Raw genomic sequence first — 57,063 nt, 5'->3', positions numbered from 1 at the left:
CCGTTCCTGCCGCGCCGCATGGTCATGTCGATGATGGAGCGGATGCAGCAGAAGGCCGGCTAGACCGCGCGGTAGACCCAGGCTCCGTCCGCGCGCCGTTCGCGCGTGGCGCGGCCCTGCAGGTAAAGGTGCTGGCAATGGGCCGCGGCCTCGACCAGCGCCAGCCCGTATTCGCCGCCCCGGATCTCGCGCTTGAACAGCGGCGCGAAGCACTCGCCGGCGGTGCGCGGCTGGGAGAGGTGCGCCTCGAGCCGCGACAGCGCGCCGTGGTGGTTATCGATCAGCTGCCGCAACCGCAGCGGCAAGCCCCGAAACGGCAGCTTGTGCCCCGGCAGGACCAGTTGTCCAGAGTCGGCGAAACGGGCCAGCCGCGCGCAGGCGTCCAGCCAGTCGCCCACCGGGTCGGCCATGGGCTCGGTCGCGTAGAGCCCCAGATTGGGCGAGATCGACGGCAACAGCTGGTCGCCGCCCAATACGAGGCCGTCTTCGTCACACCAGAACGTCGCGTGGTCCGGCGCATGGCCTGCGCCCAGCCGCACCACCCAGTCGCGCCCGCCCATGCGCAGCGTCGCGCCTTCGTCCAGCCGGCGATAGCCCAGCGGCATCGGCGCCACCACGTCGGCGAAGTTGAACGGGCGTTCCTCCAGCCGCTGCGCCAGCACCTCGGCCGCCATGCCGGACGCGCGCCAGAAATCCACGGTCTCGGGTGCGGGGCGGTCCTGCTCGTCCAGCCGCAACATCCGCGCCATGAGCCAGGCCACCCGCGTCATCCACAGCTCGGCGCCCTGTTCCATAAACCAGCCCGCCAGCCCCACGTGATCGGGATGATGGTGGGTGACCACAACACGGCTGACGCGCCGCCCGTCCAGCGCTTGCTCCCATAGCCGCCTGGTCAGCTTCGACGCGAATCCGGTATCGACCACGGTGACGCCATCATCCTCTTGAAGGATCCAGCAATTCACGTGGTCCAGCGCCATGGGCAGCGGCAGGCGCACCCATTCGATGCCCGGCGCGACCTCGAGCGGCTGCCCGTGCTCCGGCGCCGCGTCCCACGGATAGATCAGCTTTTCGCCCATGCCGCCCCCTTGAACCGACAAGGGGCGCGCCGTGGGATCCGGCGCGCCCCTTCCATCACTGGTCTTCAAATACTCAAGCGCCCGGGAAGACAACCCGCGCGGCCCGGCTGCATCACTGGTCCGCAAATACCTCTGCGGACCGGTCCCGGCAGGCGCGCCGCCCGTATGGTGCGATCACGCCGCCGCCAGGTCGTCCAGCGACAGGTCGTAAAGGCCGTCCGCCCCCTGCCGCACCTGCGCCAGAAGTCCCGCGTGCTCGGGCAGCATCCGCTCGATATAGAAGCGGGCCAGCGCGCGGCGGGGATCGTCGCCCTTCATGGCCGCCCGCAGGTGGAAGCCCGCGCCGAGGACCCGGGCGAACGCCCGCAGATAGGGAACGGCCACGGCGAAGCGGTCCTGCAGCTCCTGCGCCACCAGCCAGTCGGTGGTCTCGCGCAGGGTTTCGGCCGCGTCGAACACGGCCTGGGCCATGTCAGGCAGATCGTCCTGCGCCGACTTGGCATCGGCCACGATCTCGTCCAGCAGGGCGCCCGCGGCCTCGCCGCCATCCATCATCTTGCGCGCCACCAGGTCCATGGCCTGGATCCCGTTCGTCCCCTCGTAGATCGCGGTCACCCGGACGTCGCGCGAATACTGCGCCGCGCCGGTTTCCTCTACGAAACCCATGCCGCCATGCACCTGCACGCCGGTCTGCGACACGGCCATGCCGACATCGGTGCCGAAGGCCTTGGCGATGGGCGTGAGGAACGCGGCCCGCGCCTTCCAGCCCGCGTCTCCGGTGGCGGTGGTCATGTCGATGGCCACCGCACAGCTGAGCGCGATGGCGCGCGCGGCCCAGGTCTCGGCCTTCATCTCGGTCAGCATCCGGCGCACGTCGGCGTGCTCCACGATGCTGCCCGATCCGCCTGCGCGGCCCTGCTTGCGGTCCAGCGCGTAGGCCAGCGCGTGCTGGTAGGCGCCTTCGGCGACGCCGATGCCCTGACCGCCGACGCCCAGCCGCGCGTTGTTCATCATGGTGAACATCGCCGCCATGCCGCCGTTCTCGGGGCCGACCATCCAGCCTTTCGCGCCGGAATACTCCATCACAGCGGTGGGGCTGCCGTGCAGGCCCATCTTGTGCTCCAGCGACACGACGCGCAGGTCGTTGCGCTCGCCCGGCTTGCCGTCGGCGTCGGGGATGAACTTGGGCACCATGAATAGGCTGATGCCCTTCGTTCCCTCGACCGCGCCCGGCAGGCGCGCCAGCACCAGGTGGCAGACATTCTCCGAGAAGTCGTTGTCGCCCCAAGAGATGTAGATCTTCTGCCCGGTGATGGCGTAGGTGCCATCGTCCTGCGGCTCGGCCTTGGCCTTCAGCGCGCCCACGTCGCTGCCCGCCTGCGGCTCGGTCAGGTTCATGGTGCCGCACCATTCGCCCGAGATGAGCTTGGGCAGGTACAGCGCCTTCAGCTCGTCGCTGGCGTGGTGTTCCAGCGCCTCGATCTGGCCCTGGGTCATCAACGGGTTCAGCTGCAGCGCCAGGCAGGCCGAGGCCATCATCTCGTTCACGGCGGTCGTGACCGTCATGGGCAGGCCCATGCCGCCGAATTCGGGATCGGCCGAGATGCCTACCCAGCCGCCCTCGGCGATGGCCTTGTAGCCCTCGTCGAAGCCGGGCGACGTGCGGACGACGCCGTTCTCAAGCCTGGCGGGATGCGTGTCGCCATTGCGTTGCAGCGGGGCCAGAACCTCTTCGCACATCCGGCCCGCCTCGGTCAGGATGGCCTCGACCATGTCAGGCGTCGCCTCGGCGAAGCGGTCGGTCGCCGTGACCTGCTCAAGGCCCACCACATGATCGAACAGAAAGCTGTAATCCCGCACGGGGGCACGGTATGGCATGTCGGTCTCTCCTAACGAAGCGGGCGGCTGGAAACGGGCCGCCGGGCACGATATGGCCCTGAAATTGCACGATAGACGTTATACACCCACGGAACTCCGGCAATGAAAACGCCACGTCACTGCCCTTGCGTCAACCCGGCGCACCCATGACCGCCCTGCGGCTGGGATCGTCGGCGTCCGACCTGGACCGCGCGGCCGCCCTATTGCGGGGGAGCGCGCTGGTCGCCTTCCCGACCGAGACGGTTTATGGTCTGGGCGGCGACGCCAGCGACGGGCGGGCGGTGGCGGGGATCTTCGCCGCCAAGAACCGGCCCAGCTTCAACCCGCTGATCGTCCACCTGCCGGATATGGACGCGGTCACGAGATACGCCACGCTGTCGGGCGATGCCGCCCGACTAGCCGAGGCGTTCTGGCCGGGGCCGATGACCCTCGTGCTGCCTTTGCGGCCCGACGCGGGCCTGTCGCCGCTGGTCACGGCGGGCCTGTCCACGGTGGCGATCCGGGTGCCCGCGAACCGGCTGGCCCGCGACCTTCTGGCGCACACCGGACGCCCGGTGGCCGCGCCCTCGGCCAACCCCTCGGGCCGGATCAGCGCGACGACGGCGGACCACGTGATGGACCACCTGTCCAACCGGATCGCCGCGGTGGTGGATGGCGGTCCCTGCACGGTGGGGGTCGAGTCGACGATCCTGGCCTGCGACGACGCGGGCTGCCGCCTGCTGCGGCCCGGCGGCCTGCCCGCCGAGACCGCCGAGGCCTGCCTGGGGGCACCGCTCCTGCCGCCCGTCGCCAGCGCGACGCCGAACGCGCCGGGTCAGCTCGCCTCGCACTACGCGCCGCGCGGCAGTGTCCGGCTGAACGTGACCGATCCGGAGCCGGACGAGATCCTGCTGGGCTTCGGCCCGGTAGAGGCCGCGCTGAACCTGTCCCCCTCGGGCGACCTGGTCGAGGCGGCGGCGGGCCTGTTCGGGGCGCTGCACCGGCTGGACGCCATGGGGGCGGACCGCATCGCGGTGGCGCCGATCCCCGAGACCGGGCTGGGCCGCGCGATCAACGACCGCCTGCGCCGTGCCGCCGCGCCGCGCTAGGCCGCGCGGCGTCCCTGCTCAGGCCCGTCCGCCCTCGGACGACAGCAGCAGTGGATCGATCCCCAGCGTGCCGATGGCCGCCATCCATTTCCCGTCGTTGTCGGGGGCGAAGACCAGCTCGGGCGTCGGGTCCGCGATCAGCCAGCCGTTCTGCGCGATCTCGTCCTCGAGCTGGCCGGCGCCCCAGCCCGCGTAACCCAGCGCCACGAGCGCGTCGCGCGGCCCCTGCCCGCCCGCGATGGCGCGCAGCACGTCCAGCGTCGCGGTCATGCCGAAATCCTCGCCCACGGTCAGCGTGGTGCTATCGCCGGCGTAGTCGCGCGTGTGCAGCACGAAGCCGCGCTGCATCTCGACCGGGCCACCGAAGTGGATCGGTCGGCTGGTGGGCGCGGTCAGCGGTATGTCGAGCTGTTCCATCAGCTCGGTGAAGTCGACCTGCGAGGCGGGCTTGTTCAGGATCAGCCCCATGGCCCCGTCCTCGCCATGCGCGCAGAGCAGGATGACCGACCGCTCGAAGCGCGGATCGCCCATGCCCGGCATGGCGATCGCCAGGCGTCCAGTCAGGTTGGTGTAGTCCATGCCCCCCAAGATGGCACAGCGGGCGACCGTCGCAAGGGGCACACGGTTCGCGTTCTTTCGCGCAGACGTGATTTCCAAACGCGGCGCCGTGGCGCAAGAAGGACGGCATGTTTCGTCTCGTCGCTCTTCTGATCCTTCTCGCCGCCCCGCTGCGGGCCGAAATGGCGCAGGTGTCCCTGCTGCCCGGCTGGCGCGACGGCGGATCGCACACCGCCGCGCTGCAGATCAACCTGGCGCCGGGATGGAAGACCTATTGGCGCGCGCCGGGCGAGGCGGGCATCCCGCCCAGCTTCAACTGGTCGGGCTCGACCAACCTGGCCGGCGTGCGGGTGGTCTGGCCGGTGCCGCACGTGTTCGACCAGAACGGCATGCGGTCGGTGGGCTACGACGTCGGCGTGACCTTGCCGCTGATCGTCGAGCCGCGCGACCCGCGCGCGCCGGTCGAATTGCGCCTGAACCTCGACATGGGGGTGTGCCGCGACATCTGCGTGCCGGTCTCGGCACAGCTGTCCGGCACCCTTCCGGCGGCCAGCGCGCGGGCCGATGCCCGCATCCGCGCCGCCCTGTCGGACCGGCCGGTGCCCGGGGGCAAGGCCGGGGCCGGGCCGCTGGACTGCCGCCTGACGCCCACCGATCGGGGCCTGCGGGTCGACGCGCGGCTGCGCCTGCCTGCCATGGGCGGGGACGAACACGGCGTGATCGAGCCGGGCGATCCGCGCTTCTGGGTCGCCGACAGCGTGACGCGGCGCGACGGCAACATGCTGCACGTGTCGTCCGAGGTCTTCGCGCCGCGGGGCATGGCGCTGGGGCTGGACCGCGGGGCGCTGCGCCTGACCGTCCTGGGCCAAAGCGGCGCGGTCGAGATCAAGGGCTGCGATTGACGCCGCTCACTCGGCCGGGGGCATGGGGCCGCCGGGCGCACGCAGCAAGAAGGCCCCGGCGATGGCCGCAAGGATAACCACCACGAAACTCGCCGCCGCGAACAGGCCGAAGACCTGCCACGCGCCGCCCGTCGCCAGCCCAGCAAGCGGCGACCACACCGATCCCGTCACCGCCAGGCTGCCCAGAGTCGCCGCGAACAGCGCCGCGATGGCCAGCCCCGATGCGACCAGCACGGCCCTTGCGCCGCCCGTGCCATGCCCCGTCCGGCCCAGCCGCCGCGCCGCCCGCAGGAAGCGACCGAAATCCTGCCCGATGGCCAGCACGGCGGGCACCAGCAGCAACACCAGCGCCATGCCGAAGCCGAGGCCATAGACCAGCGTGATGACCGTGGGCTTGAGGAACTGCGCCTGGCTCGACCCTTCGTAGAGCAGCGGGGCAAGGCCCAGAACGGTGGTCAGCGTGGTCAGCAGGACGGGCCGCAACCGGTCGCAGGCCGCGTCCACGATGGCGGGCACCAGGCCGCGCGTCTCGGAATACTCGTCCACCGTCGTCACCAGCACGATCGAATCGTTGATGATGATGCCGGTCATGCCGATCATCCCGACCACCGTGAAGATGCTCAGCGGCACGTCCCAGATGTAGTGCCCCCAGATCGCCCCGATCAGGCCGAAGGGGATCACCGCCATCACCACCAGCGGTCGCGTCCAGGATGCGAAGATCCAGGCCAGCACCAGGAAGATCCCGAGGATGCACAGCGCGAAACCGATTGAGGCGTCGGTCAGGAATTCCTCCTCCTCTTCGGCCAGGCCCGACAGGTCGGTCGAGATGCCGAAATCGCCGCGCAGCTCGGGCAGGATCTCGGTCTCGAGCGCGAACATGATGGCCGTCGCGCGGGCCGGGTCGTCCTCGGAGATGTCGCCGGTGACGGTGGCCAGGCGGATGCCGTTCTCGCGCCGGATGGTCGAGAAGCCGTCGCGCGTTTCGACCGTCACCAGGTCGCCCAGCCGCGCCAGCCCCGCGTCGGTCGAGATCATGGCGCGGTCCAGGAAATCGGCCGTGCGCTCGTCCTCGGGCAGTTCGACCCGGATGGTGGCCGAGCGCACGCCGTCGGGGAAGGACGCGGCCTCGATCCCCGACAGCCGGTCGCGCAGGGTCCGGCCCAGCGCGTCGATGCTGACGCCCAGCGCCTCGCCCTGGGGAGTCAGCTCCAGCACCAGCTCCTGCTTGTCGTAGGACAGGCTGTCTTCCAGCGCGCTGACCTCGGGGAACTGCGCCAGCCGGGTCTTCAGGGCCTCGGCCGCCTGTTTGAGCGTGTCGGGCGGCGCGCCGAACAGCTGCACGCTCAGCGCGTCGCCGCCCGGGCCCGACCGCCAGCCGCGAAAGCTGATCTGTTCCAGCTGCGGGTGGCGCGGCACGGCGTCCTGCAGTGCGGCCACGAACTCGTAGCTGGAATAGGGACGCAGATCGGCCTCGATCAGTTCGATGGAGATCGCGCCCAGCAGATCCTCGTCGGTATTCTCGGTGCCCGACAACCCGCGGCCCGACGACCCGCCGAGCGTTGCCATGGCGAAGTCCACCGGGTTGCGGCCATGCTCGGCCTCGTACTCGGCGCTCACCTGCGCCACCGCGTCCTGCAAAAGGCGGATCTGCTCGATCGTGTCGGCACGCGTGGCGCCCGCGCTCATGGCGAAGTTGCCCGACACGCTGCCCCGCTCGGGCGAGTTGAAGAACCGCCACTGCACGTCGCCGCGCAGGAACAGCGCCGCCTGCGCGGCCAGCAGGACGATCATCGCCGCCACGACCGGGTAGCGCGCCACGATCACCAGCCGCATGAGCGGCCGGAACAGCCGTTCGCGCACCCAGGCGAAGCCGCGGTTCACCACGCGGCTGGGCGCGTCGTACCAGCGCCTTTTGCCGGTGGCGATGGCGTGGGCCATGTGGTTGGGCAGGATCAGGAAGCATTCGACCAGACTGGCCAGCAGCACGACGATCACAGTGAAGGGAATGTCGGCGATCAGGGTGCCGAAGGTGCCGCCGATGGCGACCAGTCCGAAAAAGGCGATGACCGTGGTCAGCGTCGCCGACAGCACCGGCGCGAACATGCGCCGCGCCGCGCGTTCGGCGGCGACGACCGGCGGCTCGCCCAGTTGCCGCGCGCGGAAATCGGCGTGCTCGCCGACCACGATGGCGTCGTCCACCACGATGCCCAGCGTGATGATGAGCGCGAAGAGCGAGATCATGTTGAAGGTCAGCCCGGCGGCGTACATCAGCGCGATGGCCGCCGTCATGGCCACCGGGATGCCCGCCGCCACCCAGAAGGCCGTGCGCGCGTTCAGGAACAGGAACAGCAGACCCACCACCAGCGCGAGGCCCATGGCGCCGTTGTCCAGCAGGATGTCGAGCCGGCCCGAGATGTAATCGGCACGCGTGCGGATCAGGTCGAGCGCGACGCCCTGCGGCAGCGACGGCTGCATCTGGGCCACGACCTCTTCGACCTGGCGCTGGATGCGAATGGCGTCGCCGCTGGCGGTGCGGTCCACGCGCACGGTGATGGCCGGGTCGTCGCCCACGAAATAAGCGGCGGACCGGTCCACGCCCTGCGGCACGATCCGCGCCACGTCGCCCACGCGCAGCGCGCTGCCGTCGGGCTCGGCCCGCAGGATGACCTGTGCGATTTCCTCGGCGCTGCGCCGCGCGATGCCTGCCCGGACCCTGGCGGTGCCGCCGACCTCGCCCGCCTGGGCGGCGTCGGCCTCGCCGCCGATGGCATCGGCGATCTCGCGCAGGGTCAGGTCGTATTGCACCAGCCGTGACGACGGCACCTCGACCCGGATCTGCCCGTCGGCGATGCCTTGGATCGTGGTCTTGGTCACGCCCGCCTGGAACAGCCGCGCGACGAATTCATCGGACAACCGCGCCAGCTGATCCACACCCACCGGCCCGGTGATGACCACGTCGGTCACCCGGTCGCGCCAGTTCGAGCGGCGGATCTCGGGGTCTTCGGCAGCTTCGGGCAGGTCGGACACGGCGTCCAGAGCGGTCTCGACGTCGTCGCTGGCCCGGCCCATATCCCAGCCCGGCTCGAACTCCAGCTCGATCGAGGCGCGCCCCTCGGTCGCGCGGGACGAGGAATTGGCGACCCCCTCGACCGCCAGCAGCGCGGGTTCCAGCACGCCGACGATGGCATCGTCCACCGCCTCGGCACCCGCGCCGGGCCAGCTGACGCTGACGTCGATGTCGTCCGACACGATATCGGGGAAAAACTGCGCCCTCATCTGCGGGACCGCCGCCAGGCCCAGCGCCAGCAGCACGACCAGCAGCAGGTTGGCCGCCGTGCGGTGGCGGGTGAAATAGCCGATGATACCGCCCGCGCCCTCGAACCGTCTCATGGCCTGGACCCCGGCCAGATCATTACGCCTGGGCACGCGACAGGTCGACCTCTCACGAAAATTCGCATTCAGCCACCCATCCGCTCTTCGATCCGGGCGACGACGCCTGCGGGGACGCGGTCGGCCCGCAACTGCGCCAGAACGCGCTGCTTGGCGGCGTCCGGCATCCCTGTGTTCCCCTCGACGAAGGCCACCAGCCGCGCGCGGCGATCCGGGTCGAGGTCCAGGAATTCGGCCGCCTCGGCAGTGGGCTCCTCAGGCGCGTCGGGGCGGACCGGGCGCACCCTGATGCCCGCGCCGAGGGTCGGGCTGCGCTCGGCCACCACCTCGCGGCCCGCCAGGTCGCCCACGCGAACCAGCACGTCGTCGCCCTGCCGGCGCGCGATCTCGACCCGGCCGGGCTCAAGCCGGTCCTCGGGGCCCAGCACCAGCACCTCGCCCGCCGGTCCGACGGCGGCGGCCGGAAGCCGGTCGATCCCCTCCAGTGCGGGCTCCTGCACGACGGCGCGGACGAAATCGCCAGAGCGGAAACCCTCGGGCTGTTCCAGCCGCGCGAAGATCAGACGGCCGGTCTGCCCCTCGCCCACCGACGCGCTTTCGCGGCTGATCCGCGCGGGCGAGCTGAGCGTGAAGCCCCCCGCCTCGAGCGACACGGTGACCTCGCGCGTGGTCAGCTGGCCCGTGGAATCGAGCAGCCGGGCGTATTCGCCCGCCGATACCCGGAATTCGACCTCGAGCGCGTCGGGATCGATCAGCGTGGCCAGCCTCTCGTTCTGGGACACCAGCCCGCCTTCGACAACTGCCAGTTCGGACAGGACCCCGTCGAAGGCCGCGGTGATCGTGGTGTCCTCCAGGTCGCGCGTGGCCTCGTCCATGGCGATGCGGGCGCGGTCCAGCGCCGTTTCGGCCTGGGTGACGGCGGCGTCGGCATTGGCCTGGGCCTGGCGGCGGGACAAAAGGGCCTGTTCAGCCGCGCTCACGGCCAGTTCGGCCGTTTCGACGGTGGCCGTGGCGCCGATACCGCGATCCTGCAGGTCCGTCTGGCGGGTGGCGGCGCGCCGGCGCAGCTCCAGCTGGTCGCGGGCGTTCTCGACATCCTCGGCCGCCAGTTCGGCGGCGCGGCGGGCGTCGTCCAGCGCGGCGGTGGCGTCCTGCAGGTCGGCTTCGGCCAGCGCGACCGCGCGTTCGGCGTCGCGCGGGTCGATTTGGAACAGCAGGTCACCAGCGGAAACCGCGCCGCCCTCTTCGACATCGTCGCCGATCTGCACCACGCGGCCCGCGACGCTGGCCCGGACCTCGAGATTGCGACGGCTCGAGATTTCGCCGAAGGCCTCGAGGCTGGGCGTGATCTGCTGCGGTACAAGGGTCTGCACGGTCGCGGCGAAGACCTGTTCGCGGCCGCCGCCGCCCGGCGCCTCGCGGGTGGCGCGGTCCTGCATCGCCCCGCGCACGAGGATCCCCGCCGTGGCAAGAAGGCCAACGGTCAGTGCGATCAGGAAAAGTCCCGACAGGGCGCGGGTGAAAAAACGCATGGACCAACCTTGTTCAAGTCACTTCGAAACATAGCCTGCGCGCGCCGCCCACCAAAGCGCGCACACGCCGGAGTGACTGTTGATACGGTCGGGCGCCCTATTTCCGTCGGTGATGTTCGTCCAGACGCGGAAAAATCTCGACGAAGTTGCAGGGCCGGTGGCGGTAGTCCAGTTGCAGCGACAGGATCTCGTCCCAGGCATCCCGGCAAGCCCCCGGGCTTCCAGGCAGCGCGAAGAGGTAGGTTCCCTGCGCCACGCCACCGGTCGCGCGGCTTTGCACCGCCGACGTTCCGATCTTCGCCATCGAGACGTGCGTGAACACGATCCCGAAGGCGTCGATCTCTTTCTCGTAGACGTCGCGATGCGCCTCGACCGTCACGTCGCGGCCCGTCAGCCCCGTGCCGCCGGTCGAGATGACCACGTCGATCTCGGGATCGGCGCACCAGTCGCGCAGCCGCCCCGCGATGGCCGTGCGGTCATCGCGCACGATATCGCGGGCGGCCAGGATGTGGCCGGCCGCCGTCAGCCGCTCGACCAGCGTGTCGCCCGACCGGTCGTCATCCGCCTGCCGCGTGTCGCTGACCGTCAGCACGGCGATGCGGACGGGGATGAAGTCGCGGCTGTCGTCGATCCGGCTCATTCCGCGGCGTCGCCGATCTTGTCCTGGGTGCGGGTGTGGAAGTCGGACGCGTCGTGACGCTCGTGCAGCTGCATCGCAGGCTCGCCGAAGGTGCGGTTCACCATGCGACCCCGCTGCACCGCCGGGCGGCCGTCTATCCGCTTGGCCCAGTCCAAGACGTTCTCGTAACTGGTCACATCCAGGAACTCGGCCGCGTCGTAGAGCCGACCCAGAACCAGCTGCCCGTACCACGGCCAGATCGCCATGTCGGCGATGGTATAGTCCTCGCCCGCCACGAAGCGGCGGTCGGCCAGGTTGCGGTCCAGCACGTCCAGCTGCCGCTTGGTCTCCATGGTGAAGCGGTTGATCGGATACTCGAACTTCTCGGGCGCATAGGCGTAGAAATGGCCGAAACCGCCGCCCAGGTAGGGCGCGCTGCCCATCTGCCACATGAGCCACGACAGCATCTCGGGACGGTTGTCGCCCAGGAAAGCGTCGAACTTCTCGGCCAGGTGCATCAGGATCGCGGCCGATTCGAACACCCGCACCGGCGTCTCGCCCGAACGATCGAGGAGCGCCGGGATCTTGGAGTTGGGGTTCACCTCGACGAAACCCGATCCGAACTGGTCGCCGTCGCCGATGCGGATCAGCCAGGCGTCGTAGTCGGCGCCCGCGTGCCCCGCCTCGAGCAGTTCCTCCAGCATCACCGTGACCTTCACCCCGTTGGGTGTCGCCATGGAATACAGCTGGAACGGATGCTCCCCGACGGGCAGCTCCTTGTCGTGGGTCGGTCCGGCGATAGGGCGATTGATGTTGGCGAACTTGCCGCCCGACTCCTGGTCCCAGGTCCAGACCTTCGGCGGCTCGTAACTCTCGCTCATGGTGCGTGCTCCCTTGGTGTTCCGTGTTGGTCGGGGATGTAAGGCGCGTGGCGGACCATGCCACGGGGGGCAACGAGACGTGACCGCCCGATCACAGGTCGAACCAGACCGGGTCGGGCCCGAGGTTGCGCCAGCGGGTGGGCCCCAGCGTGCCGCTTTCGCCCCAGCAGTCATGGACGTGCCCGAAGAGGCTCAGCGCCGGTTTCAGCCGCAGGATCGCCGACTTGATCGCCGCCGAGCCGATGCGTCCTTCGCGCGCATGGTCGTCGCCCATGCCGTAGGGTGGCGAATGGGTCACCAGGACATCCGCCGCCGGGATCGCGTCGAGCAGGTCGCCCGCCGCCGCCTCATTCAGGTCCCACGATCCCCAGGGCTGCGGCGGGATCGGCGGCACGCCACCGCCAAGCCCTGCGACGATGACGCCGTTCCAGTCGACCCACCCGCCGTGCAGCACCAGAGCGTCGGTGGCACCGCGCAAAGCCTCCAGCGTCTCGTTGTTGCCCGGCACGACGATCATCCTGTCCGCGAGGGGCGCGAGCCGCGCCATGTAGGCGTCCAGCCCGTCGTGGTTCTGCGCGAAATCCCCCGCGCCGATGACAAGATCGGCGCCCTCGGACGCCGCGACCAGCGCATCGGCCCGGGCCGCGTCCAGATGCAGGTCCGAGACCGCGACGATCCTCATCCCAGCCTGTCCTTCACGGCCAGCAGGTCGGCCCAGGCCTCGCGCTTGGCCGCCGGGTTGCGCAGCAGGTAGGCGGGGTGAACCATGGGCAACGCGGGGCGGCCGCAGGCCTCGGACCACTGGCCGCGCAGGCGGGTGATGCCGCGTTTGCCCAGCATGGCCTGGCAGGCGATGTTGCCCATCAGCACGATCACCTCCGGCGCGGCCAGCTCGATATGGCGGCGCACGAAGGGCAGCATCATCGCGATCTCGTCCGGTTTCGGGTCGCGGTTCTGCGGCGGGCGCCAGGGCAGGACGTTGGTGATGTAGACCGACGCGGGGGCCGTGCGGTCCAGCCCGATGGCCGCCAGCATCCGGTCCAGCAACTGGCCCGCGCGCCCGACGAAGGGCCGTCCCGCGATATCCTCGTCGCGGCCCGGCGCCTCGCCCAGGATCAGCAGCCGCGCCGCCGGATCGCCGTCGGCGAAGACCAGGTTGCGCGCGCCGCGCTTCAGCTCGCAGCCGTCGAAGGCCGCCATGGCGGCGCGCAACCCGTCGAGATCGCTCGCAGCCCCCGCCACGCGCTCGGCATCGGCGACGGGGTCGGCGGCGACCGGCGCGGGCTGAAGGTGCGGGGCGTCGGCCTTGGGCTTCTCGCGCTCGGCCTGGGCGGCGGCCGAAGCGGCATAGCGGTCGACGGGCGTCTCGCAGATCGCCTCGTCCGCCCCAAGCTCGACCTGCCACGCCAGGGCCGCGCGCGCCGCCTCGTACGAATCCCATGTCTCCATGCGCGAACCCTAACCGCGCCCGCCGCCCCGTGCCAGAGCCGCCCGCCCTTGCCGCCCGCCCCCGCGCGCCGCTATGACGGCCCCAGCGCGAGGAGAGCGGCCATGGCATTCCGGCAAAGACACCTTCTGGGCATCGAGCAACTGGCCCCGGACGAGATCACCACGCTGCTGGACCTGTCGCAGCACTATGCCGAACTGAACCGCGGCCCGGACAAGCACGGCGACGCGCTCGCGGGCATGACCCAGGTCAACATGTTCTTCGAGAATTCGACCCGCACGCTGGCGAGCTTCGAGATCGCGGGCCTGCGGCTGGGCGCCGACGTGATGAACATGCCGATGCAGGCAAGCTCGATCAAGAAGGGCGAAACGCTGATCGACACGGCGCTGACGCTGAACGCCATGCATCCCGACCTGCTGGTGGTCCGCCACCCCCATTCCGGCGCCGTGAACCTGCTGGCCGAGAAGGTGAACTGCGCCGTGCTGAACGCGGGCGACGGCCGGCACGAGCATCCGACGCAGGGCCTGCTCGACGCGCTGACGATCCGGCGCAAGAAGGGCCGGCTGCACCGGCTGACCGTGGCGATCTGCGGCGACATCGCCCATTCCCGCGTGGCGCGGTCGAACATCTGGCTGCTGGGCAAGATGGAAAGCCGCCTGCGGCTGGTGGGGCCGCCGACGCTGATCCCCTCGGGCGCCGCCGATTGGGGCGTCGAGGTCTACCACGACATGGCCGAAGGCCTGCGCGGCGCCGACGTGGTGATGATGCTCCGGCTTCAGAAGGAACGCATGGACGGCGGCTTCATCCCGTCCGAGCGCGAGTATTACCACCGCTACGGCCTGGATGCCGAGAAGCTCTCCCACGCGGCCCCCGATGCCATCGTGATGCACCCCGGCCCCATGAACCGCGGCGTCGAGATCGACGGCACGATCGCCGACGACATCAACCGCTCGGTCATCCAGGAACAGGTCGAGATGGGCGTCGCCGTCCGCATGGCCGCCATGGACCTGCTGGCGCAGAACCTGCGCGCGGCACGGGCGGCGTGACCCCTTCGGAACAGCGGCGTGACCCGCGCCGTTGGGTCTTGTGATTTCAACGACAAGCGAGCTGCAAATGCCCATCGATCCCACCACCCATGTCCAGGTCTTCCGCGTCGACCTGCCGCCCGAGCAGGCGGCGCAGATGCTGGATGATCCGGCCGCGCTTGGCTCCGCGCTGGGGGTGGTGCCCGACCGGGACCGACTGCAACTGATCGATCCTTCGGTGTTGGCCGGGATCGGCCTGGCCAACTACCTGGCCGAGGGCGAAGGCATCGCGCCCGAGTCGCTGGCCCCCGACAAGGCGCGGCTCGACCAGGTGCGCGCGCCGGTGCTTCTGCTGCTGCCCGGCGCGACCCCGATCGGTGAGCCGGTCACGCCGTCCGAACCCCTGATCCATCTGGGCGACTATCCGCTGGTGGCGGCGCGGGGCGCCGAGGGCCGGATCGATACCGACAGCGCCCGCGGCCGGCAGGCCACACCCCCGCCCGAGGAACCGGCGGCCCGGAATGAGAAACGCCAGAGCGGCATGGTCGCCATGGTTGCCCTGGCCGTGGCGCTGCTCATCGCGCTGATCATGGTCATCGTCGCCGCGTGACACCGTGGCGACGTGCGCGTCGGATCGGCCGGTGACGCTCCCGGCCCCATCACTGGTCCCCAAATACCTCCGGGGGAGTCCGCGCCAGCGGACGGGGGCAGCGCCCCCAAGGGTGCCCGCGTGCCGATTGACCGCCGCCGGGCCAGTGCCTAGGACGGCCGGGCAGCCACAGGCCCGGATCCGCCGATGACATCGCTTCACTTCGTCAACGCCCGCCTCGTCGACCCCGAGATGCTTTCCGAGGACGAAGGCAGCCTGAGCGTCGAGGGCGGCGTCATCACGGCACGCGACGGCGACGCGCCCCGCGGCGCGCGCATCGTCGATTGCGGCGGCAAGTGCCTGGCGCCCGGCATCGTCGACCTGGGCGTGAAGGTCTCCGAGCCGGGCGAACGGCACAAGGAGTCCTTCGGCTCGGCCGGCCAGGCGGCGGCGCGCGGCGGGGTCACCACGATCATCACCCGCCCGGACACGGACCCCGCAATCGACACGCCCGAGGTGCTGGAATTCGTCTCGCGCCGCGCGGCCGCCCACAGCCCGGTGCATGTACGCCCCATGGCCGCGCTCACTAAGGGCCGCGCGGGCCGCGAGATGGTCGAGATCGGGTTTCTCAGCGACGCCGGCGCCGTGGCCTTCACCGATTGCGACCGGGTGGTGGCCGACAGCAAGGTGTTTTCCCGCGCGCTGACCTACGCGGCCGCCATGGGCGCTCTGGTCATAGCCCATCCGCAGGACCCGAGCCTGTCGGCGGGCGCGGCGGCGACCTCGGGCAAGCTCAGCGCGCTCATGGGGCTGTCGGGCGTGTCGCCCATGGCCGAGCGCATGGCGCTGGACCGCGACATGGCGCTGGTCGAGATGACGGGCGCGCGCTACCACGCCGACCAGATCACCAGCGCCCGCGCCCTGCCCGCCCTGGAACGGGCCAAGCGCAACGGGCTGGACGTGACCGCCGGGGTGGGCATCCACCACCTGACCCTGAACGAGATCGACCTGGGCGATTTCCGCACCTTCTTCAAGCTGAAGCCCCCGCTGCGCGCCGAGGAGGACCGCCTGGCGGTGGTCGAGGCCGTGGCGACGGGGCTGATCGACGTGGTCTGCTCGATGCACACGCCGCAGGACGAGGAAAGCAAGCGTCTGCCCTTCGAAGAGGCCGCCAGCGGCGCCGTGGGGCTCGAGACGCTTCTGCCCGCCGCCATGCGGCTGGTCCACGCGGGCCACATGGACCTGCCGACCCTGTGGCGCGCGCTGTCCCTGAACCCCGCGCGGCGGCTGGGTCTGCCCGCGGGCCGGCTGGCAGTGGGCTGCCCCGCCGACCTGGTGCTGTTCGACCCCGACGCGCCCTTCGTGCTGGATCGCGCGACGCTGGCCTCGAAATCCAAGAACACGCCCTTCGACGGCGCCCGGATGGAGGGTCGCGTGCTGGGCACCTGGGTCGCGGGGCAACAGGTGCACGCGGTGTGACGCCGATGTGACCGCGCTGCGCCACGCGCCGCTTGGCGGCGGGCGGATTTCGCGGCACGCTCGGGCATGGTTTCACCCGTGGGGGTTCCCGTGCACCATCTTCTTCGCCTTCTGGTCGTCGTCGCGCTTGTCGCGGGCTGCAATGTATCCCGCGCGCCCGCACCCGGCGGTGCGGTGGTCGCCTCGGCCGCGCAGTTCGTCCCGCGCTTCGACGATGGCGACCCCACGGACTGGCCGGGCCGCGCCCCCTGGGCCTACACCGTGCACGGCATCGACCTGTCGCGCTGGCAGACCGACGTGGATTGGCGCGCCGCGCGCCAGTCGGGCGTCAGTTTCGCCTTCATCAAGGCGACCGAGGGCGGCGATCACGTGGACCCGGCCTTCGATCAACACTGGCGCGATGCCGCAGCGGCGGGCGTGGCGCGGGGCGCCTACCACTTCTTCTACCTGTGCCGCCCGGCCGCAGAGCAGGCCGAGTGGTTCATCCGCAACGTCCCGCGCGACCGCAATGCGCTGCCACCGGTGCTGGACATGGAATGGACGCCGTTTTCGCCCACCTGCACGCGCCGCCCGCCCCCCGAGGTGATCCGCGCCGAAGCGCAGGAGTTCCTGCGCCGGATCGAACGGCACTATGGCCGCAGTCCGCTGATCTACACCACGCCCGAGTTCTACCGCACCAACGACATGGGCCGGCTGGGCTATCCCATGTGGCTGCGCGCGGTCGCCGATCACCCGTCCACGGTCTATCCGGGGCAGGACTGGGCGTTCTGGCAATATACCGGGACGGGCCGCGTGCCGGGCTTCTCGGGCGACGTGGACATCAACGCGTTTCGCGGCAGCCGCGCCGACTGGATCCGTTTCGCGGGCGGCTGATGGTGTCTCGGACCAATCTTCCGAAGATCATCCCGGTTGACCTCGTGCGGGGCAGCTGACGCCCGGCCTCAGATCGTCTGAAGGATTTCCTCGATCTGCTCGATCCGGCTGTCGGGCGTGGGGTGCGTCGCCAGGAATTCCGGCCCGCGATTGCCCTGCGCGGCCTGCATCCGCTGCCACAGGGTCACCGCCTCTTCGGGGCGGAACCCCGCCCCCGCCATGGCCTGCAGGCCGAAGCGGTCGGCCTCCAACTCGTGGTCGCGGGAATAGGGCAGCAACAGCCCCACCTCGACCCCCAGACCCAGCGCGGCAGCGATCTCGTTGCCGTACTCCACGCCGCCGACGTTCAGAACCCAGGCCAGAAAACGCACGCCCAGCGACTTGGCCACCTGCGCCGACATGCGCTTCTGCGCGTGCTCGGCGGCCAGGTGCCCGATCTCGTGGCCGACGATGGCGGCCAACTGGTCGGTGTTCTGCACCACACCGAACATGCCCTCGTAGATGCCGATCTTGCGGCCGGGCAGCGCGAAGGCGTTGATCTGAGGCGAGGCGAAGACGACCACCTCCCAGTCCTGCGGGCGCTGGTTCTGCTCTTCCAGCAGGCGGCGCGACACCGCGTCCAGCGCGCCCTGGTACTCGGCGTTGCGGCTGGCGGGCGTCTCGGCGCGCATCTGTTCCCACGCCTGCAGCCCCATCGCTTCGACCTGCGCGTCCGGAACAAGGTCGGGCGGTCCATCGCAGGCCGAAACGGTGCCCGCCGCGGCAAGGCTCAGGAAACTGCGGCGGCTGAGGCAGGCATTGCACATGGGAAAGCTCCGGGACCGGTCGCCGGATAACGCGCCCGGGGCGGCGGCGTTCCGTCGCGGGGGGGCGCGACCGAAGGATGGCGAGGACTGGCGATCCCGGCAGGCTTCGAACTCTCATGAGCAAATCAATGGCCTGACCGATTAAATGTTGCTTCCACCGCCTCATAAAAATCAATAGGTTACAGCCCGAGTTGCAAACAGGTGTAGCTACTATCAAGACGTGTAGAATCGCTTTCGCTGCCAGCCTAGACACGCTGGGGCCGCACTGGGCTCAGGCTGTGCTAACAACCGCAGCGGGCAGCAGAGCAGTGCCATCTAGTCTCGGCTGCATGTGTAACGCCCTTCATGCAAGGACTACTCCGAGTTTTACGGTCTTCGACTTGCGGTCCGGCTTGATTTGACGAAAGTTGGGACTGGCAAAAGACACGAAAGCAATCGAGTAGACCGCATTGAATCTCAACCCCGTCAAATCGCTTTTGCGAAAACTTGTAGATCAATCCAAAAACTTAGATGACATAATAATTCTCCACAAAAGGCCGCCCAAATGAAGAATACCGATGATAGCGCGCCCGCGAAGAACCACCCACTTTATGGAGCGAAAATAAATATCAAGGGCGTCAAGTGCTTCGACGACTGCGGCAGCGGATTATTTTGGTTCGCACCGATCACCTTCATAATTGGGAAAAATAACTCTGGCAAATCCACAATTCTTGACGTAATTCAAGAATGCGTAACCACATCGGGAAAAATTTTCGACGGCCCTCTAGCTCGAAACGGCAGCGATCCTCGCGTAGAGTTCAAGCAGAGGCCAAATGAAGAGAAAATTAAGCGCCGATTCCCTTCATCCACATCAAGCTCACGCATTCCGGCGCCAAATTACTGGATGTATGCCGAAAAGCATATTATTCCACATGAATTCACATGGAGCATCGACAATAATAATAAGGTCAGGCTTCTTGAAAACGAGGGGGAAGAAAAGGGTCTTGTGCAGGAAGCCATTAGCAACATGCAGGACGCCGTAGAATCTCCGTTTACTGGCCTATGGAGCACCAGAATTCGGGCTGAACGTGATGTTCAACCGGAGAAAAGGAGCACTAGTAGGGATTTAGGACCGACCGGAACAGGCTTAACAAATCTTGTACGGGCCTTTATCAATAGCGACGACCTGCCACGGCAACTAGTCGAAGCAGCGCTACTCCAAGACATAAATGAAATTTATCTGGGCGATAGCCATTTTTCAGAAATTATATGTCAGGAGAACGAGACCTCCAGTGAGTGGGAGATATATCTCCGTGAGGACGACAAAGGTGATATAAGACTTTCGCAATCCGGCAGCTCTCTTAGAACAGTTTTTATTGTACTCGCCTTTCTTCGTCTGTACCCAGAGATCGCAAAGACCGGCTTTGCATCAAGACTAATTTTCTGCCTAGAGGAGCCGGAAAATAACCTTCATCCAGCATTGCTACGAAGGCTTATCGACTTTCTCGCGCACCAAAGAGCTGAACGGAACTTTAGCTTGGTTATAACCACCCACTCGGCCCTTTGCATTGATCTCGCAGCGAAACGCAATGACTCAACCATTCTTCACGTGAAGCGGGATGACGGGCGGACGATTTGCCAAAATGCGATGGAATACAGCGGGAAATCCAGCATTCTCTCCGACCTCGATGTCCGAGGCTCAGATATATTGCAAGCGAATGGTGTTATTTGGGTCGAGGGGCCCTCGGACCGCGTCTACGTGAATAGATGGATCGAAGTATTATCCCGCGGCTCACTTCGAGAAGGCATTCATTACTCTATCCTTTTTTACGGAGGCAAGCTGCTTAGTCACTTTGACTCGTTACCCCCAGAGAGTCTGCCAGAAAAAGTCTCAATGCTCGCAATTAACAGGAACGTTTCCGTTGTGATCGATAGCGATCGCCGCCCAAACGCTTGGAAAACTAAAGGTGGCAAACCGCGCCGACCACAGAAAAGGCTTAACGCAACAAAAAGGGAGATCATCCACCAGGTTGAGCTCCAAGGGGGACACACCTGGGTTACTGCTGGAAAAGAGATCGAAAATTATGTTCCCGCAGCGGTCTGGGAGGAGCTCACAGGGAAAAAACTCAACATTCAAGACGAGTATCAGGACATCCCGTCAATTTATGAAGTTTCGCAAGTTGCCGCTACGAAGGTTGATCTCGCCCACCGGGCTGAAGAGTACATCGATGAGAGTGCTATGGTTGGCCATCTTGACCTCCAACAGCAGGTAAAAACCCTTTGTGAGCACATCCGATCCTGGAATGGCCTAAGATGAAAATTAAGCTCAGGCCCCATTGATCTGAGCGGAAGGGCGTGATTCACCGCGCGGAAACAGAGCGGTGAACATGTCTGATTTCTTCTGGCTCAGCGCCGAGCCTCTCGACGCGACATGTTCCTTGTAAACTCGTCGGCCTGAGTTACAGAATTGACTGATAAGTGATTGATTTTGCTGACGACGGGTTGATGCTGGCGATCCCGGCAGGATTCGAACCTGCAACCTGCCCCTTAGGAGGGGGCTGCTCTATCCAGTTGAGCCACGGGACCGATCGGTGCCAGCTTTAGGCAATCGCTCCGCCCGCGTCCAGCCGCGGGCTCAGGACGGCAGGTCCGACAGGATGGCGCGCGCGGCGGCGGCCGGATCGTGGGCCTGCCAGACCGGACGGCCCACCACGATATGGTCGGCGCCCGCCCCGATGGCGCCAGCGGGGGTGGCGATGCGTTTCTGGTCGCCGGGCGCCGATCCTTCGGGGCGGACCCCCGGCGTGACGATCAGGCGGCCTTCGGATTGCGGCAACGCGCGGATCGCGGCGGCCTCCTGCGGCGAGGCGATGACGCCGTCGGCGCCGGCCTCGAACGCGGCGGCGGCGCGGTCCTCGACCATCTGCGCCATGTCGCCCGCCCGCATCAGGCCCGCGTCCAGGTCGGACCGGTCCAGCGAGGTCAGGATCGTCACCGCGAGGATGCGCGTGCGCGAGCCGGCCGCGCCCTCCATCGCCGCGCGGACCACGTGGGGGTCGCCATGCACGGTCAGGAAATCGAGATCGAACTGCACCAATCCCCGCACCGCCGCCTCGACCGTGGCACCGATATCGAACAGCTTCATGTCGAGGAAGATCCGCTTGCCGTGCTCGTCCTTCAGCTCGCGCGCCAGGGCAAGCCCGCCGCCGGTCAGCATGCCCAGCCCGATCTTGTAGAAGCCGACGGCGGGACCGATGCGGCCCGCAAGCTCCAGTCCGGCGATGGCGTCGGGCACGTCCAGGGCAACGATCAGGCGGTCATCGGTCATGGGCGGAATCCTTTTCGCATCGCGCTTTTCGCAGGGAGCGCACCCCAAGTGGCGGATTGACGCAAGGGGCGCAAGAGTGGAACCGCCGCATGGGGGGACCCGTTTTGCCGCCAAAGACAGGAGGCTAAACCATGGCCAAATCAACGAAAGGGGCCGGCAACATCCTCGGCCCCATCTTTCTCGTGGGGGCAGCGGCCCTGATCGCCATCGTCGCCGTCTTCGCCATGTCCGACGAGACGCCGCCGGACGAGCCGACGATCATCGCCGAGGACGACATCTCGTCCCGTCCCGCCGGCGCGGGCACCAACCCCGAAGGCGAGCGCGACATGGAGACCGAGGGCATCACCGACGAGCTGGACGAGGTCGATCCGGCCGCGCCCGGTCAGGAAACCGTGCCGCCGGCCGAGGCCGAGGATCCGCTGGAGCCCATCGAGGACAGCGAGACCCCCCAACCCGCACCGGATGACGAGAGCGACACCCAGACCGAGTCGTCGGCGACCATCGCGGATGACGAGTTCATCGTCGACGAGTCGAGCGACAGTGGCGCCGACCGCGTCGAAGACGCATCGGACGAAAGCTTTCCCGACGGCCGCGACACCGAAACCGAGCTGACGCCCGAAGAGGACCAGTCGGTGGTGCGCGACACCGATAGCGGCGGCACCGGCTTCGTCCCCACCCCGTCGGGCCCCGAAGGCCGCGACGACGAGACGATCGCCGAATAAGCCCCGAGATCTGAAAGCATGGGGCGCTGTGGCGCCAATACAAAGGCTCCCGAAGCAATTTCGGGAGCCTTTCTGCGACCACTCCTCCCAGCGGGGCGAAGCGCCTGAAGAGGCTGGTCCGGGAGCAGGCCCGTCCCTAGAAATCGAAAAGACCGACGAAGGGGGGTGGCGACGTGACGCGCGACAGGATCAGGGAACTCTACCGGGGCTACATCGCGTGCCTGAACGCGCAGGACTGGGACGCGCTGCAACAGCACGTGGCGGACGGCGTCGAATACAACGGGGCCGCGATCGGGCTCGACGGCTATCGGGGGATGCTGGTCGAAGACTTTCGGGCGATCCCCGACCTGTCCTTCAACATTGCCATGCTCTCCTGCGACCCGCCGGTGATCGCCAGCCGGCTGGCCTTCGACTGCACGCCTGTCGGCCAGCTGTTCGGGCTGCCGGTGAACGGGGCGAGGATCAGGTTCACCGAGAATGTCTTCTACGAATATCACGACGACAGGATCCGGCGCGTCTGGTCCGTCATCGACAAGGCCAGCGTCGCGGAGCAGATCTAGGAGTCACGGGGTCGAATAGGCCCCTGCTTTCTAGAACCCGATCACTCCCCCGGAGACGGGCCGCGATCGACGGCCCCACGGTCCGCCCCCCGCCCAAGAAAAAGGGCGCAGCGGCAATACGCTGCGCCCAGTTGCGCGTCGAGGCAGATAAGGGACGTTAAGCGACGCGGGGTAAACTGGTGTCGGGCGCCAGGCCGCGCGCGGCCAGCGCGGCGGCGTCCTGGATGAGTCGGGCCCGGACCGGGCCGTTGCCGCGGATGGGAACGTTGGTGGTCAGGCGGATCGGGCGGACGTGGCGTCCGCTTTCCTTGACCCACAGCGAGACCAGCGCTTCGATCCGGCCGAAATCGCGATCGCGGCGCACCCGGGACAGGTCTGCGTCGAGAATGATCATCCTTTGCCTTCCTTCCTCACGGGCGCGCGCCCGGTCGTGGTGGGCGGATGCCGGCGGCATCTCGGCCCGAATGAATGATTTGGCGAGCAGGTTGATCGGCGTGACCCCCTTGGGGCCTTGCCTGCGGTCCGGCGTGCGGCGCCGGTGGATTGGACGGGGTCTTGTTCGACCCTCTGGCTGCTCGGTGAGGCGTTAACCACACGGTCAAGTAACGGCGAAGCTGTGGATAAGTTCCGGGTAAGGATTCACAGGACTGTGATTTATTTCGCACGGCCTTTCTTGAAGCAGGTCAAGGACAGTCCCATCTGAATTCCCGAAGGTTTGGCTGACCAAGGGGCGTGCCGCTGACGGGCGCCCGCCGGCCAAACGCTTACAAGGAGAAGATAAAATGAACTTGGAGCAATTCACCGAACGCTCTCGGGGGTTCATCCAGGCCGCGCAGACCATCGCCATGCGCGAGGAGCACCAGCGCCTGGTCCCCGAACATTTGCTGAAGGCCCTGCTGGACGACGACCAGGGGCTGGCCGCGAATCTCATCAATGCCGCCGGCGGCAACGCCAAGCGCGTGACCGAACAGGTCGAACTGGCCCTTGGCAAGCTGCCCAAGGTCAGCGGCGACGGCGCGCAGATCTACATGGATCAAAGCGTGGCCAAGGTGCTGGACCAGGCCCAGCAGCTGGCCAAGAAGGCCGGCGACAGCTTCACCCCGGTCGAGCGCATTCTCTGCGCGCTGGCCATGGTGAAATCCAAGGCCAAGGACGCGCTGGACATGGGCGGCGTGAATGCCCAGGCGCTGAACGCCGCGATCAACGATGTTCGCAAAGGCCGCACCGCCGACACCGCCTCGGCCGAGGAAGGGTACGATGCGCTGAAGAAATATAGCCTCGACCTGACCGAGCGGGCACGCGAGGGCAAGATCGACCCGATCATCGGCCGCGACGACGAGATCCGGCGCACCATGCAGGTTCTGAGCCGGCGGACCAAGAACAACCCCGTCCTGATCGGTGAGCCCGGCGTCGGCAAGACCGCCATCGCCGAGGGTCTTGCCCTGCGGATCGTCAACGGTGACGTGCCGGAAAGCCTGCGCAACAAGCGGCTGCTGTCGCTGGACATGGGCGCACTGATCGCGGGCGCGAAGTATCGCGGCGAGTTCGAAGAGCGTCTGAAGGCCGTCCTGTCCGAGGTCACCTCGGCTGCGGGCGAGATCATCCTGTTCATCGACGAGATGCACACGCTGGTCGGCGCGGGCAAATCCGAAGGCGCCATGGATGCGTCGAACCTGCTGAAACCCGCCCTTGCGCGGGGCGAGTTGCACTGTGTCGGCGCCACCACGCTGGATGAATACCGCAAGCACGTGGAAAAGGACGCGGCGCTGGCCCGCCGGTTCCAGCCGTTGATGGTCGAAGAGCCGACCGAGGCAGACACCGTGTCGATCCTGCGCGGCATCAAGGAGAAATACGAGCTACACCACGGCGTGCGGATCTCGGACGCGGCGCTGGTCGCGGCGGCGACGCTCAGCCATCGCTACATCACCGACCGGTTCCTGCCCGACAAGGCCATCGACCTGATGGACGAGGCCGCGTCGCGCCTGCGCATGGAAGTGGACAGCAAACCCGAGGAACTGGACGCGCTGGACCGCGACATCCTGCAAAAGCAGATCGAGGCCGAAGCCCTGCGCAAGGAGGACGACCAGGCCAGCAAGGACCGGCTGGAGAAGCTCGAGCGTGAGCTCGCGGACCTGCAGGAACGCGCGGACGAGATGACGGCGAAATGGCAGGCCGAGCGCGACAAGCTCGACTCGGCCCGCACGCTGAAAGAGCGTCTGGACCGCGCCCGCGCCGAGCTGGACATCGCCAAGCGCGAGGGCAACCTGGCCCGCGCCGGTGAGCTGTCCTACGGCATCATCCCGCAACTCGAGAAGGAACTCGGCGAGGCCGAGGACCGCGAGGGCGACGTGATGGTCGAAGAGGCCGTGCGCCCCGAGCAGATCGCACAGGTCGTCGAGCGCTGGACCGGCATCCCGACCTCGAAGATGCTGGAAGGCGAACGCGAGAAGCTTCTGAAGATGGAAGAGGAGCTGGGCAAGCGCGTCATCGGCCAGCGCACCGCCGTGCAGGCCGTATCGAACGCCGTACGCCGGGCGCGCGCGGGCCTGAACGACGAGAACCGCCCGCTGGGCAGCTTCCTGTTCCTCGGCCCCACCGGCGTTGGCAAGACCGAGCTGACCAAGGCCGTGGCCGAGTACCTGTTCGACGACGACCAGGCCATGGTTCGGATCGACATGTCCGAGTTCATGGAGAAGCACGCGGTCGCCCGCCTGATCGGCGCGCCCCCGGGATACGTGGGCTACGACGAGGGCGGCGTCCTGACCGAGGCCGTCCGGCGGCGTCCCTACCAGGTGATCCTGTTCGACGAGGTCGAGAAGGCGCACCCGGACGTGTTCAACGTGCTGCTTCAGGTGCTGGATGACGGTGTTCTGACCGATGGCCAGGGCCGGCACGTGGATTTCAAGCAGACGCTGATCGTGCTGACCTCGAACCTCGGGTCCCAGGCGCTCAGCCAGTTGCCCGAGGGCGCCGACAGCGCGCAGGCCCGGCGCGACGTGATGGAAGCGGTGCGTGCCCATTTCCGGCCCGAGTTCCTGAACCGGCTGGACGAGACGGTGATCTTCGACCGCCTCAGCCGCGAGGACATGGACGGCATCGTCGATATCCAGCTTGCCCGGCTGGAGAAGCGTCTGGCGGGTCGCAAGATCACGCTCGATCTGGACGACGGCGCGCGCAAGTGGCTGGCCGACGAGGGCTACGACCCCGTCTTCGGGGCCCGGCCGCTGAAGCGGGTGATCCAGCGTGCGCTGCAGGACCAGCTGGCCGAGATGATCCTGGCCGGCGATATCGGCGACGGCGCAACCGTCAAGATCAGCGCCGGTGCCGACGGGCTGCTGGTGGGCGACCGGGTGTCATCCTCGAACCGTCAGCCGCCGCAGGACGCGGTGGTGCACTGAACCCCAGGGCCCCGCGGGACACCGCGGGGCCTTTTTTGTGTTGCATCCGATGGCGTGACGGCGAACGGGGCCGTCACACAAGATTTACACTCCGCTGCGATGGAAACCGCGAGGGATTGAGCCCCCGAGCCAACCCTCGTGGATCCCAAGCGGAGAGACGCATGGAACACTCCCCTCCACGGTGCATGGCGCTCGGGCTGCTGACGGTCCGCCGCCACATCCTCGGCCTGTCACGGCTGACCTGCCGCCTGACCTTCGGTGTGAACGAAAGCTGGTGCGCCCGGGGCTGGCGGCTGCGCAAACGGTACCGCTTCTGGGCCGGTTGGGTCCGCGTCTTCGGCGCGCGCCACTGCGAGAAAAGCTGGCGGCACTACTACGGGTGAGGGGACGGGCTTGCACCGCCTCGGTCCGGGCTCTGCCCGTTCGGCGCAGCTATTGGGGCTCCGCCCGTTCGCACTTCGATCGCTCCACCGGAGCGATCGCCGGCTTTGCCGGGCCGGTCGCCTCGGGGGCTCCGCCCGTTCGGCGCTGAAATCGCTCCACTGGAGCGATTTCCGGGCGCGCTTTTGGGGCTCCGCCCGTTCGCACCTCGATCGCTCCACCGGAGCGATCGCCGGCTGCGCCGGGCCGGTGCTCACACCATACGGATCACGTCCTTGTCGATGGACAGCATGTAGCCGCGCCGGGCGATGGTCTTGACCAGCAACTCGCTGACCATCTGGTTGCCCAGCGCATCGCGCAGCCGCTTGATCCGCGTGGCGCCCGATGCCTCGTCGCAATCCGATGCATCCCGGCCCGACACCATCGCCTCGATCTGCGAGCCCGACAGCACGTCGTCGTCCATGCGCGCCTCGGCCAGAACCGACAGCGTTTCGATCGCCGCCTCGGTCAGGGCGAATTCCATGTTGTTCAGATACACGGTCCGCTCTTCGCGGCTGATGAGAAGGCTGGACACCTGGATGCCCGCGCGCTCGATCTCGCCCATGCGGCGGTTCAGCGCCACGATGGTCACGAGAAACGCGAGCGACGCCAGCAACAGCGCCGCCGCAAAGACCAGAAGCACGAAGATGATGACGCGGTAGGATGCCAGCACCTCGGAAAACGCGGTGCCGGACTGGGCGAGGATCTCGAGCAGGCGAATGCTTTCGCCCGAGACGAGGTCGGCGTTCTCGACGAAAAGCCGCTCGACCCGCGCGTTGAACGCGTTGGCGTCGGGCAGGCTCAGGAACAGCCCGACCGCCGCCATGAGCAGGATCGCCACGATCACGGCGATCCCGATGGCGACGACGCGGCCCGCCGACCGGCTGTCAGTAACGGAGGTAAAAACCCGCAGCATCGTTCCTCCTTGCCTCTGCACCCGCCTCGTCGAACTGGTCCATGATCGCCAGCACCTCCCAGCCGTCCACGCCGATGCGGGCCTGCACGGCGGCACGGGGATCGGCGCATTCGGCATCGCTGAGCCGGATTACACCGTAATGCAACTGGAAAGGCTGCGCGATGCGCGCCTTGTAATCCACGTAGCACGCGGCCTCGACCGCGCCGGCGGCGACAAGGGCGATGGCGCTGATCGCGGCGCATCTGGCAAAGCGGAACATCGGGTCGGACACCTTCTGAAAAAGGGCATGGGCGTGATCCGAACCATGGCCCGCGCCCCCGCGACAATCAATGACCACGGGGCGATGGCGCGCTGTTATGCGATGACGAGCGGGCGATATTGCGTGGCTTGGCGACCCGGCACCAAGCAGGGGCATCGACAGAAACGCGATCCCGAAAGGAGCCACGCCATGTCCCGTATCCTACTCGCCGCCATCCTCGGCCTTGGCCTTGCCACCAGTCCCGTGTCCGCCCCGCAGGCGCAGGCACAGATCAACCAGGAACAGGCGGGCCAGCTTCTGGCCGCGCTGGCCGCCATTGGCGTGCTGGGCGTCGCCATCGACAAGTACAAGGACGACCGCAAGGACCGCGAACGTGAGCGTGAGCGCGCCGCCGAGCGCGAGCGCGAACGCCAGCGCGACCGGGACCGGTATCGCGACCACCGGGCCGAACGCGCCCTGCCGGCCGTTTGCCAACACCGGGTCGAAACCGGCCGTGGCCTGCGCGCCGTTTACGGAAAGCGCTGTCTGCAACGGCATTTCCCGCAGGCCCGGAACCTGCCGCGGCGCTGCGAACGGATCGTCCACGCGTTTGGCCGCGACCGCGCCGTCTACGGCGCGCGCTGCCTGCAGCGACAGGGATGGACGGTGGCGCAGCGACACTAAGCGCGGCCCCGTCTTCACGGCCCATCGCAAACCACTCCGCACATCTTGGCGCGGCGGGTCGTGACGGGGCGGGATCGAACCCATCGGGAACGGTCCCGCCCCAATTTTTCATGGCATTGGCGCTTGCACAGGACCGCCCGGCGGGCGATGTCTGGACCATGCCAGACGACATGTACGAGACGCGTTTCGGGGCCAGAGGCCGCCTGCGCATCGCCGGCATCGACGAAGTCGGCCGCGGCCCCTGGGCGGGGCCGGTCGTGGCAGCCGCCGTCGTCCTGGACCCCGCGGCCATTCCCGAAGGTCTGGACGACAGCAAGAAGCTCAGCCCCAATCGTCGCGAGGCGCTCTATGCCCAGCTGTTCGAGGCGGCCGAGATCGGTTTGGGCGAAGCCACGGTGGAGGAGATCGACCGCCTGAACATCCTGCAGGCCAGCTTCGTCGCCATGCGTCGGGCCATCGACGCGCTGCCGGTGCCGCCGGGCCACCTGCTGATCGACGGCAACCGCCTGCCCACCGGCCTGCCCTGCCCCGCCACACCCGTGGTCGGCGGCGACGGGCTGTCGGTCTCCATCGCCGCAGCTTCGATCGTGGCCAAGGTGGCACGCGACCGGACCATGGTGACGCTCGCGCAACAGCACCCGCATTACGCCTGGGAAAGCAACAAGGGCTACGGCACCACCGCACATCATGTGGGGCTGAAAAGCCACGGTGTGACCCCACATCATCGGCGTTCTTTCAAGCCGATCCACAAGATATTGTATCAAGAAAATTAACAATCTGCCGGATTCAAAAAGATTTTGACCCCGGCGGGGCCGCTGGCCATCCTTGGCCTCACAACACAAGCGCCGCCAAAAAGGCGCGACCACGAGGCAGTGAAACCGATGAACCGGACGAAAAGCGCAGCTCAGCTGCCGCTCAACATGATCGTGCGCGGGGATTGCATCGACGCCATGGGACAGCTTCCCGAGGCGAGCGTCGATCTGATCTTTGCCGATCCGCCCTACAATTTGCAGCTGAAGAACACCCTGCATCGTCCCGAGGGCAGCCAGGTCGATGCCGTCGACGATGCCTGGGACCAGTTCTCGAGCTTCAAGGCCTATGACGACTTCACCCGCGCCTGGCTGCAAGCCGCGCGGCGGGTGCTGAAGCCCGATGGCGCCATCTGGGTCATCGGCAGCTATCACAACATCTTCCGCGTGGGCGCCGCCCTGCAGGACGAGGGCTTCTGGATCCTGAACGACGTCGTCTGGCGCAAGACCAATCCGATGCCGAATTTCCGCGGCAAGCGGCTGACCAACGCCCACGAGACGATGATCTGGGCGGGCCGTGACCAGGCGTCGAAATACACGTTCAACTACGATGCGCTGAAGGCGATGAATGACGGCGTCCAGATGCGCAGCGACTGGACCATGCCGATCTGTTCCGGCCACGAGCGCGAGAAGGATGCCGACGGCAACAAGGCCCATCCGACGCAGAAGCCCCACAGCCTGCTGCACCGCGTGCTTGTGGGCACGACCAATCCCGGCGACGTGGTACTGGACCCCTTCTTCGGATCGGGCACCACCGGCGCCGTGGCCAAGATGCTGGGCCGCGACTTCATCGGGATCGAGCGCGACGAGGCCTATATCGCCGTTGCCGAACGCCGCCTGTCGCGGGTGCGCAAGTTCGACCGCTCGGCCCTGGACGTCACGCAGTCCAAGCGCGCCGAGCCGCGCGTGCCCTTCGGCCAGCTGGTCGAACGCGGCATGCTGCGCCCGGGCGAGATGCTGGTCAACGCGCGCGGCCAGACCGCCAAGGTCCGCGCCGACGGCACGTTGGTCGCAGACCGGCTGACCGGATCGATCCACCAGGTGGGCGCGGCCCTCGACGGGGCCCCCAGCTGCAACGGCTGGACCTATTGGAGCTTCGTGAAAGAGGGGCAGAAAGTCCCCATCGACATCCTGCGCCAACAGATCCGCGCCGAAATGCGCTAGGCCACCGAGACACCCCAGAAGTTACCGCCGGCACCATGGCAAGGACGGGCGCATCCGCGCCTGCCCCATGGTGCAACCTTGCCCCGCCGACCGATGTCGGCGGGGTTTTTTTTGCCCGCGCCGGCCCGGCATGGCGCCACCCGCTTGACCGCGCCCCGCGCCCACAGCACCGTTGCCGCCATGTTGCGCCTTGCCTGCTTCGCCCTTTCCCTTGCCACGCCGCTCGCGGCCGCCGACCTGCCGCCACCGCTGGATCCCGACGACTTCCCGCGGCACCCGGCGGCCGAGGTCAAGCTGGGCCAGCTGCTGTTCTACGACCCGATCCTGTCGGGCAGCCGCACGGTCTCCTGCGCCACCTGTCACCACCCGCGTTTCGCCACCGGCGACGGCGTGAGCCTCGGGATCGGCGATGGCGGTACCGGCCTTGGCCCCGACCGCGTGGCCGATCCCGACAACCCGCCCGAACAGCGCATCCCGCGCAACGCGCCGGGGCTGTTCAACCTCGGCCACCCGGGGGTGACGGTCCTGTTTCACGATGGCCGGATCGAGGTGGACGAGACCCGGCCCGGCGGCCTGCGCACGCCCCTGGGCCAGGACATGGTGGCCGGCTTCGACAGCCTGCTGTCGGCCCAGACCATGTTCCCGGTGCTCAGCCCCGACGAGATGGCCGGCCATTATACCGAGAACGACGTGGCGCAACTGGTGCGCCAGGGGCGGCTGACCGGCCCCGACGGCGCGTGGGAAACCATCGCCGCGCGGGTGGCCGGCATTCCCGAATACGCCGCCATGTTCGCCGAGGCCTATCCCGAGATCGCGGCCGGCCAGCCCATCGACTTCACCGACATCTCCGACGCCATCGCCGCCTTCATGAACTTCGAATGGCGCGCCACCGACAGCGCCTTCGATGCCGCCCTGCGCGACGAGTCGCCCCTGACGGGCGCGGCGGCCGAAGGGATGGAACTCTTCTACGGCGACGCGGGCTGCGCCGACTGCCACGCCGGCCCGCTGATGACCGACAACGCCTTCCACGCCATGGGCGCGCCGCAGATCGGACCGGGCAAGGCCGCGCGGTTCGAGTCCCACCAGCAGGACACGGGCCGGATGCGGGTTACCGGCGCCGCCGACGACGCCTACGCGTTCCGGACGCCCATGCTGCGCAACGTGACCCGCACCGGCCCTTGGGGCCATGCGGGCGCGCATTCCGACCTGCGGGCCTTCCTGCGCAATCACGCGGACCCGGCGACCGCGCTCGACCGCTACGACGACGCGCCCACCCTGCCGCGGCTTGAAAACATCGCGCCCGACGACTGGGCTCTCGACAACCCGGCCGAGCGCGCCGCCATCGCGGCCGCGGCCCGGCCCGGCCGCCTATTGGACGCCAATGATCTCGACGCGCTCCTCGCCTTCCTCGAGTCGCTCACCGACCCGGCCTCCCTGACCGGCCGGCTGGGCATACCGGAACACGTTCCCTCGGGGCTGGCGATCGAGCGCTGACCGCCGCCGCGCCTTCATCTTTCCCAAAATACCTCGGGGGGCCGCGTCAGCGGCGGGGCGGAGCCCCTTCCCGGTCCGGCGCCACGCGCGATGCCGAGATCAGGTCGCCGGCTTCTGCCCCATCATGCCCTCGGTCCCCGAGGTCAGCTCCTGCCGCAGCGCGTAAAGCTCCTCGTACCGGTCGCCCTCGAAGGGCTGCATGTCGGCCTTCCGATACCAGTAGCGGGCGTTGGAGTCGTCGCCCTCGACCTTGTGCAGGTAGGCGTGCAGCCACGCCGCCCCGCGCCCGTCGTATTGCTGCACGATTTCGTGCGCCGCATCCCATTCGCCGGCCTCGGCCTTGTCCAGCGCTTCGATCAACAGTTTCGCCATGGCGTACCTCTATTCAATTCGGATCCGTGTCTGCCCCCTAAACGCCGCGCGCCCCGGATTTGGTCCGGGGCGCGCGCGCTTGATTGGGTTCAGAGTCGGCCGGAGGCCGATCAGATCACTCGGCCGGAACCGCCTGCACCTCGGTGCCCAGCGGATGCTCGAGCTTGTCCAGCATTTCCTTCGGGCAAACCTGCGTGAAGTTGGCCAGCTCGGTCTCCCAGTGTTGCAGGATCTCCTTCGCGCGACGGCTGCCGGTTTCCTCGGCGTGGCGCTCGATCAGGCCCTTCAGCTCGGCCTCGTAGAAGTCCGACGCGACCGGGCAGGTCACCAGGGTCTCGGCGTTCATCATGATCGGCGATCGGCCCTCGGGGTCGTAGATATACGCCATCCCGCCCGTCATGCCCGCGCCGAAATTGGCGCCGATCGCCCCCAGGATCACGGCGACGCCGCCGGTCATGTATTCGCACCCGTTGGAGCCGCAGCCCTCGATCACCGTGTGCGCGCCCGAGTTGCGGACGGCGAACCGTTCGCCCGCGCGGCCGGCTGCGAAAAGGTAGCCGCTCGTAGCACCATAAAGCACGGTGTTGCCGATGATCGTGTTGTCGGACGCGACCAGCGGGCTGATCATGGGCGGGCGCACCACCACTGTGCCGCCCGACAGACCCTTGCCGACATAGTCGTTGGCGTCGCCCGAGACCTCGATCTTCAGACCCGGGGCCGCGAAGGCAGCCAGCGACTGCCCCGCGCTGCCCGTCAGCTTCACGTGCAAGTGGTCGTCCTGCAGGCCGTGGTTGCGCATTCCGAACCGCTTGACGATGTGGCTGGACGTGCGCGTGCCCACGGTCCTGTGAGTGTTGCGCACGGCATAGCTCAGCTGCATCTTCTCGCCGTCCTCGAGGAACCGCTGCGCGTCGCGCACGATCTCGACGTCCAGCGTGTCCAGCACGGCGTTGCGCGGGCGGTCGCGGTCATAGACGATCTTGTCCGCGCCATCGACGGTGATCAGCAGCGGGTTCAGGTCCAGGTCGTCCAGGTGCGCGCTGCCCCTGCTGACCTGGCTCAGCAGGTCGGCCCGGCCGATCACCTCGTCCAGCGAACGTGCGCCGATCGACGCCAGGATCTCACGGACCTCCTGGGCGTAGAAGGTGATGAGGTTCACCACCTTGTCGGCGTTGCCCGTGAACTTCTCGCGCAGCGCGTCGTCCTGGGTGCAGACGCCCACCGGGCAGGTGTTCGACTGACACTGGCGCACCATGATGCAGCCCATGGCGATCAGCGCGGCGGTGCCGATGCCGTATTCCTCGGCTCCCATCATCGCCGCCATGACGATGTCGCGCCCCGTACGCAGTCCGCCATCGGTGCGCAGCGTCACGCGCGAGCGCAGGTTGTTCATGGCCAGAACGTGGTGCGCTTCGGTCAGCCCCATCTCCCACGGCAGGCCCGCGTACTTGATCGACGTCGCGGGCGACGCGCCGGTGCCGCCGTTATGGCCCGAGATCAGGATCACGTCGGCCTTCGCCTTCGCCACCCCGGCCGCGATGGTGCCGACACCCGAGGACGCGACCAGCTTCACCGTCACCTTGGCGCGCGGGTTGATCTGCTTGAGGTCGTAGATCAGCTGCGCCAGGTCCTCGATCGAGTAGATGTCGTGGTGCGGCGGCGGCGAGATCAGGGTCACGCCGGGGGTCGAGTGCCGCAGCTTGGCGATCAGCTTGGTCACCTTCATGCCCGGAAGCTGGCCGCCCTCGCCGGGCTTGGCGCCCTGGGCCACCTTGATCTCCAGCTCTTCGCAATGCAGCAGGTATTCCGCCGTCACGCCGAAGCGGCCCGACGCCACCTGCTTGATCTTCGCCGACGCGTTGTCGCCATTGGGCTCGGGGGTGAAATCCTCGGGGCTCTCGCCCCCCTCGCCGCTGTCCGACTTGGCACCGATCCGGTTCATGGCGATCGACAGCGTCCGGTGCGCCTCGGGCGACAGGGCGCCCAGCGACATGCCCGGCGTCACGAACCGCTTGCGGATCGAGGTGATGCTTTCGACCTCTTCGATGGGCACGGGCTTGCCCAGCGCCTTGAAGTCCATGAGATCGCGCAGGTGGATCGGCTTGGCGCCCCGCATCTTGGCCGAGAACTGCTTCCACGTCTGGTAGGACGCCGTGTTGCAGGCCATTTGCAGCATGTGCATGGTCGTCGCTTCCCAGGCGTGCTGCTCGCCCGAGCGGCGCGCCTTGTAGAAGCCGCCGATCGGCAGCACGTCCTGTCCGCCGCGGAAGCCGCGGGCGTGGATCTCCTCGACCTTGCGCTGGATGCCGTTGACGCCGATGCCGCTGATGCGGCTGTGCATGCCGGGGAAATACTCGGCGCACATGGCGCGGCTCAGGCCCACCGCCTCGAAGTTCAGCCCGCCGCGATAGGACGAGATCACGCTGATCCCCATCTTGGCCATGATCTTCAGAAGGCCCGCGTCGATGGCGGCGCGGTAGCGCGCGACCGCCTCGGTCAGCGAACAGTCCAGCAGACCGCGCTCGATCCGGTCGGCCAGGCTGTCCTCGGCGAGATAGGCGTTCACCGTGGTCGCGCCGCAGCCGATCAGCACGGCGAAGTAATGCGGGTCGATGCATTCGGCCGAGCGCACGTTCAGCGAACAGAAGGTGCGCAGCCCCTGCTTGGTCAGCCAGCTGTGCACGGCCGAGGTCGCCAGGATCATCGGCATGGGCACGCGATCTTCCGAGGCCTTGGCATCCGACAGCACCAGGTGGCCCGAGCCCGAGCGCACGGCCTCTTCCGCCGCCTCGCGGATGCGCCGCAAACCCTGGGTCAGCGTGCCGGGCCCCTGGCCCGCCTCGAAGGTGCAGTCGATCTCGACCATGGGCGCGTTGAACGACTCGACCATGCGGTCGAACTGCGCGTTGCCCACGAAGGGGCTGTCCAGCACGATGATCTCGGTCTGGCTGCTGCTTTCGTCCAGCACGTTCTTGAGGTTGCCGAACCGGGTCTTCAGGCTCATCACCCGGAATTCGCGCAAGCTGTCGATCGGCGGGTTCGTCACCTGGCTGAAGTTCTGGCGGAAGAAATGGCTCAGCGGGCGGTACTTCTCGCTCAGCACCGCCGAGGGCGTGTCGTCGCCCATGGACGCCAGCGTTTCCTTCCCGTCCTCGGCCATGGGCGCGAGGATCTGCTCGAGCTCTTCCATGGTGTAACCCGCGCTGATCTGGCGGCGGCGCAGCTCGGCCCCCGAGAAGACGGGGCGCTCGGTCGCGCGGGCCAGGTCGGCATCCAGCTCGACGATCTTGCCGACCCATTCGCCGAAGGGCTGCGCGGCGGCCAGCTTGTCCTTGATCTCGACGTCGTGGAAGAGCTGGCCCTCCTGCATGTCGATGGCCAGCATCTGGCCGGGGCCCAGCGCGCCCTTCTCGACGATGCCGGATTCGTCAATGGGCACCATGCCCGCCTCGGATCCCGCGATCACGAGGTTGTCGGCGGTCACGACATAGCGCATGGGGCGCAAGCCGTTGCGGTCGAGCCCGGCGCAGACCCAGCGCCCGTCGGTCATGGCCAGCGCGGCGGGGCCGTCCCACGGCTCCATGACCGAGTTGCAGTAGGAATACATGTCGCGCCACGCCTCGGGCAACTCGTCGGCCTGCTTCGACCACGACTCGGGCACCAGCATGGTCTTGGCCATGGGCGCGTTGCGGCCCGCGCGGACGAGCACCTCGAAGACCGAATCCAGCGCGGCCGAGTCGCTGGACCCCTGCGCCACGATGGGCTTGATGTCGTCGGCCATGTCCCCGAAGGCGGCCGACGCCATCCGGATCTCGTGGCTCTTCATCCAGTTCAGGTTGCCCTTCAGCGTGTTGATCTCGCCGTTATGGGCCAGCATGCGGAACGGCTGGGCCAGCCACCACTGCGGGAAGGTGTTGGTCGAATAGCGCTGGTGGTAGATGGCGAAGGCGCTCTCGAACCGGTCGTCCTTCAGGTCGGGATAGAACTCGGCCACCTGCTCGGCCAGCATCATGCCCTTGTAGATGACCGACCGACAGCTCAGCGATGCAAGATACAGGTCGCGCACGCCTGCGGCGGCCGATGCCTTCTCGATCCGGCGGCGGATGACGTAGAGCTCGCGCTCGAATGTCTCCTCGTCCACGCCCTTGGCGTTCGAGATCAGGATCTGCTCGATCTCGGGGCGGGTGGCGTTGGCCTTCTCGCCCAAGACCGAGGTGTCGACCGGCACGTGGCGCCAGCCATAGATGTAGTAGCCCATGCGCAGGACTTCGGTCTCGACGATGGTCCGGCAGATCTCCTGCGCGCCGAAATCGGTGCGCGGCAGGAACACCTGGCCCACGGCCAGTAATTCATCGCGCAGCGCGTGGCCCGTGCGCTCGACCTGTTCGCCGAAGAACTTGAACGGGATCTGCACGTGGATGCCGGCGCCGTCGCCGGTCATGCCGTCGGCGTCGACCGCGCCACGGTGCCAGATCGCCTTCAGCGCGTCGATGCCCGCCTGCACCACGCGGCGCGACGGCTTGCCGGCCTTGTCGACGACCAGGCCCACGCCGCAGGACGCGTGCTCGTCATCGTCACGATACAGGGAATGCTCGGCCATATAGGCGCGCTTGGCTTCCTCGCGGGCCACCCATTCGGCATCGTACTTGGTCATCGGTCGTGTCCTCTCTCGAAGATGCGGCGCGGGTCATCGCCTCCCGCCGCTCGAAATGTAACCCTTTCATCCCGCCCATCCGCTCGACGCATTGCCGCACGCGGCGCGGCCGCCTGGCTGCGGCATGGGCGACGATCGGGTGCAGAAGTCCGGCCTCTTTCATCGGACGCACAAGGAAGTGTGAATGATCCGGAAATATGTAGTGGTGCACGTGGGGCAGCAGCGGGACGGGCTCCCAGTGCCGACGCTCTGCCGGGTGCGCGCCGTGGAAGACGAAATGTAATGTCTCCTCGGCCGCGGCTAGATCGAGCGTCCTGACCCGCCAATCCGTGATGGCCGAACGGAAGCGTCGCCAGCGGCGCTCGCCCGGAACCACTTCGGGATGGACCGACACCTGCGGCGTGAAGGCGATCGCCGTCTGCGCGCCCAGCAGCGGCGCTATGGCGATGGCCGAAAAGCCGCCCATGGAATTTCCCAGCGTCACAACCCGAAGAATATCCGGCCGGGCGGCACGGATCGCCTCGACCCGACCGCCGACCAAGTCGATCAGTCCCGGCGCATTCAGCCAGCTGCGGGAATCGTCCGCCACGAAAAGCGCAGAATGCTGCGGCGTCTCGCGGAAGAAGCGCATGAACTCCGGCTGCACCTGTGCCGCATGATTGGTCCCAACACCCGAAAAAACCACGAAGAGGTAAGGACCGTCGCCCGGCCTGTGCCAGAGGCGCAGACCGTCCCTGTCGTAACAGGGCTCTAGGTGCTTCATGGCTGTCCCTTGGCGTCATAATCCAGTCGTCCGTCCCGCCAGCGCCTGCCCTTTACGGGACCCGTGCGCACCAGATCGGTCCACTCCTTTTTCCTGCAGTGGCCGCATCGTTTCTGTCAATTCCGAAAGGTCGCCGATCCGTGCCGGCGCCCCTGCTTCATCTTTCCCCAAATACCTCCGGGGGCTGCGCAGCAGCGGGGGCAGCGCCCCCTCGACCGCGCCTATTCCGCGGCGACGGGGGCCATGGTCTTGCCCGCGAGCTGCGCCAGGATGGCCTGTGCCGCCTCGCGCCCGTCGCGAATGGCCCAGACCACCAGCGACGCGCCGCGCTGGATGTCGCCGCACGCGTATACGCCGGGCAGCGACGTCTCGTGAGTCTGGAAATCGGCCAGCACCGTGCCCCAGCGCGTGACTTCCAGCCCGTCGACGCCCCAGAGCTTGGGCAGGTCCTCGGGCTCGAACCCCAGCGCCTTGATGACAAGGTCGGCCTCTTCCACGTAGTCCGCGCCCTCGATCAGCTCGGGCACCTGGCGGCCGGTGGCGTCGGGCTGGCCCAGGCGCATCTTCGACACCATCACGCCCTCGACCCGCTCGCCGGTGAAGCCCTTGGGCGCGCTCAGCCAGACGAACTCGACACCTTCTTCCTCGGCGTTCTGAACCTCGCGCTGGGAGCCGGGCATGTTCTCGCGGTCGCGGCGGTAGAGACATTTCACAGACGTCGCGCCCTGCCGGATCGATGTGCGGACGCAGTCCATGGCCGTGTCGCCGCCACCGATGACGACCACGCGCTTACCCTCGGCGTTCAGCTCGCCCGAGTCGAATTCCGGCACCGCGTCACCAAAGCTCTTGCGGTTGCTGGCGGTGAGGAAATCGATGGCGTTCACGATGCCCTCGGCCCCGACGCCCGGCGCCTGCAGGTCGCGGGTCTTGTAGACGCCCGTGGCGATCAGCACCGCGTCGAAACCGTCGCGGATCTCGGCGAAGGTGATGTCGGTGCCCACGTCGGTGTTCAGCTTGAAGTCGACGCCGCCCTCTTCCAGCTGGGCGATGCGCTTCATCACCACGTCCTTCTCCAGCTTGAAGCCGGGGATGCCGTAGGTCATCAGCCCGCCCGCGCGGTCATAGCGGTCGTAGACGGTCACTTGCACGCCCTCGCGCCGCAGCATGTCGGCCGCGGCCAGGCCGCCCGGCCCGGCACCGATGATGGCGACCTTTTCCTTGCGCTCGCCTCCGTTGGTGATCGGCTTCACCCAACCTTCATCCCACGCGGTGTCGGTGATGTATTTCTCGACCGCGCCGATGGTGACGGTGCCGTGGCCCGACTGCTCGATCACGCAGTTGCCTTCGCACAGCCGGTCCTGCGGGCAGATGCGGCCGCAGATCTCGGGGAAGGTGTTGGTGGCCTGGCTGACCTCGTAGGCTTCCTGCAGGCGGCCCTCGGCGGTGAGGCGCAGCCAATCGGGAATGTTGTTGTGCAGCGGGCAGTGGGACTGGCAGTAGGGCACGCCGCATTGCGAACACCGTCCGGACTGCTCGGCCGCCTTCTCGCGCGCGTATTCGCCGTAGATCTCGTTGAAGTCCCCGCGCCGCAGATCGGGGGGCCGCTTTTCGGGCATGTCCCGCGCGACATTCACGAATTTCAGCATCGGTTGCTTGGCCACGAACGATCCTCCGAATTTCGGTCGCACCGCCTTACAACCATGCCGGATCAAATAAAAGACATATATACTGACCTATTTGAGGTTTCTTGGCGTGTTTTTTCGCCGCACCGGGGCGCTCGCAGCTGAAATAATGTCCGAATCGGACCCAATATTTCGCTTTCCTGTGCGGCACCCGCGCCTATTCTGCGCGCAACCGCACCAGCGAACCAGCCCCATGCCCATTTTTCACCTGTTTCTGGTTGCCCTCGTCCAGGGCGTGACCGAGTTCCTGCCGGTCTCTTCATCCGGCCACCTGATTCTGCTGCCGCGCCTGACCGGCCTTGACGATCAGGGCCTCGCCGTGGACGTGGCGGCGCATGTGGGCACCCTTGGCGCGGTGATCTGGGTGTTCCGCCAGGACGTGGGGCGTGCCGTTGCCGGCATTCCGCCCTTGTTGCGCGGTCGCATCGACGGGCAGAACGCGTGGCTGGCCCTGTGTCTGGCCATCGCCACGGTGCCGGTGCTGCTGGCCGGGCTGCTCTTGAAGCTTTCCGGGCTGGATGACGCGCTGCGCTCGACCGCCGTCGTGGGATGGTCGACCATCGTCTTCGGCCTGCTGCTCTACTGGGCCGATCATACCGGAGGCCGCGACCGTTCGGCCGAACGCTGGCGGCTGTCCGACGCACTGATCATGGGATGTGCGCAGATCCTGGCGCTGATCCCCGGCACGTCACGGTCGGGCATCACCATCACCGCGGGCCGCAAGCTGGGCTACGATCGCACCGACGCGGCACGCCTGTCGATGCTGATGTCCGTGCCGGTGATCGCGGCCTCGGGGCTGTTGCTGTCGCTGGACGTGGCGTCGCAGGCCGACATGGACATGGCACGCGACATGGTGCTGGTGGCGGTCTTCTCGTTCGTCGCCGCCTTCGTCGCGCTGAAGCTGATGTTCCGCCTGCTGCGCTCGGTCAGCTTCACGCCTTACGTGATCTACCGCCTGTGCCTGGGCACGCTGCTGCTTTGGATCGCCTATACCTAAGCGGCCCGCGCCTCAGCGCAGGTTGCGCGCGCTTTCCTTGATCGCGGCATACTGGCCCGAGGGGCGGAAGCGCCACAGGTAGTCGGGCAGCACCGCCTCGGTCGCCGTGGGCTCGATCCCGAGATCGGCGAAGGTCCTGACCCCCTCGCCCACCACGTTGTCGCGGGACAGGTTCTCGACCTGGTCGCGGCTGAGCGGCCCGCGGATCAGCCCGAAGCTCATGGTCTTCAGCAGGTCGAACCCGCTGCCCATGATCCGGCCCAGCCACAGCGGTGCCGAGACGATCAGCCGGCGGCGGCGGATCACCGACAGCATCTCGGACATGAGCTCGCGGAAGGTGTTCACGTCCGGCCCGCCCAGCCCGTAGATTCCCGGCTCGGCCTTGCCCAGCAAAGCCAGCTCGGCGGCCTTGGCCACGTCGTCCACATAGACCGGCTGGAACTTCACCCCGCCGTTCACCAGCGGCACGAAGGGCGACAGGATCGACATGGTGGCGAAGCGGTTGAAGAACTCGTCCTCGGGGCCGAAGATGATTGACGGACGCAGGATCACCGCGCCCGGGAACGCCTCCTGCACCGCCCGCTCGCCGGCGGCCTTGGTGCGGGCGTATGCGCTGGGGCTGTTCTCGTCGGCGCCGATGGCCGAGATCTGCACGAGGCGGCCCACGTTCTCCTCGGCCGACAGGCGCGCGATCCGCGCCGCGCCGTCCTGCTGCAGTGCCGCGAAGGTCTGCTTGCCGCCCTCTGCCAGGATGCCCACGCAATTCACCACCGCGTCGGCTGCGGCCACGACGGCGCGCACGGAATTGTCGTCGCGGATGTTGCAGAAGATTGGCTCGACCTGGCCGACGACGCCGTACTGGCGGACGAAATGCGCCTCGTGCGGATGGCGGCAGGCGACGCGGACACGCCAGCCAAGGCTTGCCATCCGGTGCGCGATGTAGCGTCCGACGAAGCCGGATCCCCCGATGATCGTGACCAGTTTTGCCATGGCGACATTCCTTCGTGGGTGAGCGTCTGAGGGTGTAGGACGCCTGCCCTCACCGCACAAGCCGCAATTCGAAATTGCCCGTCTGTTTGGCGTTGACACCCCCCGCGAGCGGCTTTAGACGGCGCCTCACGACACCGGCCCAGGTGGCGGAATGGTAGACGCGCTAGCTTCAGGTGCTAGTGTCCGTATGGACGTGGAGGTTCGAGTCCTCTCCTGGGCACCAATTCCCCCATGTAATGCTTTTGCCCCCGAGTTTCGCCTCGGGACGGCGTGACAGTCGTACATGGCGCGGTGTCAGGGATCACCCAGCACATCCGTCGAGGCAGGGCCCCGCGTCACCCGGAACATATTCCAGAATCATCAGGCGCACCATTCCGCGCCTGAGGTTTCAGGCTCCATCGAGGACATGGTCGGCCTCGCGCGCCGCTGCGACTGCGCTGCCGCCCCTACGGTACTGCTGCAAGAACCGGTGCAACGGATCACTTGCGGGAGCCCTGGTGGCGCCATCGCCGCTTGGCGAATGGCCTATCGCAACAAGGCGACGGGACCCTTCCGCCGTGTCGCGATCGTGGGAGCATTTGCCGACCGCGATGGACCGAAGCGATCACAGATCGCCACGTAAATGGAAACTTTCCGGAAGGCACACGTTGCCGAACCCAAGCGACCGCAGACGGAAAGGAAGTCCGTGATGAACCAGATCACCACAGTCAATCCAGCGACCGAAGAACCGATCGAAACCTATGACCTGATGACCGACGACGCCGTGAAGAACGCGGTACAGGCCTGTCATGACGCATTCCTGCAATGGCAGCAGAAGCCAGCCGAGGACCGCGCCAAAGTCATCCGCGCCATCGGCGAGGAGCTTCGCGCCAACAAGGACGAGTTCGCACAGCTGATGACCCGCGAAGTCGGCAAGCTCATCGGCGACAGCCAGCAGGAGGTCGAGCTCTGCGCCGCCATCTGCGACTACACGGCCGAGAACGGCCCCGGTGAGCTGGCAGACGAAGAGCGTGACATTCCCGGCGGCACGGGTGTCGTCAGCTACGAGCCGATCGGGGTGATCTACGGCATCCAGCCGTGGAACTTCCCCTGCTACCAGGCCGTGCGCTATGCCATCGCCAACCTCATGGCCGGCAACGGCGTGCTTCTGAAGCACGCCGAGAACTGCACCGGGTCGGGCCTGTTCCTGAAGCGCGTGTTCGAGGCGGCCGGCCTGCCCAAGGACCTTTTCACCGTGCTGATCATCGACCACGACCAGTCCGACAAGGTGATCGAGAACGATCTCGTCCGAGGCGTGACGCTGACGGGCAGTGATGGCGCGGGCCGCATCGTGGCCGCCAAGGCCGGTGAGAACCTGAAGAAGACCGTGCTCGAGCTGGGGTCGAACGACGCCTACATCGTGCTGGACGACGCCGATCTCGACGTGGCGGTGGACGCCTGCGTCAACGGGCGGCTCTACAACAACGGCCAGACCTGCGTGAACGCCAAGCGCTTCATCGTGACGGCGAAGAACTACGACGCCTTCGTCGAGCGCTATGCCGAGAAGATGAGCGCCATCGAGTTGGGCGACCCCACCGACGAGAACACGAAGCTCGGGCCGATGGCGCGCGACGACCTGCGCGACAAGCTGGCGAGCCAAGTGGACGAAAGCGTCGAGAAGGGCGCGCGCGCCATCGTCGGCGGCTCGGTCCCGGACCGGACGGGCGCCTACTACCCGGCCACCGTCCTCGTCGACGTGAAGCCCGGGCAGCCGGCCTATGACGACGAGCTGTTCGGGCCGGTCGCCTCGGTCATCAAGGCCGAAGACGACGAAGACGCCATGCGGATCGCCAACGACAGCCGCTACGGCCTTGGCGGCGGGATCTTCTCGACCGACGAGGCACGGGCGCGCAAGCTCGCGTCCGAGCGCTTCGACACCGGCATGGTCTCGGTCAACGGGTTCAACATCGCGATCCCGAACATGCCCTTTGGCGGCGTGAAGGATTCGGGTTATGGCCGCGAGCACGGCGGCTTCGGCATGAAGGAATTCGTCAACGCCAAGTCGGTCTACGTGATGGACGCGCAAGACGCCGCGTAAGCCGTCTCGAAACGAACATCTGCCCCTTCGGCGCCGCCCCGCCGGCGTCGATAGGGCGAACCGGCGCGCGCCGCGAAGGCGCGCGTCGGCACTGTGCGACGCGGGGCTCCCGACATCCTCTGTGCCGCCCGCCCTACGCCATGTAGGTGCGGAACCAGGCGATCATGCGCTCCTCGGCCAGTTGCGCGGCAGCGGCGTCGTAGCGCGGCGTGGTGTCGTTGTGGAAGCCGTGGTTCACGCCGGGATAGATATGCGCCTCGTATCGCTTGTCGTTTTCCTCCATCGCCAGCTGGAACGGCGGCCACATGGCGTTGATCCGCCCGTCCAGCGCGGCAAGCTGCACCATCAGCGGCGCCTGGATGTCGGCGACCTGCGCGGCATCCGGGAAAGACCCGTAGAACGGCACACCCGCCGCCATCTCCGGATAGGCGACGGCAAGCCGGTTCACCACGCCACCGCCGTAGCAGAAGCCCGTGGCACCGACCTTGTCGTTGGTGCCGTCGAGCGCCTGCAGGTATTCGAACCCCGCGAAGAAGTCGTTCAGCAGCGCCTGCTGGTCGAGGCTACGCTGCATCTCGCGGCCCTCGTCGTCGGTGCCGGGATAGCCGCCCAGCGACGACAGGCCGTCCGGCCCCATGGCGATGAACCCGGCCTTGGCCAGCCGGCGCACCACGTCGCGGATATAGGGGTTGAGCCCGCGGTTCTCGTGCACGACCAGGACCGCCGCGGGCGGGTTGTCGGGGTCGATCTCGGCCGGGCGCACCAGGTAGGCGGAGATGTCGCCGGTGCCGTTGGGGCTGGAATAGACGATATCCTCGCCGCTGATATCCGGGTCGTCGTGCGCCACCTGCTGCGCCAGCGCGTAGTTCGGCGACAAGGTGTTCAGGATGGCCGCGGCGGTCAGCCCGCCCACGGCCCATTTCCCGGCCCGGTCCAGGAACTCGCGCTTCGAGATCTTTCCGTGCGCGTAGTAGTCGTAGAGATCCAGGAGATCCTGGTCGAAATCCGCCGCGGTCAGGCGGCGCTGCGGTGATTGCTCATTCATGGCGAGACTCCCTGCCGAAAACGCAGGAACAGCTTACGCAGAGACTCGCGCGGGGCTTCATCGCGTTTTCGTGTGCCGGGCGCGACGATACTGCGCCCGGACACCTCAGATGATCGCGCGCCGCAGCTTGGCCGACACCCATTCGCTGACCACGACGGTGCCCAGGATCAGAAGCAGGATCACCGCGACCTCGTCCCACGACAGGGTGTTGATCGACGCGTTCAGCTTCAGGCCGATGCCGCCCGCGCCGACAAGGCCCAGGATCGTGCTTTCGCGGATGTTGATATCCCAGCGAAAGACGGAAATCCCCCAGAAGGCCGGCATGATCTGCGGCACGATCCCGTAGCTCAGCACCTGCAACCCGCCCGCGCCGGTGGCGCGCACGGCCTCGATCTGGCGGCGGTCGGTCTCTTCGATGGCCTCGTAGAGCAGCTTGCCCACGAACCCGATCGAGCGCAGCGCGATCGCCACGATCCCGGCCAGCAGGCCCGGCCCGATGATCGCCACCAGGAGCAGCGCCCAGATCAGCGAATTGATCGACCGCGACGCCACGATGATGAACAGCGCGATGGGCCGCAGGATCGTCGCCGATGGCGTGGTGTTGCGGGCGGCCAGGAATGCCACGGGCACCGCCATGATGACCCCGCCGATCGTGCCGAGCGTGGCGATGTTGATGGTGTCCCACAGCGGCCCCATCAGCTCGGGCAGGTAGCCCCATTCCAGCGGCCACATCCGCGCGCCGATATCGGCGGCCTGCCGGGGCGCGTCGGTCACGAAGGCCCAGATCGTGTTCTCGGTCATCAGCTGCCAGCACCAGACGAACAACGCGACCAGCGCCACCCACCCGGTCCAGATCAGCAGGCGCTTGCGGGGCGTACGGCGCTGCCAGACGGCGCTGTATGTATCGGTCGTGGTCATTGCAGGAACTTCCGCAGATAGCTCGACCCGTATTCCGCCACCATGACGATGGCGATGATCAGCAGAAGGATCGCGCCAGCGCTGTCGTATTCATAGCGGTCGATGGCCGTGTTCAGGGTGGCGCCGATGCCGCCCGCGCCGACGATCCCGATCACCGCGCTTTCGCGGAAATTGATGTCGAGCCGATAGAGCGACAGGCCGATCAGCCGCGGCATCACCTGCGGCTGGACCGAGTAGTTGACCATCTGCCACCAAGATGCGCCGGTGGAGCGGACCGCCTCGACCTGGCCCGGCTCGATCTCCTCGATGTCGTCGGCCAGCAGTTTCGCCAGGAAGCCGATGGTGGCGAAGGACAGGGTCAGGAAGCCGGCGAACGGCCCGAAGCCGAACATGGCCACCAGGAAGATCGCGATGATGATCTCCTGCAGGGCGCGGCTGACGGCGATGATGCTGCGGCAGACGAAGTAGATGGGCGCCGGCGCGATGTTCGACGCCGCGCCGATGCCAACCGGCACCGACAGCAGAACGCCGACCACCGTCGAGGTCAGCGTCATGGTCAGACTTTCCACCAGCCCGCGCGAGATATCGCCCCAGCGGCTGACGAAATCGGGCTGAAGGAACCCGGCGGCGAAACGGCCGCCGCGCTCCAGCCCGGCGGCGACGCGGGCCCAGTCGACCTCGAGCGTGCCGATGGCGACGGCGAGGTAAAGCGCGATGGCGAACTGGATGGCATAGCGCAGCCGCGCCGACTTGATCAGCTGCGGCGGGCGGCGCCACGTCGTGGGATAGGACGTGCTCATTGCGCGATGGCCTCGAGCCGGCGCTGCGCGTCGGCCTCGGCCTCGGCCTGGTCGGCATCGCCCTTGCGCATGGCGTTCCAGTCCTCGGCGCCGTAGATCGTGGTCAGCGCGTCCTCGGTCAGCTCGGACGGTGCGCCGTCGAACACGATGCGGCCGGCCCGCAGGCCCACGATGCGCTGCATGAACTGCTGCGCCAGCGGCACGTCGTGGATGTTCACGATGGCGGGCAGGCCGCGTTCCTGGCAGATCTCGGTGATCAGCCGCATGATCTGGCGCGATGTCTTGGGATCCAGGCTGGCGGTGGGTTCGTCGACCAGCAGAAGCTCGGGCTCCTGCGCCAGCGCGCGGGCGATGCCGACCCGCTGCCGCTGACCGCCCGACAGGGCGTCGGCGCGGCTGTCGGCCTTGTCCATCAGGCCCACGCGGTCCAGCAGCCGGTAGGCCTGCTGCACGTCGCGCGCCGGATAGCGGCGCAGGAAGCTGCGCCAGAACGGCACGTAGCCCAACCGCCCCGACAGCACGTTCTCCATAACCGTCAGCCGTTCGACCAGCGCGTATTCCTGGAAGATCATCCCGATGCGGCGGCGCGCACGGCGCAGGTCGGCCTTGCCCAGCTGCGCCAGATCCTCGTCGCCCAGCCGCACGGCGCCCGTGGTGGGCTCGACCAGCCTGTTGATGCAGCGGATCAGCGTGGATTTACCGGCACCCGACGGGCCGATCAGGCCCAGGATCTCGCCCTTGGGCACGGTCAGGGTCACATCGCTCAGGGCCGGGTCGCCCCCGGCATAGCTTTTCGACAGCCCCTCGAGATGAAGCATTCGGACATCCTTCGAATGACGAAACGGGCGGCCGGTGCCGCCCGTCCCTGTTTGACGTGTGTCGTGGCTCAGTTGCAGTCGTAGGAGACGCCGTTGGCCTCGTCGATGGTGCGGATCACTTCCCAGTTTTCCTGGAAGGTGATCTCGATGAACTTGTCCTCGCCGTTGCGACCGAATTCCTCGGCCAGCGCGGTGCCTTCCCAGTCGTAGCTGAAGAACGCCTCGCGGATGGCGTCCTGCAATTCGGGCGTCAGGTTGTAGACGGTGCCGTAGGCCGTGGTCGGGAAGGTCTGCGACTGGTACACGACCTCGATCTGGTCGGGTGTCACCACTTCGCGATCCAGCATCCGGTCCTTGACCGAGTTGGCGATCGACGCGGCGATGTAGTCCTGGTTCGCCACGCCGAGGATCGACGCGTCATGCGCGCCCGAGAACGCGGTCTCGAAATCCTCGCCCGCGACCAGGCCGAATTCGGCCTTGAGAATCGCCGACGGCGCCTTGAAGCCCGAGTTCGACGTCTCCGAGGTGAAGGCCAGCGACTTGCCCTCGAGGTCTGCGACCTCGCTGATGCCGGAGCCGGGATAGGTGATGATCTCCATCTCGTAACCGAAAGACCCGTCCTCGGCCGCCATCATGGCGAAGGGACGGAAGCCCGCGCAGGCCACGGCCAGCGGGTTCGACCCGGTGTTGAAGCCCGCCACGTGCAGGCGGCCGGCGCGCATCGCCTCGATCTGGGCGGCGTTCGAATTGACCGGGAAGAACTGCACGTTCTTGCCGGTGACCTCGGACATGTGGTCCAGGAAACCCTGCCAGACCTCGGCGTAGACGGCCGGATCCTCGACCGGGGTATAGGCGAAGATCAGCGTGCTCGGGTCGAGCAGCTCGGACTCGTCGGTCGGAATGTCGGCGATCAGGTCGCCGTCCTCGTCGGAGTAGCGGTCGCCCAGCTGGAACTCGGCATGGGCCGGCACGGCGGTCATCAGGGCGGCGATGGCGGCGAATGTGGTGATGGTCTTCATGTGTCTCCCCAGACTTGGTGTGTGGCGGCCTTCTAGGGGCGGAATGCAACGGGCAGATGACACTGCCTGCGACATTCGCCGGACCTTGGGCCCGAGCCTACGCCGCGAATTGTCCGAGTGGCAATCATTTGGGCAGGTCCGCAGGCCGTCTGCCGCGAAAAAGGGCCACGCGGAAATTCCGGCCCGGTGCAGACCGCGGATCACCGCGCCAGGGCGCGCACCAGCCCGGCATCCGGGAAACAGGTGGGCGCACGGCCGTTCGCCTGCTGCCACGCCCCGATGGAGCGGCGCGTCTTGAACCCCGCCAGCCCGTCGGCGCCGCCCACGTCGTGGCCCAGCGCCTCGAGCCCGCGCTGCATCGCCGCCACGTCCGAGCGCATGAGCCCCCCGACATCGCCCCAGCGCCCGGTGAAGTCGCCGACGCCATAGGCGATCCGGTCGCCCACGTGCCCCACGAACAGCGCGTAGAGGTCGCTGTTGTTGTAATCCTTCAGCACGTAGAAATTCGGGGTGACGATGAAGGCCGGGCCGTACCGGCCCGCCGGCATCAGAAGCGATCCGGGCTGGCGCAGCTCGTGGTCCGGGAAGGGCCGGCCCGACACGCGGGTGACCCCGGCGGCCACCCAGTCGGCGATGGGCCGCGCCCGGTCTGGCCCCTCCAGCGCGCAGGAGACCGCATCGGGCACCCGCACCTCGAAGCCCCAGTCGCGGCCCGCCTGCCAGCCGTGCCGCGCAAGGTAGTTGCCGATGGACGCGATGGTGTCGGCCTCGGACCGCCAGATATCCGCCCGCCCGTCGCCATTGCCGTCCGCGGCATACTCAAGAAAGTTCGACGGCATGAATTGCGGCTGGCCCAGCGCGCCGGCCCAGCTGCTTTTCATGGCACCCGGCGGCGCGTGCCCCGCCTCGGCGATGCGCAGGGCGGCCAGCAATTCGCCGGTGAAATACTCCGCGCGGCGCGACATGAAGCCCTTGGTTCCCAGCACCCGGAAAGCGTCGTGGGGGATGTCCACGCGACCATAACCCGACTCGCGCCCCCAGATGCCCAGGATGATATGTCCCGGCACGCCCGTGGCGCGCGTCACCGCGGCCAGCGTATTGGCATGGGTGCGTGCCATCTGCCGCCCGACCGAGGTCGCGCCATCGACGGACCCGCGGTTGAAATAGCGTCCGGGATTGCCGAACTCGGCCTGCCGCTGTCGGCGCGGGCCGGTCGTGCTGCCCGGCGGCACCAGGTCGGGCAGGTCCCAGTCCAGCCGCACGCCGCCGAAGGCGCTTTGAAAGGTCTCGCGCGACACGCCGGCGCGCCGGGCGGCAGGCCAGATGGTGTCGGACAGCCAGGACTGGAATTGCCGCTCGACCGCGGCGCGGTCCTGCGCCACCGCCGGCGCGACGAGGGTGAGGCCCATCAGGGCGGCGGCAAGGATCTGGCGGAACATGGCAAACCTTCGCTGAACGGGAACAGGGCGCAACCCTAGGTCGCGCCCCGTCCTCGCTCAACCCCCGGCAGGAGCGGCGGTCAGTCCGCGCCGCGCACCCCGATCTGCGCGTCCGGCGCGGGCGAGAATACCCGCTGCGCCAGGAACACCGCGACCGCCGCGCCCACGCCGATCAGGTCGGTCACGATGCCGCCCTCGATCATGAACAGGGCCGCCACGACGAGCCCCGCACGCAGGAACCATGGCGGACGCGAACCCAGGAACCATCCCTGCACCCCGGCGCTCAGCAGGAAGACCCCGAAGACCACGGTGGCGCCCGCGCGCAGCACCTCGATCACGCCGCCATCCATCAGAAGCGCGCTGTTGTAGAAGAACATGAAGGGCACGATGAAGGCCGCGATGCCGATCTTGAAGGACGCGACCGAGGTCGACATGGGGTTCGCCCCCGAGATCCCAGCCGCCGCGTAACTGGCCAGCGCCACGGGTGGCGTGATGGCCGAGACGACGGCGAAATAGAACACGAAGAAATGCGCCGTCAGCTGCGGGATCCCGATCTCGACCAGGCCCGGCGCGACCACCGACGCAGCCACCGCATAGGCCGCCGTGGTCGGCATCCCCATCCCCAGCAGGATCGCGATGCACATGGCGAACATCAGCGCCAGAAGCTGGCTGAGCCCGGCCAGGTTCAGCAGCAGCGCCGAGAAGCGCGCGCCGATCCCGGTCAGGCTGATGACGCCCACGATGATGCCCGCAGCCGCACAGACCGCGATGATCTGGATCGACATGAGACCGGCAAGCTCGAACGCCCGAAAGATCGCGCGCGGCCCCATGCGCACCGGTGTCAGCCAGCTGACGACGGCGGCGGCGATGGTGGCCAGCGTGCCCGCCCGGATCACCGAGTAGCCCATGAACAGCGCGGCGATCAGGATGATGATCGGCACGAACAGGTAGACCCGCTTCACCATCGCCTTGAGGCGCGGCAGCTCGTCCTCGCGCATCCCGCGCATGCCCAGCTTGGCGGCCTCGAAATCGACCATGAAGTAGATCGACACGAAATACAGAACCGCCGGGATGATCGCGGCGAAGGCGATCTCGGTGTAGGGGATGCCCGTGATCTCGGCCATGATGAAGGCGCCCGCGCCCATGATCGGCGGCATGATCTGCCCGCCGGTCGAGGCGCCGGCCTCGATCGCGCCGGCGGTTTCCTTCTTGTAGCCCACCTTCTTCATCAGCGGGATCGTCAGGCTGCCGGTGGCGACCACGTTGCCCGCGCTGGTGCCGTTGATCATGCCCATGAGGCCGGACGCGAAGATCGCGACCTTCGCCGGGCCGCCCCGCGCGCGCCCGGCGGCGGCGAAGGCGAAGTTGATGAAGTAATCACCGACCTTCGACGCCTGCAGGAAAGCGGCGAAGATGATGAACAGGATGATGTAGGTCGAGCTGACCGCCGTGGTCGGCCCGAGGATGCCCGCATCGGAATAGACGTGCCCGAAGAACCGCTGCCAGGTGTAGGCGGACTGCACCGCGAGGATGCCGGGCATCAGGTGCGCGGTAAAGGTGTAGATCAGGAAGATCCCGGCGATGATGACCAGCGCCAGGCCCGCGACCCGGCGGGTCAGTTCGAGGATGAGGGCCGATCCGGCGGTGGCGGCGAAGGCCACGCCGATGGGCACGAAGGACGTCCCGACCGAGTTGCGCGCGGCGGTCGAGTAGATCGGGATCAGGTACATCGCGACCACGACGCCGCACAGGCCCATGACGATGTCCGAGGTGGCGACGCGCCCGCGGGGCTGCCGTTCGAACCAGCCCAGGGCGATGCCGCCGAAGGTGGCGATCAGCAGCGGGATGCCGAAGCCCCAGACCTCCTGCGCGAAGATCTCGGTGCCGGGGAACGCGGCCCAGGTGGTCAGGCCGCCCATCTCGGGCAACTCGCCGCTGTTCATCAGGAGGATGAACTGCAGCACCGTCCACACCGACACGACCAGCGGGATGAACAGCACGTATCCCGCAAGGCTCAGCGTGCGGGTCGGCGCGGTCTCGCCCTCGTCGGGGAACCGGTGCGCGGCGAAGAAAAGGAAGCCCAGGACCAGCGCACCCGCGATGTGCACGATGCGGAAATTCCAGGTTTCGAGCGGGAATTGCGGCAGGAACGGCAGCTCGATCCCCGTGTAGTCCGAGATCGAAACGCCGTTCAGCGCGGCCATGTGGAACGCCGCGTAGAGCCCGGCCACCACGGCGGCGAAAACGGCGAGATTGCCCGAGAAATCGCGGCGATTGGGTTCGACCGGTTCTTCGTCGACGCCTTCGGCAAAGACGGGTTCGAGAACCTCGTCGATTTCCTCGGTCCGGCCGGTTTCGCTCGATTGGGACATGCGCCTTCTCCCCTTCAGGTCATGCCGGGGGGCCATCGCGGCCCCCGATACTATAACGCCGCGCCCCTCTCGGGGCACGGCGCGATCTTAGCGACGTATCCGTCTTTTTACATGTTCGAGTAGATCATGTCCTCGGAAATATCCGCATCGGCGTTTTCCATGAACCACTCGGCCGCACCGGGATGCCATTTCATCACGGTGTTCTTGTCCCAGTTCTCGGGCAGCGTCGACGAAGCCGCGCGGTGGATGTTCACCATCCGCTCGTTATCCGACATGACCACGTCCACGACCGCCTTCACGAAGCTGGCGGGCAGGTCGCAGTTGGCGATGGCGAAGTTCCACATGGACACCGAACGCGCGGGCTCTTCCAGCGTGGTGTAGGTGTCGGCCGCGATCTCGAACTGCGACACGGGGAAGGCATCCAGGATGGTCTGCTGCTCTTCCTCGGTGAACTCGATGATGTTCACGTCGGTCTGCACTTCCAGCTGGCTGACCGCCGGCACCGGCACGCCCGCCGCGAAGGCGATCACGTCCAGAAGGCCGTCCTGCAGCTGGCCGCCCAGGTCGGACCAACCGCCGTTGCGACGCTCGAAGTCGACGCCCAGCTCTTCCATCATGCGCGGGAAGTAGGTGTCCGAGGTCGAGCCGGCGGGGCCGAAGCCGATCCGCGCGCCCTCGGGGATGTCCGAGACCGACTCGATGCCCGACGACGACAGCGCGGTCACGCTGAAGGGCGTCTGATACATCGGGAACATGGCGCAGGCATTGGTCATCTGCAGGCCCGGCGCGATGGGGTTGGTGCCTTCCAGCGATTCCGCCGCGGGGCCCATGGTGGTCATGCCGAACTGCGCCTCGCCGGTGTGGACCAGCGCCATGTTCTGCATCGGGCCGCCAGTGACTTCGCCGCCGCCGGTCAGGCCCAGCTCTTCGGCGACCAGGTTGGCCCAGCCCGAGCCGTAGGCGAAGTAGGTGCCGCCTTGCGAGGCGGTGCCGACGGTGAAGCTTTCGGGCCAGCCTTCACGGTTCTCGTGCTCGGCGGCGAAGGCGGTGGTTGCCGTCAGGCTCAGCCCGATCGCGGCGACCTGGATCACGTTCGCAGTTGTCATGTCTTCTCCCTTGGTTCTTCCGGTCCGTCCCGTTCCCGCTTCGGCGTATTCGGTGCCGCGGCGACACACGGGCAGGACGATTTGCGGCAGGTCCGCTTGGCGGCCCACCATGCAGACGCAAGAAATGGGCCAAATGCGGAACATGGCAAGAGATTCGAAGCATGATTGCGCCATCATCGGTACAGCCGGACAGATAATTGCGCGCATCAGTCGTGAGCCCGTGGCGTCGACCAACCCTCAGTTGCTTCGCAAGGCAACTGTGCCCGCTAGGTCACAGGCGAGGGCCACACAAGCAAACGGGTGAATCCGGCCAACCGAGCGATCGCGTCCCGATCAGGGGCGTTCGGCTGATTTTTTCTGTAGGCGCGCGCGTAATGCGTCGCCTCACCTCATTTGATTTCAATGAGTTAGGCTACTGTCTTGGCGGAAAGCTTTTCGCCAAGTTAGCGCAAAGCTTTTCGCGTCTCGTCTTCTGGCACCGTTTGGGGCGTTAGCTTTCCAGCCTGCATCTGATAGCGGTTTTCTCTTTGTGTATGAAGCCAGAGCAGACGAAGGATCTCAGGCAGATCAAGCCCGAGATCAGCGCGCTACCGCAGCCGGACCGTCGAGCAAGAAGGTGAGCCATCGAAAAATGCCATGAACCGCCACGGGCTGCCACGCGTAGCCTAAAGGTATAGGGGGTGTCCGCAAACCGTGTTCGTCCGCTATGCGAACATTCCTGCGGCTCACTGCGAGCCTCTCATCTCGCTGACGGCCTGGATGGCTTGCAGGAATGAGTAGCACCATGCTCGGAAGTAGAGATTCTTGCTATCCCGCGCGATACGGCTCGAGGTTTCCAGCACGCCCAAGAAATCCACGCCCTCTCGCGGGAAGCTCCGCCAGCCACGCTCTGATCTGTCAGATCAGCCGCCGGAGCACCCGCAGGGCCGTATGCCCGCCAATCTCGACCTCGAAATCGACGTGACGGCGGAAATTCTCGAACTCATCGAAGCCTGGACCGGCTCCCACGCCAAAGCCGTTGCCAAGTATGACACCGAGCCGCTGCCATCCTTCGATAACGTGACCGCAGCCACGCTGGTGCGCCAAGGTCGTGCGGATGCTGTGAGGTCCTAGATCGAACGGATTGCTGAAGGCGATTTCCGATCGCTGCACGCCGGAAACAGGCGTTTGGCGGCCCCTCACTTCGCTCTGGAGGGTTCTGAAAGCGATGTGGCAAACATACCGGGACTGAACAGTGGCCGAAGGTGCCATCGTCATGAGGGGTCGAAAGAGAGCCCCATCCAACCGAGCATCGAGGTCCGCACTGCGACCAGAGCTGCCATTGGGATCACATGATTTGATGACATTCTCCGACCAGAAACCGGGCAATCATCGGACGCCGAAACTGTGCTCCGCGGTCCAGGGTTGGCCCATCATGAAATCGACGAACAGATGCGCGAGCCCATCTTTCGGGCTGTTGGACGGATAGATCGCGTAGACGTCGATCGGACGGAGCGTCACGCGCGGCACCAGTTGGACCAGCCGCCCCGCGCGAAAGTCATCGGCGACGAGCGGGTAGGTCTCGATCATGAACCCAAGACCTTCTTCGACGAACTTTCGAGCCATCGCAAAATTGTTGCAGGTCGCGACGACCCTCGGAGACCGAGTGGGAGCAGTCCCGTCGGCCAAGGTCGCGAATGCAGACCAGGAAATGGGCGGGCTCTGAATCCAGTCCCAATCCGCCAGATCCTCCATAGACTGCGGCTCAGGTCGTCCGTGGACGTAGGACGGCGCGGCAAAGACACAAAACTCGACGATGCCAAGCTTGCGGGCTTTGTAGCTGCTGTCGTCGAGATCGTGCATGCGGCCGCGAATGGCCACATCGACGTTCGATCCCTCCAAAGGAACGGTGTTATCTTCCAATTGAACCTTCAGATGCACGTCGGGGAAGGTCTGCGCAAAGCGGGTGAACGCCTCGACATAGGGGCTCTGCGCGAACGGGGTCGCTGCCGCGATCGTCAGTGTTCCCGTGGGCTGTTTCGCGCGCCGGTGGACGGCCGACAGCCCATCCAGAGCGGCGGCAGTCATTCGTTGACTGGCCGCCAGGAGTTCGGCTCCGGCATCGGTCAGCGAGATGCGGCGCGTGGACCGGTAGAGCAGCGGCGTGCCCAATTGCTCCTCTAGCGTCGAAACGTGATGGCTGATCACTGACGGCGACAGGTTCAGCGTCTTGGCGGCCTGCCGAAACGATCCAAGCTCGGCCACCGCCTGAAAGATTGCCATGGTTCTGAGCTGATCAATCATTGTTCGATCCTATCGAACGATAACTACGATAATGCAGGTATACTCGCACAAAACAGTTCATGTCACCCTTCAGTATGCCCGGCCGAACGCCCGGCACCATTGCTTGATCGGCAAGGTGCACGACCTCGAAAGGTTGCGCGAGATCAGCCGATCCCCGGCGGGCGATGCGATGATGCGCAAGTTCGGATTCATCGAACAGCTCTCCTATTTCCTGGAAGAGGCGTAGGTCATGTGGTTCTTGCGACCCAACCTTCGATCGATGAAGCAAAAGGCAGGAGGCGATCGTGGCGCTTCGAAGGCCGATAGGTCAGCAGACAATCGCATCCACCTGAGGCTCGCGGAGCTGACGTTTGCGCGTCGACATTTCGTTTGCTTTCCGATCCACGGCTTCTGAATTTCTGAGAGGTTAATCGATCTGCGCCGCCTAAAATGCCCTGCCGGCCGCGCAGCTCTCCCCGTCCAAGAGGCACCGTCAAAAGCCGCAATCGTGATGGATGATAATGAAATCGGACCCTCCGTTTCGAGGCGCTCCTCTCGTTCTGGCTTTAGGAGATCCCTATCCGCATGATCGACCGACTGCGGCATTGACTGCCGACAGACAGCGGATTGGGCCGTGAGTTGACACGTCCAGTTCACGCGGAAGGTGGTCGCTCGCTGCTGGTGGGCGACCCCGGTCACCAAGGGCGGGAAGCGGCCGTTCGCTGCGACGACATCAAGCGTCGGCTATGCGGACGAAACAGACATTAACTGTCTAAGTAGACACCGGTCCTTTCCCGCATCTCGGGATCGGGCGTCCAACATCCGAATAGGCGAGAAACATGACGATCTCGTGCGGCGCGGGATCGTCGGGAACACACAGCGTCATCGTATCGAAGTGATCGAACGACCACGGGTTGTCCTTGTGTCCGAGGGGCAGGTCGATCGACGTGCCGACGGCCCCGACCTTCAAGTTAGACGTAATGACGGCCTCGCCGCCGCCGGAGGCGGCGCGCATCGGCGCATCCAAACGGGGATGAATCACCGCGTCGCCGTGTTGCATATCCCCTGACGTCCCGACGATCGCGGCCTTTCCATAGGAAACCGGCGCATTGCCCAGCAACGCGACAGCCTGCTTCGCGAAGCGCTCCCCCAGGTCCGCACCGATCGCAAAAAGCGGGGATGGATCCTGTTCCAAGCGCCCGCTCAGGGCTTATATCAAAACAGAAGCATAACGCCGGCTTCAACCCGCCGGAAAACGCGCGCGAGTTCGATTAGCAATGGCAACGAGCGACAGCATCACGGGGACCTCTACAAGGACGCCGACCACGGTCGCCAGCGCGGCGCCGGAGTTGAGGCCGAACAGGCTGATCGCCACGGCAACGGCCAGCTCGAAGAAATTCGAGGTTCCAATCATGGCGCAAGGCGCGGCAATCTTGTGTGGCACGCGCAGCCACCATGCGGCACCATAGGCAAGCGCGAAGATTCCGTAGCTCTGGATCAGGATCGGAACGGCGATCAGCATGATGGTCAGCGGCTGGTTCAGGATTGCGCCGCCTTGCAGCCCGAAGAGGATCGCGACCGTTGCCACCAGTCCGATGATCGAGGCGGGCTTTACCCGGGCGGTGAAGGCGTCGATCCGGTCCGGCCCGCCCAGCACACGCCGTGTCGCCAGTCCGGCGGCCAGCGGCAGCACCACGTAGAGGACTGTCGCGAGCAAGAGGGTTTCCCAAGGAACCGCGATCTCGGTCACGCCGAGCAGCAGCGCCACGATCGGGGCGAATGCAACGATCATGATCAGGTCGTTCACCGACACCTGCACAAGCGTGTAGGTCTCGTCTCCGCGCGTCAGCTGCGACCAGACGAACACCATCGCGGTGCAGGGTGCTGCGCCCAG

49 protein-coding genes and 2 tRNA genes (1 of these 51 only partly in view) are annotated in these 57,063 nt (G+C 67.0%); 20 read left to right on the top strand and 31 right to left on the bottom strand.

Annotated elements, in window-relative coordinates; genetic code table 11:
• Positions 1-63, top strand: the 3' end of a protein-coding gene (locus BMX96_RS13225) for an SDR family NAD(P)-dependent oxidoreductase (RefSeq protein ID WP_091845932.1). Its footprint begins 717 nt before the window's first position; only the last 63 of its 780 coding nucleotides appear in the window; its start codon lies off the left edge, out of view; its stop codon occupies positions 61-63.
• Here BMX96_RS13225 and BMX96_RS13220 read toward each other — a convergent pair.
• The gene (locus BMX96_RS13220) at positions 60-1,076 is read right to left on the bottom strand and encodes an MBL fold metallo-hydrolase (RefSeq protein ID WP_091845931.1); all 1,017 of its coding nucleotides are present in this window, start codon (positions 1,074-1,076) and stop codon (positions 60-62) included. The genes BMX96_RS13225 and BMX96_RS13220 overlap by 4 nt on opposite strands.
• A gap of 174 nt (positions 1,077-1,250) precedes the next feature.
• Positions 1,251-2,954, bottom strand: coding sequence for an acyl-CoA dehydrogenase (locus BMX96_RS13215; protein ID WP_091845930.1), 1,704 nt, complete (start codon positions 2,952-2,954; stop codon positions 1,251-1,253).
• Positions 2,955-3,100: 146 nt separating this feature from the next.
• On the opposite strand from BMX96_RS13215, the gene BMX96_RS13210 reads away from it, so the two are divergent.
• A complete protein-coding gene (locus BMX96_RS13210; protein ID WP_091845929.1) occupies positions 3,101-4,042 on the top strand; it encodes an L-threonylcarbamoyladenylate synthase in 942 nt (313 codons plus the stop codon).
• 18 nt (positions 4,043-4,060) lie between these two features.
• Here the strand turns inward: BMX96_RS13210 and BMX96_RS13205 are convergent, their stop codons facing one another.
• Positions 4,061-4,621: a YqgE/AlgH family protein gene (locus BMX96_RS13205; protein ID WP_073128083.1), complete on the bottom strand. Its 561-nt coding sequence runs from the start codon at positions 4,619-4,621 to the stop codon at positions 4,061-4,063.
• Between the two features lie 107 nt (positions 4,622-4,728).
• On the opposite strand from BMX96_RS13205, the gene BMX96_RS13200 reads away from it, so the two are divergent.
• On the top strand, positions 4,729-5,502 hold the full coding sequence (locus tag BMX96_RS13200) for a protein-disulfide reductase DsbD domain-containing protein (protein WP_091845928.1): 774 nt from the start codon (positions 4,729-4,731) through the stop codon (positions 5,500-5,502).
• Positions 5,503-5,508: 6 nt separating this feature from the next.
• Here BMX96_RS13200 and BMX96_RS13195 read toward each other — a convergent pair whose 3' ends face one another.
• The 6 genes from BMX96_RS13195 to BMX96_RS13170 form a co-directional block, all read right to left on the bottom strand.
• Positions 5,509-8,892, bottom strand: coding sequence for an efflux RND transporter permease subunit (locus BMX96_RS13195; RefSeq protein ID WP_091845927.1), 3,384 nt, complete (start codon positions 8,890-8,892; stop codon positions 5,509-5,511).
• A gap of 68 nt (positions 8,893-8,960) precedes the next feature.
• Positions 8,961-10,424, bottom strand: coding sequence for an efflux RND transporter periplasmic adaptor subunit (locus tag BMX96_RS13190; RefSeq protein WP_091845926.1), 1,464 nt, complete (start codon positions 10,422-10,424; stop codon positions 8,961-8,963).
• Positions 10,425-10,521: 97 nt separating this feature from the next.
• Positions 10,522-11,064, bottom strand: a complete 543-nt coding sequence (gene moaB / locus BMX96_RS13185; RefSeq protein WP_091845925.1) for a molybdenum cofactor biosynthesis protein B — start codon at positions 11,062-11,064, stop codon at positions 10,522-10,524.
• Positions 11,061-11,924, bottom strand: a complete 864-nt coding sequence (gene yghU / locus BMX96_RS13180) for a glutathione-dependent disulfide-bond oxidoreductase (RefSeq protein WP_091845924.1) — start codon at positions 11,922-11,924, stop codon at positions 11,061-11,063. Before yghU ends, moaB begins: the two co-directional genes overlap by 4 nt.
• A gap of 91 nt (positions 11,925-12,015) precedes the next feature.
• Positions 12,016-12,606 carry a metallophosphoesterase family protein gene (locus tag BMX96_RS13175; RefSeq protein WP_091845923.1) on the bottom strand — a complete coding sequence of 197 codons (591 nt, stop codon included), beginning with the start codon at positions 12,604-12,606 and terminating at the stop codon, positions 12,016-12,018.
• Positions 12,603-13,373, bottom strand: a complete 771-nt coding sequence (locus BMX96_RS13170) for a uracil-DNA glycosylase (protein WP_091845922.1) — start codon at positions 13,371-13,373, stop codon at positions 12,603-12,605. Before BMX96_RS13170 ends, BMX96_RS13175 begins: the two co-directional genes overlap by 4 nt.
• A 102-nt stretch (positions 13,374-13,475) precedes the next feature.
• Here BMX96_RS13170 and BMX96_RS13165 point away from each other — a divergent pair, with 102 nt between their 5' ends.
• The 4 genes from BMX96_RS13165 (at position 13,476) to BMX96_RS13150 (ending at position 17,337) form a co-directional block, all read left to right on the top strand.
• Positions 13,476-14,417, top strand: a complete 942-nt coding sequence (locus BMX96_RS13165; RefSeq protein WP_073127784.1) for an aspartate carbamoyltransferase catalytic subunit — start codon at positions 13,476-13,478, stop codon at positions 14,415-14,417.
• Between the two features lie 67 nt (positions 14,418-14,484).
• Positions 14,485-15,006 carry a hypothetical protein gene (locus BMX96_RS13160; protein ID WP_091845921.1) on the top strand — a complete coding sequence of 174 codons (522 nt, stop codon included), beginning with the start codon at positions 14,485-14,487 and terminating at the stop codon, positions 15,004-15,006.
• Between the two features lie 186 nt (positions 15,007-15,192).
• A complete protein-coding gene (pyrC, locus tag BMX96_RS13155) occupies positions 15,193-16,464 on the top strand; it encodes a dihydroorotase (RefSeq protein WP_091845920.1) in 1,272 nt (423 codons plus the stop codon).
• Between the two features lie 90 nt (positions 16,465-16,554).
• Entirely contained in the window at positions 16,555-17,337 is a 783-nt protein-coding gene (locus tag BMX96_RS13150; protein ID WP_236737067.1) for a glycoside hydrolase family 25 protein, read from the top strand.
• 68 nt (positions 17,338-17,405) lie between these two features.
• Here the strand turns inward: BMX96_RS13150 and BMX96_RS13145 are convergent, their stop codons facing one another.
• Positions 17,406-18,143, bottom strand: coding sequence for a M48 family metallopeptidase (locus BMX96_RS13145; RefSeq protein ID WP_091845918.1), 738 nt, complete (start codon positions 18,141-18,143; stop codon positions 17,406-17,408).
• 544 nt (positions 18,144-18,687) lie between these two features.
• Between BMX96_RS13145 and BMX96_RS13140 the strand changes: the two genes are divergently transcribed.
• Positions 18,688-20,439 carry an ATP-dependent nuclease gene (locus BMX96_RS13140; RefSeq protein WP_091845917.1) on the top strand — a complete coding sequence of 584 codons (1,752 nt, stop codon included), beginning with the start codon at positions 18,688-18,690 and terminating at the stop codon, positions 20,437-20,439.
• A 192-nt stretch (positions 20,440-20,631) separates the two neighbouring features.
• On the opposite strand, the gene BMX96_RS13135 is transcribed toward BMX96_RS13140, so the two are convergent.
• Both BMX96_RS13135 and pyrF read right to left on the bottom strand, forming a co-directional pair.
• A tRNA-Arg gene (locus BMX96_RS13135) sits at positions 20,632-20,708 on the bottom strand.
• Positions 20,709-20,757: 49 nt separating this feature from the next.
• Complete coding sequence (pyrF, locus tag BMX96_RS13130) at positions 20,758-21,450, bottom strand: orotidine-5'-phosphate decarboxylase (protein WP_091845916.1); 693 nt, start codon at positions 21,448-21,450, stop codon at positions 20,758-20,760.
• 131 nt (positions 21,451-21,581) lie between these two features.
• Here pyrF and BMX96_RS13125 point away from each other — a divergent pair, with 131 nt between their 5' ends.
• Together BMX96_RS13125 and BMX96_RS13120 are read left to right on the top strand one after the other, a co-directional pair.
• Positions 21,582-22,172 (top strand): hypothetical protein, encoded by a 591-nt coding sequence (locus BMX96_RS13125; RefSeq protein WP_091845915.1) that lies wholly within the window; start codon positions 21,582-21,584, stop codon positions 22,170-22,172.
• A 173-nt stretch (positions 22,173-22,345) separates the two neighbouring features.
• Positions 22,346-22,732 carry an ester cyclase gene (locus BMX96_RS13120; protein ID WP_091845914.1) on the top strand — a complete coding sequence of 129 codons (387 nt, stop codon included), beginning with the start codon at positions 22,346-22,348 and terminating at the stop codon, positions 22,730-22,732.
• A gap of 157 nt (positions 22,733-22,889) precedes the next feature.
• On the opposite strand, the gene BMX96_RS13115 is transcribed toward BMX96_RS13120, so the two are convergent.
• Entirely contained in the window at positions 22,890-23,126 is a 237-nt protein-coding gene (locus tag BMX96_RS13115) for a hypothetical protein (protein WP_091845913.1), read from the bottom strand.
• Positions 23,127-23,514: 388 nt separating this feature from the next.
• Between BMX96_RS13115 and clpB the strand changes: the two genes are divergently transcribed.
• Both clpB and BMX96_RS13105 read left to right on the top strand, forming a co-directional pair.
• Positions 23,515-26,130, top strand: a complete 2,616-nt coding sequence (gene clpB, locus BMX96_RS13110; protein ID WP_091845912.1) for an ATP-dependent chaperone ClpB — start codon at positions 23,515-23,517, stop codon at positions 26,128-26,130.
• A 185-nt stretch (positions 26,131-26,315) separates the two neighbouring features.
• Positions 26,316-26,513 carry a hypothetical protein gene (locus BMX96_RS13105; protein ID WP_091845911.1) on the top strand — a complete coding sequence of 66 codons (198 nt, stop codon included), beginning with the start codon at positions 26,316-26,318 and terminating at the stop codon, positions 26,511-26,513.
• A 251-nt stretch (positions 26,514-26,764) separates the two neighbouring features.
• Here BMX96_RS13105 and BMX96_RS13100 read toward each other — a convergent pair whose 3' ends face one another.
• Positions 26,765-27,466 carry a winged helix-turn-helix domain-containing protein gene (locus tag BMX96_RS13100; RefSeq protein ID WP_091845910.1) on the bottom strand — a complete coding sequence of 234 codons (702 nt, stop codon included), beginning with the start codon at positions 27,464-27,466 and terminating at the stop codon, positions 26,765-26,767.
• Positions 27,438-27,725, bottom strand: a complete 288-nt coding sequence (locus BMX96_RS13095; RefSeq protein WP_073127760.1) for a hypothetical protein — start codon at positions 27,723-27,725, stop codon at positions 27,438-27,440. The genes BMX96_RS13100 and BMX96_RS13095 overlap by 29 nt, the downstream gene beginning before the upstream one ends.
• 189 nt (positions 27,726-27,914) lie before the next feature.
• Here BMX96_RS13095 and BMX96_RS13090 point away from each other — a divergent pair, with 189 nt between their 5' ends.
• The 4 genes from BMX96_RS13090 (at position 27,915) to BMX96_RS13075 (ending at position 31,855) form a co-directional block, all read left to right on the top strand.
• Positions 27,915-28,388: a DUF3824 domain-containing protein gene (locus BMX96_RS13090; protein ID WP_091845909.1), complete on the top strand. Its 474-nt coding sequence runs from the start codon at positions 27,915-27,917 to the stop codon at positions 28,386-28,388.
• A 110-nt stretch (positions 28,389-28,498) separates the two neighbouring features.
• A complete protein-coding gene (locus tag BMX96_RS13085; RefSeq protein WP_407944668.1) occupies positions 28,499-29,161 on the top strand; it encodes a ribonuclease HII in 663 nt (220 codons plus the stop codon).
• A 108-nt stretch (positions 29,162-29,269) separates the two neighbouring features.
• Positions 29,270-30,361 carry a site-specific DNA-methyltransferase gene (locus BMX96_RS13080; protein WP_175481745.1) on the top strand — a complete coding sequence of 364 codons (1,092 nt, stop codon included), beginning with the start codon at positions 29,270-29,272 and terminating at the stop codon, positions 30,359-30,361.
• 180 nt (positions 30,362-30,541) lie between these two features.
• Complete coding sequence (locus tag BMX96_RS13075; RefSeq protein ID WP_091846126.1) at positions 30,542-31,855, top strand: cytochrome-c peroxidase; 1,314 nt, start codon at positions 30,542-30,544, stop codon at positions 31,853-31,855.
• A 99-nt stretch (positions 31,856-31,954) separates the two neighbouring features.
• On the opposite strand, the gene BMX96_RS13070 is transcribed toward BMX96_RS13075, so the two are convergent.
• From BMX96_RS13070 to BMX96_RS13055, 4 genes are all read right to left on the bottom strand, one after another.
• Positions 31,955-32,227 carry a hypothetical protein gene (locus BMX96_RS13070; RefSeq protein WP_091845907.1) on the bottom strand — a complete coding sequence of 91 codons (273 nt, stop codon included), beginning with the start codon at positions 32,225-32,227 and terminating at the stop codon, positions 31,955-31,957.
• Between the two features lie 115 nt (positions 32,228-32,342).
• Positions 32,343-36,881: a glutamate synthase large subunit gene (gene gltB, locus BMX96_RS13065; RefSeq protein WP_091845906.1), complete on the bottom strand. Its 4,539-nt coding sequence runs from the start codon at positions 36,879-36,881 to the stop codon at positions 32,343-32,345.
• Positions 36,802-37,644 (bottom strand): hypothetical protein, encoded by an 843-nt coding sequence (locus BMX96_RS13060; protein ID WP_091845905.1) that lies wholly within the window; start codon positions 37,642-37,644, stop codon positions 36,802-36,804. The genes gltB and BMX96_RS13060 overlap by 80 nt, the downstream gene beginning before the upstream one ends.
• 221 nt (positions 37,645-37,865) lie before the next feature.
• Positions 37,866-39,305 carry an NAD(P)-dependent oxidoreductase gene (locus BMX96_RS13055; protein WP_091845904.1) on the bottom strand — a complete coding sequence of 480 codons (1,440 nt, stop codon included), beginning with the start codon at positions 39,303-39,305 and terminating at the stop codon, positions 37,866-37,868.
• A gap of 214 nt (positions 39,306-39,519) precedes the next feature.
• On the opposite strand from BMX96_RS13055, the gene BMX96_RS13050 reads away from it, so the two are divergent.
• A complete protein-coding gene (locus tag BMX96_RS13050; RefSeq protein WP_091845903.1) occupies positions 39,520-40,323 on the top strand; it encodes an undecaprenyl-diphosphate phosphatase in 804 nt (267 codons plus the stop codon).
• A 12-nt stretch (positions 40,324-40,335) separates the two neighbouring features.
• On the opposite strand, the gene BMX96_RS13045 is transcribed toward BMX96_RS13050, so the two are convergent.
• On the bottom strand, positions 40,336-41,313 hold the full coding sequence (locus tag BMX96_RS13045) for a complex I NDUFA9 subunit family protein (RefSeq protein WP_091845902.1): 978 nt from the start codon (positions 41,311-41,313) through the stop codon (positions 40,336-40,338).
• Between the two features lie 137 nt (positions 41,314-41,450).
• Between BMX96_RS13045 and BMX96_RS13040 the strand changes: the two genes are divergently transcribed.
• Both BMX96_RS13040 and BMX96_RS13035 read left to right on the top strand, forming a co-directional pair.
• Positions 41,451-41,536 (top strand) — tRNA-Leu (locus BMX96_RS13040).
• A 465-nt stretch (positions 41,537-42,001) separates the two neighbouring features.
• Entirely contained in the window at positions 42,002-43,390 is a 1,389-nt protein-coding gene (locus BMX96_RS13035; protein ID WP_091845901.1) for an NAD-dependent succinate-semialdehyde dehydrogenase, read from the top strand.
• Between the two features lie 133 nt (positions 43,391-43,523).
• On the opposite strand, the gene yghX is transcribed toward BMX96_RS13035, so the two are convergent.
• The 8 genes from yghX to BMX96_RS12995 form a co-directional block, all read right to left on the bottom strand.
• Positions 43,524-44,435, bottom strand: coding sequence for a YghX family hydrolase (yghX, locus tag BMX96_RS13030; RefSeq protein ID WP_091845900.1), 912 nt, complete (start codon positions 44,433-44,435; stop codon positions 43,524-43,526).
• A 105-nt stretch (positions 44,436-44,540) separates the two neighbouring features.
• Positions 44,541-45,353, bottom strand: a complete 813-nt coding sequence (gene phnE / locus BMX96_RS13025) for a phosphonate ABC transporter, permease protein PhnE (protein WP_091845899.1) — start codon at positions 45,351-45,353, stop codon at positions 44,541-44,543.
• A complete protein-coding gene (gene phnE / locus BMX96_RS13020; protein ID WP_091845898.1) occupies positions 45,350-46,153 on the bottom strand; it encodes a phosphonate ABC transporter, permease protein PhnE in 804 nt (267 codons plus the stop codon). The genes phnE (BMX96_RS13025) and phnE (BMX96_RS13020) overlap by 4 nt, the downstream gene beginning before the upstream one ends.
• Positions 46,150-46,971, bottom strand: coding sequence for a phosphonate ABC transporter ATP-binding protein (gene phnC / locus BMX96_RS13015; protein ID WP_091845897.1), 822 nt, complete (start codon positions 46,969-46,971; stop codon positions 46,150-46,152). Before phnC ends, phnE (BMX96_RS13020) begins: the two co-directional genes overlap by 4 nt.
• 68 nt (positions 46,972-47,039) lie before the next feature.
• On the bottom strand, positions 47,040-47,990 hold the full coding sequence (phnD, locus tag BMX96_RS13010) for a phosphate/phosphite/phosphonate ABC transporter substrate-binding protein (protein ID WP_091845896.1): 951 nt from the start codon (positions 47,988-47,990) through the stop codon (positions 47,040-47,042).
• Between the two features lie 200 nt (positions 47,991-48,190).
• Positions 48,191-49,429: a lytic murein transglycosylase gene (locus BMX96_RS13005; RefSeq protein WP_073127717.1), complete on the bottom strand. Its 1,239-nt coding sequence runs from the start codon at positions 49,427-49,429 to the stop codon at positions 48,191-48,193.
• Between the two features lie 80 nt (positions 49,430-49,509).
• Positions 49,510-51,801 carry a TRAP transporter permease gene (locus tag BMX96_RS13000; RefSeq protein WP_091845895.1) on the bottom strand — a complete coding sequence of 764 codons (2,292 nt, stop codon included), beginning with the start codon at positions 51,799-51,801 and terminating at the stop codon, positions 49,510-49,512.
• Between the two features lie 107 nt (positions 51,802-51,908).
• A complete protein-coding gene (locus BMX96_RS12995; protein ID WP_091846125.1) occupies positions 51,909-52,907 on the bottom strand; it encodes a TAXI family TRAP transporter solute-binding subunit in 999 nt (332 codons plus the stop codon).
• A gap of 930 nt (positions 52,908-53,837) precedes the next feature.
• On the opposite strand from BMX96_RS12995, the gene BMX96_RS12990 reads away from it, so the two are divergent.
• Positions 53,838-54,020 (top strand): hypothetical protein, encoded by a 183-nt coding sequence (locus BMX96_RS12990; protein WP_091845894.1) that lies wholly within the window; start codon positions 53,838-53,840, stop codon positions 54,018-54,020.
• Between the two features lie 255 nt (positions 54,021-54,275).
• Here the strand turns inward: BMX96_RS12990 and BMX96_RS12985 are convergent, their stop codons facing one another.
• The 3 genes from BMX96_RS12985 to BMX96_RS12970 all read right to left on the bottom strand — a co-directional run.
• Positions 54,276-55,190 (bottom strand): LysR family transcriptional regulator, encoded by a 915-nt coding sequence (locus BMX96_RS12985; RefSeq protein WP_091845893.1) that lies wholly within the window; start codon positions 55,188-55,190, stop codon positions 54,276-54,278.
• A gap of 751 nt (positions 55,191-55,941) precedes the next feature.
• Positions 55,942-56,364, bottom strand: coding sequence for an amino acid synthesis family protein (locus BMX96_RS12975; protein ID WP_236737066.1), 423 nt, complete (start codon positions 56,362-56,364; stop codon positions 55,942-55,944).
• 45 nt (positions 56,365-56,409) lie between these two features.
• On the bottom strand, positions 56,410-57,063 hold a 654-nt coding region (locus BMX96_RS12970), incomplete at its 5' end, for an arsenic resistance protein (RefSeq protein ID WP_175481744.1).

Origin of the sequence: Palleronia pelagia (assembly GCF_900110115.1) — a bacterium.
GTDB classification, from domain to species: Bacteria; Pseudomonadota; Alphaproteobacteria; order Rhodobacterales; family Rhodobacteraceae; genus Palleronia; species Palleronia pelagia.
Note: the sequence above shows the minus strand (reverse complement) of the source record. Positions and strands in the feature narration are given on the sequence as shown.

Coding starts and splice junctions, on each gene's coding strand:
- BMX96_RS13220 (WP_091845931.1), bottom strand. CDS start 1,076: ATGGGCGAAAAGCTGATCTATCCGTGGGACGCGGCGCCGGAGCACGGG.
- BMX96_RS13215 (WP_091845930.1), bottom strand. CDS start 2,954: ATGCCATACCGTGCCCCCGTGCGGGATTACAGCTTTCTGTTCGATCAT.
- BMX96_RS13210 (WP_091845929.1), top strand. CDS start 3,101: ATGACCGCCCTGCGGCTGGGATCGTCGGCGTCCGACCTGGACCGCGCG.
- BMX96_RS13205 (WP_073128083.1), bottom strand. CDS start 4,621: ATGGACTACACCAACCTGACTGGACGCCTGGCGATCGCCATGCCGGGC.
- BMX96_RS13200 (WP_091845928.1), top strand. CDS start 4,729: ATGTTTCGTCTCGTCGCTCTTCTGATCCTTCTCGCCGCCCCGCTGCGG.
- BMX96_RS13195 (WP_091845927.1), bottom strand. CDS start 8,892: ATGAGACGGTTCGAGGGCGCGGGCGGTATCATCGGCTATTTCACCCGC.
- BMX96_RS13190 (WP_091845926.1), bottom strand. CDS start 10,424: ATGCGTTTTTTCACCCGCGCCCTGTCGGGACTTTTCCTGATCGCACTG.
- moaB (WP_091845925.1), bottom strand. CDS start 11,064: ATGAGCCGGATCGACGACAGCCGCGACTTCATCCCCGTCCGCATCGCC.
- yghU (WP_091845924.1), bottom strand. CDS start 11,924: ATGAGCGAGAGTTACGAGCCGCCGAAGGTCTGGACCTGGGACCAGGAG.
- BMX96_RS13175 (WP_091845923.1), bottom strand. CDS start 12,606: ATGAGGATCGTCGCGGTCTCGGACCTGCATCTGGACGCGGCCCGGGCC.
- BMX96_RS13170 (WP_091845922.1), bottom strand. CDS start 13,373: ATGGAGACATGGGATTCGTACGAGGCGGCGCGCGCGGCCCTGGCGTGG.
- BMX96_RS13165 (WP_073127784.1), top strand. CDS start 13,476: ATGGCATTCCGGCAAAGACACCTTCTGGGCATCGAGCAACTGGCCCCG.
- BMX96_RS13160 (WP_091845921.1), top strand. CDS start 14,485: ATGCCCATCGATCCCACCACCCATGTCCAGGTCTTCCGCGTCGACCTG.
- pyrC (WP_091845920.1), top strand. CDS start 15,193: ATGACATCGCTTCACTTCGTCAACGCCCGCCTCGTCGACCCCGAGATG.
- BMX96_RS13145 (WP_091845918.1), bottom strand. CDS start 18,143: ATGTGCAATGCCTGCCTCAGCCGCCGCAGTTTCCTGAGCCTTGCCGCG.
- BMX96_RS13140 (WP_091845917.1), top strand. CDS start 18,688: ATGAAGAATACCGATGATAGCGCGCCCGCGAAGAACCACCCACTTTAT.
- pyrF (WP_091845916.1), bottom strand. CDS start 21,450: ATGACCGATGACCGCCTGATCGTTGCCCTGGACGTGCCCGACGCCATC.
- BMX96_RS13125 (WP_091845915.1), top strand. CDS start 21,582: ATGGCCAAATCAACGAAAGGGGCCGGCAACATCCTCGGCCCCATCTTT.
- BMX96_RS13115 (WP_091845913.1), bottom strand. CDS start 23,126: ATGATCATTCTCGACGCAGACCTGTCCCGGGTGCGCCGCGATCGCGAT.
- clpB (WP_091845912.1), top strand. CDS start 23,515: ATGAACTTGGAGCAATTCACCGAACGCTCTCGGGGGTTCATCCAGGCC.
- BMX96_RS13105 (WP_091845911.1), top strand. CDS start 26,316: ATGGCGCTCGGGCTGCTGACGGTCCGCCGCCACATCCTCGGCCTGTCA.
- BMX96_RS13100 (WP_091845910.1), bottom strand. CDS start 27,466: ATGCTGCGGGTTTTTACCTCCGTTACTGACAGCCGGTCGGCGGGCCGC.
- BMX96_RS13095 (WP_073127760.1), bottom strand. CDS start 27,725: ATGTTCCGCTTTGCCAGATGCGCCGCGATCAGCGCCATCGCCCTTGTC.
- BMX96_RS13090 (WP_091845909.1), top strand. CDS start 27,915: ATGTCCCGTATCCTACTCGCCGCCATCCTCGGCCTTGGCCTTGCCACC.
- BMX96_RS13085 (WP_407944668.1), top strand. CDS start 28,499: ATGGCATTGGCGCTTGCACAGGACCGCCCGGCGGGCGATGTCTGGACC.
- BMX96_RS13080 (WP_175481745.1), top strand. CDS start 29,270: ATGAACCGGACGAAAAGCGCAGCTCAGCTGCCGCTCAACATGATCGTG.
- BMX96_RS13075 (WP_091846126.1), top strand. CDS start 30,542: ATGTTGCGCCTTGCCTGCTTCGCCCTTTCCCTTGCCACGCCGCTCGCG.
- BMX96_RS13070 (WP_091845907.1), bottom strand. CDS start 32,227: ATGGCGAAACTGTTGATCGAAGCGCTGGACAAGGCCGAGGCCGGCGAA.
- gltB (WP_091845906.1), bottom strand. CDS start 36,881: ATGACCAAGTACGATGCCGAATGGGTGGCCCGCGAGGAAGCCAAGCGC.
- BMX96_RS13060 (WP_091845905.1), bottom strand. CDS start 37,644: ATGAAGCACCTAGAGCCCTGTTACGACAGGGACGGTCTGCGCCTCTGG.
- BMX96_RS13050 (WP_091845903.1), top strand. CDS start 39,520: ATGCCCATTTTTCACCTGTTTCTGGTTGCCCTCGTCCAGGGCGTGACC.
- BMX96_RS13045 (WP_091845902.1), bottom strand. CDS start 41,313: ATGGCAAAACTGGTCACGATCATCGGGGGATCCGGCTTCGTCGGACGC.
- BMX96_RS13035 (WP_091845901.1), top strand. CDS start 42,002: ATGAACCAGATCACCACAGTCAATCCAGCGACCGAAGAACCGATCGAA.
- yghX (WP_091845900.1), bottom strand. CDS start 44,435: ATGAATGAGCAATCACCGCAGCGCCGCCTGACCGCGGCGGATTTCGAC.
- phnE (WP_091845899.1), bottom strand. CDS start 45,353: ATGACCACGACCGATACATACAGCGCCGTCTGGCAGCGCCGTACGCCC.
- phnE (WP_091845898.1), bottom strand. CDS start 46,153: ATGAGCACGTCCTATCCCACGACGTGGCGCCGCCCGCCGCAGCTGATC.
- phnC (WP_091845897.1), bottom strand. CDS start 46,971: ATGCTTCATCTCGAGGGGCTGTCGAAAAGCTATGCCGGGGGCGACCCG.
- phnD (WP_091845896.1), bottom strand. CDS start 47,990: ATGAAGACCATCACCACATTCGCCGCCATCGCCGCCCTGATGACCGCC.
- BMX96_RS13005 (WP_073127717.1), bottom strand. CDS start 49,429: ATGTTCCGCCAGATCCTTGCCGCCGCCCTGATGGGCCTCACCCTCGTC.
- BMX96_RS13000 (WP_091845895.1), bottom strand. CDS start 51,801: ATGTCCCAATCGAGCGAAACCGGCCGGACCGAGGAAATCGACGAGGTT.
- BMX96_RS12995 (WP_091846125.1), bottom strand. CDS start 52,907: ATGACAACTGCGAACGTGATCCAGGTCGCCGCGATCGGGCTGAGCCTG.
- BMX96_RS12990 (WP_091845894.1), top strand. CDS start 53,838: ATGCCCGCCAATCTCGACCTCGAAATCGACGTGACGGCGGAAATTCTC.
- BMX96_RS12985 (WP_091845893.1), bottom strand. CDS start 55,190: ATGATTGATCAGCTCAGAACCATGGCAATCTTTCAGGCGGTGGCCGAG.